The organism is Achromobacter sp. Root83, assembly GCF_001428845.1.
GTDB lineage: Bacteria > Pseudomonadota > Gammaproteobacteria > Burkholderiales > Burkholderiaceae_B > Achromobacter.
Genome location: NZ_LMIU01000001.1, coordinates 339,548 through 394,331 on the forward strand (window position 1 = coordinate 339,548; position 54,784 = coordinate 394,331).

Annotated in this window: 59 protein-coding genes (2 of these 59 cut by a window edge); 33 read left to right on the forward strand and 26 right to left on the reverse strand. The window is 65.3% G+C overall.

Features of this window, described 5'->3' with window-relative positions:
- The 10 genes from ASE30_RS01495 to ASE30_RS01520 form a co-directional block, all read left to right on the forward strand.
- Positions 1–231: the end of a hemagglutinin repeat-containing protein gene (locus tag ASE30_RS01495; RefSeq protein WP_162259901.1), read on the forward strand. The gene continues 10,077 nt to the left of window position 1, outside the view; only the last 231 of its 10,308 coding nucleotides appear in the window; its start codon lies beyond the left edge, outside the window; the stop codon is at positions 229–231.
- A gap of 645 nt (positions 232–876) precedes the next feature.
- Positions 877–1,557: a hypothetical protein gene (locus ASE30_RS01500; protein ID WP_156407501.1), complete on the forward strand. Its 681-nt coding sequence runs from the start codon at positions 877–879 to the stop codon at positions 1,555–1,557.
- A 1,085-nt stretch (positions 1,558–2,642) separates the two neighbouring features.
- Positions 2,643–2,888 (forward strand): hypothetical protein, encoded by a 246-nt coding sequence (locus tag ASE30_RS28820; protein ID WP_156407502.1) that lies wholly within the window; start codon positions 2,643–2,645, stop codon positions 2,886–2,888.
- 56 nt (positions 2,889–2,944) lie between these two features.
- Entirely contained in the window at positions 2,945–3,157 is a 213-nt protein-coding gene (locus ASE30_RS28825) for a hypothetical protein (RefSeq protein WP_156407503.1), read from the forward strand.
- A gap of 154 nt (positions 3,158–3,311) precedes the next feature.
- Complete coding sequence (locus ASE30_RS01505; protein WP_057282494.1) at positions 3,312–3,794, forward strand: hemagglutinin repeat-containing protein; 483 nt, start codon at positions 3,312–3,314, stop codon at positions 3,792–3,794.
- 1,202 nt (positions 3,795–4,996) lie between these two features.
- Positions 4,997–5,170 carry a hypothetical protein gene (locus ASE30_RS28830; protein WP_156407504.1) on the forward strand — a complete coding sequence of 58 codons (174 nt, stop codon included), beginning with the start codon at positions 4,997–4,999 and terminating at the stop codon, positions 5,168–5,170.
- A gap of 88 nt (positions 5,171–5,258) precedes the next feature.
- Positions 5,259–5,906 carry a hypothetical protein gene (locus ASE30_RS28835; RefSeq protein ID WP_156407505.1) on the forward strand — a complete coding sequence of 216 codons (648 nt, stop codon included), beginning with the start codon at positions 5,259–5,261 and terminating at the stop codon, positions 5,904–5,906.
- Positions 5,907–5,964: 58 nt separating this feature from the next.
- Positions 5,965–6,219, forward strand: a complete 255-nt coding sequence (locus ASE30_RS28300) for a hypothetical protein (RefSeq protein WP_235515160.1) — start codon at positions 5,965–5,967, stop codon at positions 6,217–6,219.
- Between the two features lie 267 nt (positions 6,220–6,486).
- Entirely contained in the window at positions 6,487–8,217 is a 1,731-nt protein-coding gene (locus tag ASE30_RS01515) for a molecular chaperone HscC (protein WP_057282495.1), read from the forward strand.
- A gap of 4 nt (positions 8,218–8,221) precedes the next feature.
- Entirely contained in the window at positions 8,222–9,709 is a 1,488-nt protein-coding gene (locus ASE30_RS01520; protein WP_057282496.1) for an energy transducer TonB, read from the forward strand.
- A gap of 37 nt (positions 9,710–9,746) precedes the next feature.
- On the opposite strand, the gene ASE30_RS01525 is transcribed toward ASE30_RS01520, so the two are convergent.
- From ASE30_RS01525 to ASE30_RS01535, 3 genes are all read right to left on the reverse strand, one after another.
- On the reverse strand, positions 9,747–10,400 hold the full coding sequence (locus ASE30_RS01525; protein ID WP_057282497.1) for a hypothetical protein: 654 nt from the start codon (positions 10,398–10,400) through the stop codon (positions 9,747–9,749).
- Positions 10,401–10,910: 510 nt separating this feature from the next.
- Entirely contained in the window at positions 10,911–12,596 is a 1,686-nt protein-coding gene (locus tag ASE30_RS01530) for an ABC-F family ATP-binding cassette domain-containing protein (RefSeq protein WP_057282498.1), read from the reverse strand.
- Between the two features lie 190 nt (positions 12,597–12,786).
- Positions 12,787–13,260 (reverse strand): Lrp/AsnC family transcriptional regulator, encoded by a 474-nt coding sequence (locus tag ASE30_RS01535; RefSeq protein WP_235515161.1) that lies wholly within the window; start codon positions 13,258–13,260, stop codon positions 12,787–12,789.
- 108 nt (positions 13,261–13,368) lie between these two features.
- On the opposite strand from ASE30_RS01535, the gene ASE30_RS01540 reads away from it, so the two are divergent.
- Positions 13,369–14,859, forward strand: a complete 1,491-nt coding sequence (locus tag ASE30_RS01540) for an aminotransferase class V-fold PLP-dependent enzyme (protein WP_057282500.1) — start codon at positions 13,369–13,371, stop codon at positions 14,857–14,859.
- 69 nt (positions 14,860–14,928) lie between these two features.
- Here ASE30_RS01540 and ASE30_RS01545 read toward each other — a convergent pair whose 3' ends face one another.
- The 3 genes from ASE30_RS01545 to ASE30_RS01555 all read right to left on the reverse strand — a co-directional run bounded on the left by ASE30_RS01545 (position 14,929) and on the right by ASE30_RS01555 (position 16,641).
- Positions 14,929–15,294 carry a hypothetical protein gene (locus ASE30_RS01545; protein ID WP_057282501.1) on the reverse strand — a complete coding sequence of 122 codons (366 nt, stop codon included), beginning with the start codon at positions 15,292–15,294 and terminating at the stop codon, positions 14,929–14,931.
- A gap of 98 nt (positions 15,295–15,392) precedes the next feature.
- Positions 15,393–16,130 (reverse strand): ABC transporter substrate-binding protein, encoded by a 738-nt coding sequence (locus ASE30_RS01550; RefSeq protein ID WP_057282502.1) that lies wholly within the window; start codon positions 16,128–16,130, stop codon positions 15,393–15,395.
- Between the two features lie 85 nt (positions 16,131–16,215).
- Complete coding sequence (locus ASE30_RS01555; RefSeq protein ID WP_057282503.1) at positions 16,216–16,641, reverse strand: copper resistance protein NlpE; 426 nt, start codon at positions 16,639–16,641, stop codon at positions 16,216–16,218.
- Positions 16,642–16,831: 190 nt separating this feature from the next.
- On the opposite strand from ASE30_RS01555, the gene ASE30_RS01560 reads away from it, so the two are divergent.
- The 8 genes from ASE30_RS01560 to ASE30_RS01595 all read left to right on the forward strand — a co-directional run bounded on the left by ASE30_RS01560 (position 16,832) and on the right by ASE30_RS01595 (position 21,653).
- The gene (locus ASE30_RS01560) at positions 16,832–17,305 is read left to right on the forward strand and encodes an OsmC family protein (RefSeq protein ID WP_057282504.1); all 474 of its coding nucleotides are present in this window, start codon (positions 16,832–16,834) and stop codon (positions 17,303–17,305) included.
- 107 nt (positions 17,306–17,412) lie between these two features.
- Entirely contained in the window at positions 17,413–17,931 is a 519-nt protein-coding gene (locus tag ASE30_RS01565; protein WP_057282505.1) for a GNAT family N-acetyltransferase, read from the forward strand.
- Between the two features lie 74 nt (positions 17,932–18,005).
- Positions 18,006–18,560, forward strand: a complete 555-nt coding sequence (locus ASE30_RS01570; RefSeq protein ID WP_057282506.1) for a cysteine hydrolase family protein — start codon at positions 18,006–18,008, stop codon at positions 18,558–18,560.
- Complete coding sequence (locus ASE30_RS01575) at positions 18,560–18,784, forward strand: DUF3820 family protein (RefSeq protein ID WP_057282507.1); 225 nt, start codon at positions 18,560–18,562, stop codon at positions 18,782–18,784. The genes ASE30_RS01570 and ASE30_RS01575 overlap by 1 nt, the downstream gene beginning before the upstream one ends.
- A 154-nt stretch (positions 18,785–18,938) precedes the next feature.
- The gene (locus tag ASE30_RS01580; protein ID WP_057282508.1) at positions 18,939–19,268 is read left to right on the forward strand and encodes a hypothetical protein; all 330 of its coding nucleotides are present in this window, start codon (positions 18,939–18,941) and stop codon (positions 19,266–19,268) included.
- Positions 19,269–19,359: 91 nt separating this feature from the next.
- Positions 19,360–20,613: an Hsp70 family protein gene (locus ASE30_RS01585; RefSeq protein ID WP_057282509.1), complete on the forward strand. Its 1,254-nt coding sequence runs from the start codon at positions 19,360–19,362 to the stop codon at positions 20,611–20,613.
- 91 nt (positions 20,614–20,704) lie between these two features.
- Positions 20,705–21,292, forward strand: a complete 588-nt coding sequence (locus ASE30_RS01590; RefSeq protein ID WP_057282510.1) for an NUDIX domain-containing protein — start codon at positions 20,705–20,707, stop codon at positions 21,290–21,292.
- Between the two features lie 28 nt (positions 21,293–21,320).
- Positions 21,321–21,653 (forward strand): 2Fe-2S iron-sulfur cluster-binding protein, encoded by a 333-nt coding sequence (locus ASE30_RS01595; RefSeq protein ID WP_057282511.1) that lies wholly within the window; start codon positions 21,321–21,323, stop codon positions 21,651–21,653.
- Here ASE30_RS01595 and ASE30_RS01600 read toward each other — a convergent pair.
- The 7 genes from ASE30_RS01600 to ASE30_RS01630 all read right to left on the reverse strand — a co-directional run bounded on the left by ASE30_RS01600 (position 21,634) and on the right by ASE30_RS01630 (position 26,197).
- Entirely contained in the window at positions 21,634–22,053 is a 420-nt protein-coding gene (locus tag ASE30_RS01600; protein ID WP_235515162.1) for a hypothetical protein, read from the reverse strand. The genes ASE30_RS01595 and ASE30_RS01600 overlap by 20 nt on opposite strands.
- A gap of 7 nt (positions 22,054–22,060) precedes the next feature.
- Complete coding sequence (locus ASE30_RS01605) at positions 22,061–22,762, reverse strand: thioredoxin family protein (protein ID WP_057282512.1); 702 nt, start codon at positions 22,760–22,762, stop codon at positions 22,061–22,063.
- Between the two features lie 59 nt (positions 22,763–22,821).
- Positions 22,822–23,283 carry an SRPBCC domain-containing protein gene (locus ASE30_RS01610; protein ID WP_057282513.1) on the reverse strand — a complete coding sequence of 154 codons (462 nt, stop codon included), beginning with the start codon at positions 23,281–23,283 and terminating at the stop codon, positions 22,822–22,824.
- Entirely contained in the window at positions 23,172–23,621 is a 450-nt protein-coding gene (locus ASE30_RS01615) for a helix-turn-helix transcriptional regulator (protein WP_057282514.1), read from the reverse strand. Before ASE30_RS01615 ends, ASE30_RS01610 begins: the two co-directional genes overlap by 112 nt.
- A gap of 100 nt (positions 23,622–23,721) precedes the next feature.
- Positions 23,722–24,834, reverse strand: a complete 1,113-nt coding sequence (locus ASE30_RS01620) for a hypothetical protein (RefSeq protein WP_369819293.1) — start codon at positions 24,832–24,834, stop codon at positions 23,722–23,724.
- A 101-nt stretch (positions 24,835–24,935) separates the two neighbouring features.
- Positions 24,936–25,664: a helix-turn-helix domain-containing protein gene (locus ASE30_RS01625; protein ID WP_057282516.1), complete on the reverse strand. Its 729-nt coding sequence runs from the start codon at positions 25,662–25,664 to the stop codon at positions 24,936–24,938.
- Positions 25,665–25,762: 98 nt separating this feature from the next.
- The gene (locus ASE30_RS01630; RefSeq protein ID WP_057282517.1) at positions 25,763–26,197 is read right to left on the reverse strand and encodes a gamma-glutamylcyclotransferase family protein; all 435 of its coding nucleotides are present in this window, start codon (positions 26,195–26,197) and stop codon (positions 25,763–25,765) included.
- 138 nt (positions 26,198–26,335) lie between these two features.
- Here ASE30_RS01630 and clpB point away from each other — a divergent pair, with 138 nt between their 5' ends.
- Positions 26,336–28,942, forward strand: coding sequence for an ATP-dependent chaperone ClpB (clpB, locus tag ASE30_RS01635; protein WP_057282518.1), 2,607 nt, complete (start codon positions 26,336–26,338; stop codon positions 28,940–28,942).
- 116 nt (positions 28,943–29,058) lie between these two features.
- Here the strand turns inward: clpB and ASE30_RS01640 are convergent, their stop codons facing one another.
- Complete coding sequence (locus ASE30_RS01640; RefSeq protein ID WP_057282519.1) at positions 29,059–30,714, reverse strand: hypothetical protein; 1,656 nt, start codon at positions 30,712–30,714, stop codon at positions 29,059–29,061.
- Positions 30,715–30,826: 112 nt separating this feature from the next.
- Positions 30,827–31,474 carry a TetR/AcrR family transcriptional regulator gene (locus tag ASE30_RS01645; protein WP_057283215.1) on the reverse strand — a complete coding sequence of 216 codons (648 nt, stop codon included), beginning with the start codon at positions 31,472–31,474 and terminating at the stop codon, positions 30,827–30,829.
- A gap of 161 nt (positions 31,475–31,635) precedes the next feature.
- Between ASE30_RS01645 and ASE30_RS01650 the strand changes: the two genes are divergently transcribed.
- The gene (locus ASE30_RS01650; protein WP_057282520.1) at positions 31,636–32,847 is read left to right on the forward strand and encodes a Tm-1-like ATP-binding domain-containing protein; all 1,212 of its coding nucleotides are present in this window, start codon (positions 31,636–31,638) and stop codon (positions 32,845–32,847) included.
- 11 nt (positions 32,848–32,858) lie between these two features.
- Positions 32,859–33,689, forward strand: a complete 831-nt coding sequence (locus tag ASE30_RS01655) for a phosphoenolpyruvate hydrolase family protein (protein WP_057282521.1) — start codon at positions 32,859–32,861, stop codon at positions 33,687–33,689.
- Positions 33,690–33,764: 75 nt separating this feature from the next.
- On the opposite strand, the gene ASE30_RS01660 is transcribed toward ASE30_RS01655, so the two are convergent.
- The gene (locus ASE30_RS01660; RefSeq protein ID WP_057282522.1) at positions 33,765–34,736 is read right to left on the reverse strand and encodes a LysR family transcriptional regulator; all 972 of its coding nucleotides are present in this window, start codon (positions 34,734–34,736) and stop codon (positions 33,765–33,767) included.
- 127 nt (positions 34,737–34,863) lie between these two features.
- Here ASE30_RS01660 and ASE30_RS01665 point away from each other — a divergent pair, with 127 nt between their 5' ends.
- Both ASE30_RS01665 and ASE30_RS01670 read left to right on the forward strand, forming a co-directional pair.
- Entirely contained in the window at positions 34,864–36,372 is a 1,509-nt protein-coding gene (locus tag ASE30_RS01665; protein ID WP_057282523.1) for an amidohydrolase family protein, read from the forward strand.
- Positions 36,369–37,328: a tripartite tricarboxylate transporter substrate binding protein BugE gene (locus ASE30_RS01670; protein WP_057282524.1), complete on the forward strand. Its 960-nt coding sequence runs from the start codon at positions 36,369–36,371 to the stop codon at positions 37,326–37,328. The genes ASE30_RS01665 and ASE30_RS01670 overlap by 4 nt, the downstream gene beginning before the upstream one ends.
- Before the next feature lie 21 nt (positions 37,329–37,349).
- Here ASE30_RS01670 and ASE30_RS01675 read toward each other — a convergent pair whose 3' ends face one another.
- Genes ASE30_RS01675 through ASE30_RS01695 form a run of 5 tightly spaced genes read right to left on the reverse strand, consistent with a single transcriptional unit; the run spans position 37,350 to position 41,762 of the window.
- Positions 37,350–38,726 carry a sulfite reductase subunit alpha gene (locus tag ASE30_RS01675; RefSeq protein WP_057282525.1) on the reverse strand — a complete coding sequence of 459 codons (1,377 nt, stop codon included), beginning with the start codon at positions 38,724–38,726 and terminating at the stop codon, positions 37,350–37,352.
- A gap of 6 nt (positions 38,727–38,732) precedes the next feature.
- Positions 38,733–39,749 carry an FAD:protein FMN transferase gene (locus tag ASE30_RS01680; RefSeq protein WP_082601415.1) on the reverse strand — a complete coding sequence of 339 codons (1,017 nt, stop codon included), beginning with the start codon at positions 39,747–39,749 and terminating at the stop codon, positions 38,733–38,735.
- A 13-nt stretch (positions 39,750–39,762) separates the two neighbouring features.
- The gene (locus ASE30_RS01685) at positions 39,763–40,563 is read right to left on the reverse strand and encodes a DUF4198 domain-containing protein (RefSeq protein WP_057282526.1); all 801 of its coding nucleotides are present in this window, start codon (positions 40,561–40,563) and stop codon (positions 39,763–39,765) included.
- Between the two features lie 28 nt (positions 40,564–40,591).
- Positions 40,592–41,107 carry a DUF2271 domain-containing protein gene (locus tag ASE30_RS01690; protein ID WP_057282527.1) on the reverse strand — a complete coding sequence of 172 codons (516 nt, stop codon included), beginning with the start codon at positions 41,105–41,107 and terminating at the stop codon, positions 40,592–40,594.
- A gap of 28 nt (positions 41,108–41,135) precedes the next feature.
- Complete coding sequence (locus tag ASE30_RS01695) at positions 41,136–41,762, reverse strand: PepSY-associated TM helix domain-containing protein (protein ID WP_057282528.1); 627 nt, start codon at positions 41,760–41,762, stop codon at positions 41,136–41,138.
- A gap of 202 nt (positions 41,763–41,964) precedes the next feature.
- Between ASE30_RS01695 and ASE30_RS01700 the strand changes: the two genes are divergently transcribed.
- Entirely contained in the window at positions 41,965–42,519 is a 555-nt protein-coding gene (locus ASE30_RS01700; RefSeq protein ID WP_057282529.1) for an HdeD family acid-resistance protein, read from the forward strand.
- A gap of 5 nt (positions 42,520–42,524) precedes the next feature.
- Positions 42,525–42,917 carry a fluoride efflux transporter CrcB gene (locus tag ASE30_RS01705; protein ID WP_057282530.1) on the forward strand — a complete coding sequence of 131 codons (393 nt, stop codon included), beginning with the start codon at positions 42,525–42,527 and terminating at the stop codon, positions 42,915–42,917.
- 39 nt (positions 42,918–42,956) lie between these two features.
- Here ASE30_RS01705 and ASE30_RS01710 read toward each other — a convergent pair whose 3' ends face one another.
- Positions 42,957–43,850: a LysR family transcriptional regulator gene (locus ASE30_RS01710; RefSeq protein WP_057282531.1), complete on the reverse strand. Its 894-nt coding sequence runs from the start codon at positions 43,848–43,850 to the stop codon at positions 42,957–42,959.
- Positions 43,851–43,935: 85 nt separating this feature from the next.
- Here ASE30_RS01710 and ASE30_RS01715 point away from each other — a divergent pair, with 85 nt between their 5' ends.
- From ASE30_RS01715 to ASE30_RS01735, 5 genes are all read left to right on the forward strand, one after another.
- The gene (locus ASE30_RS01715) at positions 43,936–44,781 is read left to right on the forward strand and encodes a CoA ester lyase (protein ID WP_057282532.1); all 846 of its coding nucleotides are present in this window, start codon (positions 43,936–43,938) and stop codon (positions 44,779–44,781) included.
- Between the two features lie 48 nt (positions 44,782–44,829).
- Complete coding sequence (locus ASE30_RS01720) at positions 44,830–46,056, forward strand: CaiB/BaiF CoA-transferase family protein (RefSeq protein ID WP_057282533.1); 1,227 nt, start codon at positions 44,830–44,832, stop codon at positions 46,054–46,056.
- Positions 46,057–46,141: 85 nt separating this feature from the next.
- Positions 46,142–47,146, forward strand: coding sequence for a cyclase family protein (locus tag ASE30_RS01725; protein WP_057282534.1), 1,005 nt, complete (start codon positions 46,142–46,144; stop codon positions 47,144–47,146).
- 73 nt (positions 47,147–47,219) lie between these two features.
- Complete coding sequence (locus tag ASE30_RS01730) at positions 47,220–48,206, forward strand: tripartite tricarboxylate transporter substrate binding protein (RefSeq protein WP_057282535.1); 987 nt, start codon at positions 47,220–47,222, stop codon at positions 48,204–48,206.
- Positions 48,207–48,284: 78 nt separating this feature from the next.
- On the forward strand, positions 48,285–48,740 hold the full coding sequence (locus ASE30_RS01735; protein ID WP_057282536.1) for a carboxymuconolactone decarboxylase family protein: 456 nt from the start codon (positions 48,285–48,287) through the stop codon (positions 48,738–48,740).
- 21 nt (positions 48,741–48,761) lie between these two features.
- Here the strand turns inward: ASE30_RS01735 and hpnE are convergent, their stop codons facing one another.
- Genes hpnE through hpnC form a run of 3 tightly spaced genes read right to left on the reverse strand, consistent with a single transcriptional unit; the run spans position 48,762 to position 51,790 of the window.
- Positions 48,762–50,084: a hydroxysqualene dehydroxylase HpnE gene (gene hpnE, locus ASE30_RS01740; protein ID WP_057282537.1), complete on the reverse strand. Its 1,323-nt coding sequence runs from the start codon at positions 50,082–50,084 to the stop codon at positions 48,762–48,764.
- A complete protein-coding gene (gene hpnD, locus ASE30_RS01745) occupies positions 50,081–50,944 on the reverse strand; it encodes a presqualene diphosphate synthase HpnD (protein WP_057282538.1) in 864 nt (287 codons plus the stop codon). Before hpnD ends, hpnE begins: the two co-directional genes overlap by 4 nt.
- A 15-nt stretch (positions 50,945–50,959) precedes the next feature.
- Positions 50,960–51,790 carry a squalene synthase HpnC gene (hpnC, locus tag ASE30_RS01750; protein ID WP_057282539.1) on the reverse strand — a complete coding sequence of 277 codons (831 nt, stop codon included), beginning with the start codon at positions 51,788–51,790 and terminating at the stop codon, positions 50,960–50,962.
- A gap of 130 nt (positions 51,791–51,920) precedes the next feature.
- Between hpnC and alr the strand changes: the two genes are divergently transcribed.
- Positions 51,921–53,048: an alanine racemase gene (gene alr / locus ASE30_RS01755; protein ID WP_057282540.1), complete on the forward strand. Its 1,128-nt coding sequence runs from the start codon at positions 51,921–51,923 to the stop codon at positions 53,046–53,048.
- Between the two features lie 166 nt (positions 53,049–53,214).
- Positions 53,215–53,934 carry an SDR family oxidoreductase gene (locus tag ASE30_RS01760; protein ID WP_006220318.1) on the forward strand — a complete coding sequence of 240 codons (720 nt, stop codon included), beginning with the start codon at positions 53,215–53,217 and terminating at the stop codon, positions 53,932–53,934.
- A 54-nt stretch (positions 53,935–53,988) separates the two neighbouring features.
- On the opposite strand, the gene hpaI is transcribed toward ASE30_RS01760, so the two are convergent.
- On the reverse strand, positions 53,989–54,784 hold the 3' portion of the coding sequence (hpaI, locus tag ASE30_RS01765; RefSeq protein WP_057282541.1) for a 4-hydroxy-2-oxoheptanedioate aldolase. Its footprint extends 5 nt past the window's final position; only the last 796 of its 801 coding nucleotides appear in the window; its start codon lies beyond the right edge, outside the window; the stop codon is at positions 53,989–53,991.

The window sequence follows — 54,784 nt, forward strand, 5'->3', positions numbered from 1 at the left end:
GGAACTCTGGTAGGTTTTGGTATCGGCACAAAGATAGAGAATGGGTTGGCTAATATATATAATCCATGGTATCGAGCAGATTGGATTGATATGGGGATGGGTTTGTCTCGCTTCTCCAGCCCTAGTAACATTCCTTGGATATCAGGCGCGGGATTGGGGGCATTTGGCTCTGAAACGACGAATTCGGTGGTTAATATTCTATTAAATAACTGGGCTCAAAGTGGTAGGTGATTGGATGCTTGCGTTTTTGGTAAAAAAGTATATTTTCTTTGTAGTGTTTTTCCTGTTACTATTTTTTTTGGGCGGGGTATTATTTCATTTTTTATTCATCCCTATATTGACGATGATGTCTACGGGTGTGTATGAATTTCCCTCTCTAGATAGAATTATTTCACATGGAAAATTCATGGTAATTGTCTCTCCAATTTGTGCGGCCGCAGTTACCCTGCTTTTGAAGCGTTGATAAATAAAATGGCCTAATCTGAAATAGTCATGAATACTGGAGTGGGGATAATATTAATAGGTTTGGAATCGATGTTTATTTCGTGGGTGATATTTGGAAAAAAGGAGTGTGAAACTAGACGGGATAAATTTATTTTTTGGTTGAAGTCAACCTTGGTGGCGACCGTAGTTTTAATGATTTGGTTGTGGCACTGCAATCCCGATTTGGGTGTTTATTATGCTGCATTGATTTCTTTTTGTTGTGGGGGGTTTATGAACTTATGCCGATCATATGTAGGTCTAATGATCCCGTAGGTGGATTGAAATTAAGGTGTCAGGTCGCATTTTCTGCGATCAGGGAATGTGTGATATTAACTCGGCTACTTTGAGAGGGCGCGTGATTGCGGGGTTCGAATTCAATCAAATTGGACGGTTATGTTCCAGTTAAAAATAACGGCCGTCCTGGTGGCTCTGCTGCTCTCTTCAGGCTGCTCATTCATTACCGGCTCACCGCCCAAGGCGTTGTCAAGGAATCCCGAGCCACAGGAAATGATCAGCCCTGTGCTCATCTACACCTCCAATTGCGATTTCCAAAAGAAGATCGACGGCATTGGCCTCATAGGCGCCCGAACCGCCTATCCAGCGGCTTATGCCGGAGAGGCAGTATGTAAAGCGTTGAATGCCGAACTTCCGGGCGCGATGGATGCGGTTGGCGTCAAGGCAAAATTCAAGCTGCGCGAAGTAGATCCCAAGACCGCCAGACCGTTGACTATGAAAGAGGACGCTCGGGCCGTTGGCGCCAAGTACGTGATTGCATTGGGTGAACCCGGTGGATTTGACGGCTATCAGCAGTACGGACCTTCCGTGGGGCTTCATATCCGTCTTTATGACGCAGAGTCAGGCGAATACCGCGGATGGGCTGAAGTGGAGCATCCGATTTCGTTGCGCGATTTTTCCAATCGGGGACCAGCGGCGGCGGGGCAACGGATAGGGGCCGATATCGCGAATACGCTGGCTCGGACGATGCTGAAACGCTGCACTGAAGCGTATCCCTATCAATGCGCCAAGGTTGGGACATTTCGCCTGGCAGAGCCAAGGGACGCGTACGGAAGGTGAGCGGTTGCTGCGGTTGGGCGAAAATTCGCTTATCGATGTAGCTGCCTAAATCATGCTGTATTTCTGGCGATGTCGCTGCTTGGGCTACGTTGGCTGGGAATGCGGTCGTTGCTACAGGAGCAACCCCAGTTGGCGGGGTAAGCAGCATATTCGAACAGTTGGTGCGGCCAAATTGGAGAAAAGAAATGGCCGGCAGGACCAAGATACCGTCTTGGTCGTCAACTGGTCGGACGTAGTCAGGTCGGCAGCGCGAACGGTTTTGAGGGTGCCAAAGCACGGATGCACCAGCTTTCTAATAGCCGTGCCCAGCGTGGCCATTCTGCTCTTGCCCGCCCGCACCAGGCGCGCATAAAGGGCGCGGATATGGGGGCGACGGATGATAACGATGGCGGCCATGTAAAACATGGCACGCACCCCAGAAGGGCCAGTCTTTGACAGGTGCGCGCGGCCATTGAGGCTGTTGCCTGACTGAAGGAGCACGGCACTAGGCCCCAGGCGACTCGGGCCGCTGAAAACGCCGCGTACATATCCAGCATTTCCGGCGATATCGCTGCTTAGGCTACGTTGGCCGGAAATCCGGTCGTGGCTACAGGCGCAACCGCAGTTGGCGGGGTGAGCAGTCTATTCGAACAGTTGGTGCGGCCAAATCGGAGGTGGGTCTTGCTGGGGCTTCGGGGATTGGTGGGGCAATTGGCGAAAACGGCGTAAAAGGAGGGGCGGAAAAAACGAAGCCAATAATGTGGCCGGCAGCAATGCGCGCTTCGATGCTCAGGACTTTAATGGCGAAATGCTCGGGGCAAGAGGGTGCAGACGTCCAGTACGACCCTGTGCAAGGGGGCAGGGAGTGAGCGCATTGACGTTGAGAATCCTAACCCCGGAGTAAGAGCAGGGCAGATTCACTATCAAGGTAATGAGGGAAAAAATACTATTATGACCCGAATCAGAACGTCTTCTTTGATAGCGAAAATGATGTTCTAGCTCCGAAATCCGTTCAAAAATTACTGGATAATGAGTCTTTCTCTCGTGCTGTTGAGAAGGCTCTTTATGGATACTTGGGGGGTAAGGTGATATTTTTGAATAAAAGTATGAAGAGTCGCGTGCTTGGCGAATTGGCAGGGATGGCGGATTACCCTCCTTTGCCGGTGGGTTTGAAGAACATTGTTGATGATGGATTCATAAAAAAAAGTGAGTGCTATTTTTTTAAAAGCTTTATGTTCGATGGAACGAAATTGACTGTGGATCTCGTGCGACAGAGGTTGGGGATTTTGTTGGGTATGAGATTTCAAAAAACACGATACACATTGATGACTTTGCGAGCGCGCGAAGCCTGAGTGTAGGACTGGCATTCTGCCGAGAGTTCTCAAAACGTTGGGCCGCATGGATTCAGATGCCTTGCAAACTAGTTCTTGCGGCAAAAGAAGACGAATTTGGTGAGAATACGACCTTCAGGTTCTATGTGCCAAGAGTAGGTGAAGAATATATGGACTTTGCAAATATAAATGGTTTGGACGAAGCTATTATGGCTGCCGATGTGCTGCCCGGAAGTGATATCGATATTTTGAGTTCTGAAAGAATCTTCATCCTCGCAGGATCGCAATAGGTCAAGTTGGCTAACTAAAATTTCTCGAACAGGCAATAATCGTTTCAACTTCGGATGGGTTTTACTCCCTAAGGGACAGCCCAGCGCTTCTCGGTCCCGATAACTATTCAGTACCTCGCTGCAGACGGAATTCCACGAGATCAAGCAGACCGGGTTGACCCCTACCGCCAGCACTCCCATCGTCGATGCCGCACAGACCGGCGGGCGCATGGGGGACGCGGCGGGCAAGACGGACAACGCCGTCATGAAGGGCTTGGCCGGCGCAACGATGGCGCTGGCTGCGGTCAACGCGTACGACGCCGTGCAAAGTGCGGCAAACGCCAAAGACGCCACACAGATCGACAAGGTCGGCGGCGTCAGCATCAAGCTCAGCCGGGGCACCAGCAAGAGCAGCAGCACCACCGACCGCAATGCGTCCAACGCTTTCGGCTCGACCATCGCCGCCGGCAATGACCTGACGATCGTCGCGCAAGGGGCGGGTAAGGACTCGGACATCACTGTCACGGGCAGCATCAAAAATAGACTTTGTCAGCTGCACATATACGGAGTCCGGCGTCCAAGATTAGGTGCTCGCTTGACTGGCGTATCGATAAATATCTCAGACAATATGCTCGGGCGCTTCCTCCTTGGTCAATAGCGAGGCTGCGGGCCTGGCTCCTAATATGACACTACTAGGCCATTTTCATCAGGCTATGCAAGCGGTCGATAATGCTGCCTTAGTATCGACTTGGGCTGGTAAGGCTGCGGCTAACGCGACGTTGACGGGCAAATCTCAGGTAGTAGCCGGAGCTTCCTCAGTAGGATTGGCTGCAAGTTTATTCGAACAAATGGTTCGACCAAACTACAATAATGTGACAAATGACTCGTTGGTTGATGGCGTTGTTGGACTCGCATCCGCTCGTGTTCCCATACTATCTCCCCTATATACAGGGACAGGGGATTAGGTTAAGAGTAATAATTATTTTGGTTATCCAGTTTTTAAATACATACTTATATGTTAATTAAAAATAGAAATTTCCATCCTGTTGTTCGGTTTGTCCTTGTTGTGGGCGGGATTGGGATTGCCTACCTGGGGTCATGGCTGGCATCTTACTGGGTAGGGCTTCTTGGGGTAGTGATTTGCGGCATTGGTGGATACGCTTCTAGAGCTAGTGCCGTCGGGATAAACCCGTTCCAAGAAAGTGGAAAAAAAATAAACACAGATAAATATGACCGGCTCTGAGAATTTCGTATCACTGGCTATTTGAAAGAAATAGCTTCCAACGAGAGAAGGAAGCGAGATGAAGAAGGCAAGGTACAACGAAAAGCAGAGTGTGCGGACATTGCGCGAGGCCGACCGAGATGCGGTGGCCGAAGTGGCTAACCGGCATAGCGTGAGCGAGTAGAGCATCTATGGCTGGGGCAAGCGGTTCGGGGAGTTTGACGTGGACGAGGTGCGCCGGCTCAAGGCAGCCGAGACCGAGAACGCGCGGCTGCGCAAGTTGCGGGGCGAGCGGGACCTGGAGATCGAGGTGATGAAGGAGGTCAATCGCCGAAAGTCGTGAGCGTACAGGTTCGGCAGAAGCGGGCCCGTCTGGCTTGCTGCTGGGGGTGTCCTAGCGCCGGGCCTGTACGCTGTATGAGGTGTCCCGTTCGGGGTTGCATATGAGCCAATTAAGGCGAGCACGGACGCGCCGGTGGTGGCAAAGATGAAAGCGCTCTTGGCCCAGTATCCGCGGCATGGTTATCGCGGGATTAGCATATTTCTGGCCCGGGAGGGGCAGACGATGAGCATGTTCCGAGTGTGGCGGGGGGGACGTGGCGGGGCTGCAAGTGCCCCGTAAACGGCCTCGGCGCCGCATGGCAGCCAACAGTATGCTGCAAATGGTCTCGGGGGACGAGACCAACAAACTTGGAGCCGTAGAAAAGGACCAGCGAGTCAACCTGCTCGTTTCGATCCTAGCGCGCATCGCCGGCACACTCTCTCCGGAGCAAGCGGCGACGATCGCGACCGTGGTTCGCCTCGAAGCGTAAAACAGCACGCTCAAGGATCATACACAGGTTCATTCGCCAAGTTTGACGATAAAGTCAACGAACTGGCGGCATGTGTTGGCGACAGATCATGTCAGACTGCTGCGGGCCATTTCGAGGGGTGGATCAATGTAATGATGAACAAGATCTGCCCGCGTGCGGAAGCGATACGGCTTACATACAAAACAAGCTGCTCGAGCGCGATGTCTACGTAGCTGGACTCACGACATCCACCAGTCGATTAAGTGATCCATTAATAGCTGGAATGGATTTGCTGGATTCGCGCAATCTGGGCGGAACCTATGATTGGCTGCAACTGAAGGATGCTCTTGTGCGCTTTCAGTCGGGAGCACCCGACTACACGAGTGAAGTGGATCGTGTTGTAGTTGAGTCTATGCTGTTGTCGCCTGTAGTATTTGCGGCGGTGAAGGGATTGTCTCCGCTGGATAGTGACGGTGGCGGAGGCACAGGGCCGAAAAAGCCGGGAAATACGGGAGGCGGGCAGAACGTAAACGGAATATTGTTGACGGAAGCCAGGGCAACTAAAATATTCGGTTCTCGAGAAGGACATGTCATGGATACACCGGAAAATCGAGAATTATGGCTGGTGTCGCGAATTATCCTTCATCGGTCATGGGTCCAGATAAATTCGGTTCAACGTGGTCAGCAAAAATTCAGTCAGATGGTTCTCAAGTTTGGGTTCAAACTCGAAATGGGCAGATATGGAACGGGGGGGTGAATAAGGTTCCTTTGTCATGCAATCCGGAAACGGGTCTTGCCGCGATAAATAAACCAAGATGGAAATAATGGAAGCGCAAACGCTGAATATTGAGCAAGCATATCGTGCGATGTTTTATTTTTTGGAAAAGGAATATGAAAGAACCAAGGCGGACGAGATAGGAGGTTTGCTTAGTTTCTTAGCTTGGGAAACGACGGGTGGGCACGGACCGGCAGATCCCGGAGCGTGGGAGGATTGGGAGGTGGCAGTCACAGCGGCGTTGGCGATAGCAGACAACGCTGCCCCTAATCGCACTATTTCTGATTTGCCTTAAAAATTAATCTGAAATTCGTCCTGCATAAAAAAATTTCGCCAGAAAACTGACATCCGCATTTACGCTCGATATTATCTAGTATCCGGAAATAGAGCCGTGAGTAAATAAGTTGTCAGGCTAAGCCAGCCCGGATTTTCCGAACAGCTCCATTAGGCAAACTCACACCCCTACATTTCTCCCGTCTTCACCCGTAAACCATAGATTGATGGTGTGTTCTGCGGCACCCCGTACAGCCCGCAGTCCCGGAATAGAAACGGACCTCCTCGCATGATTATCGGTATCGACCTTGGCACGACGAACAGCCTGGTTGCGGTGTGGCAGGACGGCAAATCGCGACTTGTGCCTAATCCCTTGGGTAGCTACCTGACGCCGTCGTGCGTCAGTTTGGATGAGGACGGCAGCGTGCTGGTGGGCGAGGCGGCGCGCGAACGCCTTCAGACCCATCCCGAGCGTACGGCCGCGCTGTTCAAGCGGCATATGGGCAGCGACAAGTCGTTCGCGCTGGGCGGGAAGGACTTCCGGGCGGAAGAGCTGTCGTCATTGGTGCTGCGCGCCCTGAAAGCGGACGCTGAGGCGATGTTGGGACATGCGGTCACTGAGGCCGTGATCAGCGTGCCTGCGTATTTTTCCGATGGGCAGCGCAAGGCCACGCGAGACGCGGGGGAACTGGCCGGCCTGAAGGTGGAGCGCCTGGTCAACGAGCCGACCGCCGCGGCCTTGGCTTACGGTCTTCATCAAAGCGAGGACGAAACCCAGTTCCTGGTTTTCGACCTGGGCGGCGGCACGTTCGATGTGTCGGTGCTGGAACTGTTTGAAGGCGTGATGGAGGTGCGCGCCACCGCCGGCGATAATTTCCTGGGCGGGGAAGATTTCGTCACCGAGATTGTCCAGAAATTCTTCGATACCCACGCGCTTCCGGCCGCGGTGCGTGAAGATCGGCGCTTCATGCAGCAGCTATTGGCGCAGGCCGAGAGCGCCAAACGGCAGTTGTCGGCGCAGCCGGAAGCGCGCATGGCTGTGCGCTGGCAGGACGAGGAATACGCGCTGGAACTGAGCCAGGAGCTGTTTGCACAATTGAGCGCGCCGTTGCTGGCGCGCTTGCGCATGCCGGTGGAACGTTCGCTGCGGGACGCGAACATCAAGAGTGCGGATATCGCGACAGTGGTGTTGGCCGGTGGCGCCACGCGCATGCCGCTGGTGCGCCAACTGGTTACGCGTATGTTCGGCCGTTTTCCCAATGCGGAGATGGATCCGGATCTGGTCGTGGCGGCGGGCGCCGCGGTGATGGCGGGCCTGAAGATGAAAGACCAGGCCCTTGAAGAGATCGTCATGACCGACGTGTGTCCGTACACGCTCGGGATCAGCACGGTTCGCACCCTGGGGGCCGGCCAGCATCTGCCGGGTCAGTTTTCCCCGATTATCGAACGCAATACCATCGTGCCGGTCAGCCGGCAGGAAACCTACTTCCCGGTCGAGGACGGCCAGAGCGAGGTCGAGCTGCAGATCTATCAGGGCGAGTCGCGCCTGGTGCGCGACAACATTCTGCTTGGCACCTTGCGGGTGCCGCTGCCCCGCGGCGCGCGCGCAGAGTCCGCGTTCGACGTGCGCTTCACCTACGACGTGAACGGTCTGCTGGAGGTCGAGGCCGTGCTGCAGCGCGGCGGGCCCGCGCAGCGAACGGTAATCCAGGGCGGCGGCGCGCAGATGAGCGACGCGGATATTCAGCGCCGCCTGGCGGAGTTGGCCGAGCTGAAGATCCATCCACGGGAACACGCGGTCAACCGGTTGCTGCTCGCGCAGGCCGAACGCGTCTATCAAATGACGCGCGGCGGCGACCGCGAGATACTTGCTGGTGAAATACTGCTGTTCGAGCGGGCGTTGGCGACGCAGGAAGAGCGAACCGTCGCGCGCGGCCGCGAGCAGCTGCGGCGCGTGGTTGACATCCTGGAGCGGGCTGCCGTGTTTGCACCGGGCTTCGAGCCCGCGGACGGGGAGTAGATCCTTGCTCGCAGCCAGTTTTGCCATACTGGGCATCGGGCCCACCAACGACCAGAAGAGTATTCGCCGGGCTTATGCGGCGGCGCTCAAGCGCATAGACCAGGCCGCCGACCCGGAGGGCTTCGCCGCGCTGCGCGGCGCCTACGAGCATGCGCGTGCATGGGCCGAGCATCAGCTCGAAGGCGATGCGGAGCCCGACTATGGGCTAGCGGGCAACGAGCGGCCGCCAGCCCCGCCCGTGCAGGTCCGCCCGGACATCATCCCGCCTCCAAGACCTGCTGCGCCGGAGACATCGTCATTCGATGCGCCTCCAGACGGGGAACAGGAGAGGGCGGGGTATGAGCCGGCCAGAGGACAGGCGCCGCAAGAGCGGAGTACGGAAGCTCCGGAGACCGATCGCCGCGCGGATCCGCCGCTGCGCTCACGTGAGGACCTGGACGAGGGCGTTGCCTATTGGACGCACCGTCTCATGCACACACCCGACGCGGATCTCGCGCAGTCGCTGGCCGTCGCGTTGGCGGACGAGCGCCTGGGGCATCTGGAGGCCCGGGAGGTCCTGGCCCATAGCCTTGCCCGGGCCCTGCGTGAACAGTCCGATGGCCGCCTCGCGCTTTTCAATATCGCCCGCCGCGCGTTCGACTGGAACGGCCTCAATGCGCCTGTTCCGCATGATCCGGCGCTGTCCGGCTGGGTGCGCATGGTGCTGGATCAGATTGAACGATACAGCCACTTGCCCTTGCCGCTGCGGGTGCGCCTGGACGCCGTGGTGATGTTGGCGCGCCGGCGATCAGCGCCCAATCCGGTTCAGGCCTTCTGGAACGGACAGAACTTTGAACTGCTGCTGCAGCACGCGCCGGATCTGGCGGTTCTGGATTTGGGGCAGGACCGTATCCGGACGTGGCGCGAAAAAGCCAGACGCTTTGCGCGCGCCTGGGACTGGCTTCGGTGGCTGTCCGTCCATTGGGCGAAGCTTGCGATCGCGGCTTTTTGCTTGGTGGGGCTGGTTTCAATGTTCCAGGACTTCCGCGACGGAACCACTTACAAGATAGAGCAGCCGAGCCGAGCGTCGCTTGTCGATGGCCGGGTGACGTTGCAGGCTCAGCGGGTGGCGGCTAATCCTGAGCCCTGCGCACAGCGAGGCATGCAGGCGCCGCCATTAGGCTGTCCGACGCTGGGGGTAGGCCACACGGCGCCGGATTTGTGGCCCACGGCTACGCCTAAGATTCCGGTCATCACGGCGCAGCCCACTCTCCTCTATCCGAAAGACGCCAGAGTGCGGACGGTTAAAAACACGGTCTGGGTGCGAGTGATGCTGGACGCGCAGGGCAAGGTTCTACGCAAGGCGGTCATGTTCTCGTCGGGCAACAGAACGCTGGATCAGGCTGCCGTTGACGCGGCGGGCAGTGTGCGCATGATGCCGGCGTTGCAGGATGACATTGCTGTTCCGGGTCAGTCGGTGCTCGTCTTTGACTATCAATTGGAGGCACCGTGATGGCTAGACGCGTGCAAGCGTCAGGGGTCTGCTCGCCCTAGCATTGGTCGCAAGTTTGACCGCGGCCCATGCGCTCCAGGATCTCTTTGCCGGTGGGGTCGGGTAGCCACCATCCCTGCACACGGATTGATTGGTTCACAATTTCAGCGGATTCCAGGATTGGGTGCTTCATCTTCAAGATCGGTGCGTCTTCCGCATAGTTGTCATGGATTGACGCGACTTCCAGGAAGCGGCTGGCGTCAAATCGTCCCAAATAGGTGACCTGTCCGGCAATGACTTCGAATTCGATTGGCTGCCTGTATCCCTCCGACACTTTGATACGCCTGCCATAATCCAGGGCCCAGCCGGTGACCTGGTACTTTCCGGGCGGAAGCTGAAGAGCGAAGGTGCTACCCACGCCCTTGGGAACCTTGGGGGGTTGATTGGTAATTGCAGGCTTTCTGCCACCTCCACCGCTTTCAAGCATGATCCGCTCGTCATCGAAGGCTTTGAGATAGAAGAAGGCGCCATGCGGGGTGAAAACTGCGCGCTCGAATACTGTCCCGACGACTATTCCTTTTGCCGGATTCACTTCAGTCACGGCGTATTTGTTTGATCTCTGCCCCGCCGTTGTGCATCCCGCCAGGATGGCGACCGCTAGGACCGCGGCTGCCAGGCGTTGGGCCCGGCCAGTGAAATAGGACTTCCGCATAGGGCCTCCTTGCCTGCGATGGGAAAATAGGGGAACGGATTCTGTCAGGATCGGATGCTGCCCCAACGTTCCGGGGGGCCTGTCCTGACGTGACACAGGTGCCTCTGGGCGCGACAACGTCAGCTTTCAGAGCCTGCCTCTCGGCACTAATAGGGCCGCGCGTATTGCCGAAGCTGTGCGACAGTGGGCGAGGCGGCCGGCATGCCAAGATTGTTCTCCTGCGTCCCTATAGAACGGCAACTGCGCGGAAATCTAAAACGATAAATGAGCTCCACCTGCTTTATTTCTCCGACCAAGTCGCTGCTACTTCCTGTGGCTGCCAGATCGGTCCGGTGAAGCAGCCTGATGTTTCCTCGCCAATAGCTGCAATTTACGCAGGCTTGCTTGAAGACCATAAAGCTGCGCATGAGGAACGGAGCGCAAGGCTCAGCGCCTGGGGCGAGCCGTCTATGCCGGGATCTTCCGCCTCCCGGATCCAGCTGAAGCGAAGTAGTGCGTCACGGCGGCCAATTATTCAAATTGGTCGCCCGCCGCATGCTGGGCCATCCGCCACCCCAGTGCATTCCAAGACAATGCATGGGTGGGCGAGATCTCCTCCAGAAACCGCGCATCATGCGACACCACCACCACCGCACCCGGAAACCCCGCCAGCGCCTCCTCCAGCGCCTGCGCTGACGCGATATCCAGGTGATTCGTCGGCTCATCCAGCAACAGCAACTGCGCCGGTTCCTTGCGCCACAGCGCGCACGCCAATGCGGCCTTGATCCGCTCCCCACCGCTCAATGTCGCAGCGGGCGCGTTGACCAATGCAGGGCCCAGGCCCAGCAGCGCCAATCGGCTGCGCATTTCGCCGTCGGGCAATGCGGCGCCCAGCGCGTGCAGCGTTTCCAGCAGGGATTTGTCGTCCGGGATGCCGGACGCCCGCTGGTCCAGCATGGCTGTCGGTACGCGGACGTCGCAGGTGCCTGCGCTGGGCATCACGTCCCCCGACAGCATCGACAGTAGCGTGCTTTTGCCGCATCCATTCGGCCCCCGGATAGCAAGCCGAAACGGGCCGGATAGCGTCAGCGTCAGGGGTGGAGCCTCCAAGGGGTAGGGCGGTATCGCGTCTTGCAGGTGCAGGACGCACCGGCCCTGCGGTATGGCGGTGTCGGGCAGCGCCAGGGCGACGGCGCTTGCGGGAAGGATCCGGGCGGCGGCTTGCTTGACGGCGTCGTCCAGGGCAGTGCTGGCCTGCTGGCGGCGCAGGCGTTCGCGGCCGGCGTGGCCCTCGGCGTTGGCTTTTTTCATACCCAGCAGGATCGCCGCCTGGTTCGTGTCCCGGGCCTGGCGCGCATTGCGCGCGTTGCGCTGTTGCTGGCTATCGTGCTGCTGGCGCAGTGCGCGCAGGCCGGCGGCGCGTTCGTTGCGGGCGTGTTCCAGGGCAGCTTGCGCAGCGGCGCCTTGCAGGTCGCGCTGGGCGCGATAGGTGCTGTAGTTGCCGGGGTGGCCAGTGAGCGCGCCGCGTTCCAGTTCGACGATGTGGGACATCGCGTCAAGCAAGGTCCTGTCGTGGCTGACGACGATCAGGCTGCCGCGCCAGGCGCGGATCTGTTCCATGAGCCAGGCGCGGGCGCGCGCGTCCAGGTGGTTGCTGGGTTCGTCCAGCAGCAGGGCATCGGGGCGATGCAGCAGGACGCCGGCGAGCGCGACGCGGGTTAGTTCCCCGCCGCTGGCGCCGGCGGCGGGGTGGTCGGGCGACCACGCGGGCAGGGCCGCGCCGGCAAGCATGCGGGCCCAGTCGTCGCGGATGCGCCAGTGGCCGTCCGCCAGGTCGAAGTCGGTCTGGCGCGTGCTTCCGGCTTCGATGCGGGACAAGGCGTGCAGGATGGGCGCGATGCCGGCGACGTCTGCCAGTGTGGTGTCGGGAGTTTGGGGCAGGGACTGGGGGACGTAGGCGATGCGGCCGTGGCGATGGATGCGGCCGGATTGCGTGGCCAGTTCTCCGTGCGCCAGGCGCAGCAACAGGGACTTGCCCGCGCCGTTGCGGCCGATCAGGCCGTGGCGGGCGGTAATGAAGTCGTGGCTGACATCGTCGAGCAAGAGGCGGCCGTCGGGCAGCGCATGGCTGACGTGGCGCAGGCTGAGGAAAACAGCCGTGTCCTGTGGCTGAGGGGGCGTGTGCGCCGCTGCGGGCGCGCGGGAAGACTGGGCCATATGAAGCTCTCCGGAGGCGATGAGACGCGTTGCGCGTGGCGCAAGCGGTGATCAAAGGGGGGAGGGCTTAGAGAATCATGGCCGGTCGGGGCTCCGCGTTGAGGATGAATGGTGGATTCGAACGATACGGCGGCAGGAAAGTTCCCGGCGCGCGGATCGCTGGGTGTTGCAGAAGGCGGCTTGAAGCGCCTCAGTCCTCCAGCAGCCGAAGATCCGGCGGCCGGTTTTCAATAATCGCTTCCATGCTGAAGAACCCCGTCACCGTCGACAGTTCAAAATCCGTGATCAGCTTCTGATAGAAGCGGTCGTACCCCGCCATGCCGCGGCAGACCACCTTGATCAGGTAGTCCCAGTCTCCGCCGATGCGATAGAACTCCGTCACCTCCGGCAGGCGCTCCACGTGCTGGCGAAACCCATCTGCCCAGGCCTTCGCGTGGTGGCTGGTTCGGATCATCACAAATACCGTCAGATCCAGCCCCAGCGCAACCAGGCTGACCTCGGCCCGCGTGCCCCGGATGATGCCGCAGGCGTTCAGGCGTTGAAGCCTGCGCCAGCACGCGTTTTGCGACAGGCCGACACGGTCCGCAAGTTCGCGCTGGGACAGCGTGCCGTCTTTTTGCAGGCAGGAGATGATGCTTAGATCAAGTTTGTCTATTTTTTCCATTGATTCGATCATATGACCCGTTTTAATGAGCTAATAGCAAAAAAACGGTGATGTTTCATCCGGGCTTCCATCGTATGATATTTGCGAATAGTTCGGAACACACACGCCATGAATACGTTTACCGCCGCGGCTCCGGTACTGGCCTCGGCCACGCCCTTGCAGCAATTCCAAGACAGCCTGAAAGCGCCGGATATCGTCACGGCGCTCGCCGAAGGACTGATAGGGAAGGATGCCTGCATAGACGGACCATTTGGCGCCAAGCCTCTGGTCTACGCCGACTACGTCGCGTCCGGCAGGGCGCTGATGCAGGTGGAACGCTTTGTTCTTGAACAAGTGCTTCCGTATTACGCCAACTCGCATACCGAGGCCTCCTATTGCGGGGGCTTCATCACGCGTCTGCGCCGGGAGGCGCGCGCCGCGATCGCGCGGTGTTGCGGCGCTGGCGACGAGCACGCCGTGATCTTCGCGGGGTCCGGCGCAACCGCGGGTATCAACCGGCTGGTGCATCTTTTTGGCGTGGACGCGGCGCTTGCCGCGGGCAGGCAGGTTCGCGTGGTGATTGGTCCCTACGAACATCATTCGAACATTCTGCCGTGGCGCGAATGCGGCGCCGAGATCATTGAATTGGAAGAAAGCCCCGAAGGCGGGCCCAATCTGGTTCAACTGGCCGCCGCGCTGAAGGCGCCGGCAGATACGCTGGTGATCTGTGCGCTGTCCGCGGCCTCGAATGTGACCGGCATTGTCGCGGATGTTCCCGCCATTACCCGGCTGGTCAATAGCGCGGGCGCGAAGATGTTGTGGGACTATGCCGGCGGCGCGCCGTATCTGCCGGTGGCGATGTCGCCGGCAGCCGATGCGCGGATCGACGCCATCGTGTTCTCGCCGCACAAATTCATTGGCGGCCCCGGCGCATCGGGCGTGCTGATCGTGCGCCGCGATGCGGTTGTCGCTACCACCCCAACGTGGCCTGGCGGCGGGACCGTCAAGTTCGTTTCTCCCGCTGGCCACGACTACAGCAGCAGCCTGGAATCCAGGGAGGAAGCGGGCACGCCCAATGTCGTCGGTGACATCCGCGCGGCGTTGGCTCTGCTGGTGAAGGAAGCCTTGGGCGCGGACTTCATGGAACAGCGCAATGCGCACTTTGTTCAGCGCGCGTTTGCGGCGTGGCAAGGCGCGGAAGGACTTGAACTGCTGGGTTCCGCGACAGCCAAGCGCCTGCCGATCTTCTCGTTCCGCGTGCGTGACGGCAAGGGCGGTTTTGTGCACCAGCAACTGGTGACCCGCATGTTGAGCGACCGGTTCGGCATCCAGGCCCGCGGCGGTTGCGCATGCGCAGGGCCCTACGTCCACCGCCTGCTGGACATCGACGATGCCCGATCGCTGCAGATGCGTCAGGCCATTCTTGAGGGCCGCGAGATCGAAAAGCCCGGCTTCGTCAGGCTGAACTTCAGTGTGCTGCTGCCGGATGCCAAGGCGGATTTCATCCTGGAATCGGTGCTTGCGCTGGCGGCGGACGCCACCGGTTTCGAACACCTGTACGGCTTCGATCCAAGCCGCGCCATTTTCTCCCCGCACGGCGCGGACAAGAAAGCCGCCTGAGGCGTCAAACGCGGGGGCCGGGCACCGTCAGGGCCTGGTTTGTCCAGCCCCCGCGTGCCATCCCGCCGCTCAATCCTTCATGTGCAGGCCGCAGGTCCGGATCCACGACGCCTTCATGCCGGTGAGGTCCTCCGACGCGTCGGTCAACGTGCGCACGACCTGATCCGAAAACTGCACGCCCTTGCGCCGGCAGGCTTCGAAGTCATCGCTGAGCGCAAAGCGCGCGTCCAGCAGATCCAGGCGGCCCTGGCACAGTTCGCGGTTCAACTGCAGTTCATTGGCGGCCTCACGGGTGCGCTGGACGTCCTGCGCGCGCTTGATGCGAGCCAGCGAGGCGTCGACCTGGGCGACGCAGTCTTCGGCGTGCGCCGGCGCGCTGGCGCAAGCGGCGATGATCAAAAGGGCGGCGAAGGGCCGGTGCGGTGTTGCTGCCATGCGGAGAAGCCTTGGTAATGCATTGGGAACGGCTTGCATCATAACTGCCGCGAAATCGGCCCGGGCGCGCGGCCCTGGATGATCAGCCACTAAGCAAGTCAAGCTTCCAGCGGCGCCACGGCGGCGCCCTGGATCTTGTGGCGCGCCAGCGCTTCGGCGACAAAGCCGGATTTTTTCATGGCTTCGACAAAGGCGGACAGGTAGGCGCCGGCCTTGTCGCCGCGGCTCTTGGGCACGCCCATGGCCTGGCGGATGAGCATGAAGTGGCCGTCCAGCAGGCGTAGCCCCCCCAGGCGTTTCGCATCGGCTTCCAACTGCTGCTTCACGCCCGCGGCTACCTCCATGTTCTCTTGCAGGAAGGTGTCGACGACGGCGGGCGAGGAGGGGGCCCGGAAGATCTCGGCTTGCTTGAGTTCGCGCGTCAGGTACAGGTCATAGGCGCTGCCCTTGCCGACCACCACGCGCAGCCCCTTGCGGTCGACGTCGTCGATGCTGGCGACCGGCGAGTCCTGGCGCACCAGATAGGCGCCTTCGATGACGACATAGGGCGCGGTGAAGGCGATCTGCTCTCCGCGCAGCGGGTCGATGGCGAAGAAGCCCACGTCGGCCTGTTCGGCCGCGACCGCGTTCACGGATTCGGCCGCGGTCTTCCATACGACGAGTTCCAGCTTGACGTCCAGGCGGCGCGCGAGTTCCGCGGCCAGATCCACCGACACGCCGCCCGGCTGGCCGGTGGCGGGGTCGGTGTTGGCCAGAATGGGGTTGCCCAGGTTGATGGACGCGCGCAGCGCGCCGGTCGGGGCGAAAGCGGAGAGCAGCTCGTGATCGGTCTTCATGGCTTCCTTTCTTGAGGGAGCGCCGCGCCGCAGGGCACGGACGGTTCCGAAAGAATAGCCGCAAGCGCCGGCGCCGCGCGATGCCTTATTGCGCGCGGCGCAGAATGTAGTGCGACGCCATCGGGCCGGTGGGGCGCGTGCCGTCCCGGTACAGCATGGTCACCTGGTTCTCGCCGACGAACCATCGCTGGCTGTCGCCCGCTGCGTCCAGCCGGATGGTGCTGCCGTCGGACTCCCAACTGAAGGTGCCCTCCACGATCTCGGGCTGCGGCTGGCGGTCCACGTACTGGGTCAGCTTTTCGTAGCGACCGTCCTTCATCAGCGTCAGGCGGGTGCGGATGCCGGGGCAGTCCGCGCAGGGCAGGGTGCCTTCGTAGCTGCCCGGCCAGTCGAGCGAGTTGCGCGAGGTGTGGCCGTCGATGGGCACGGACCGGGCGGTGATGGGCTTGGAAGGCGCGCAGCCCGCCAGCAGGGCAAGCGTCAGGGCGCAGGTCAGGGTGGTTTTCATCATGGCGAGCTCCTGTGGGGCAGACAGACAGCGTTCACGATACGGACAGTAACGGGCGCATGCTGAAACTGGATGTAAAGCCCTGGGCGATCCGGCGGGGCTATCTTGCCCGGCCGCGCCTGCGCTAAGCTCGGCGTTTTCGTGCCGGCGCGGCGATGGGCGCTGCCGCCGCATCTGGACAGGGGCGATCAGCATGAAGGGCGAACACCACTACGACGTGACGGTGGACTGGACCGGCAATACCGGCAGCGGCACGTCCAGCTATGCGGCGTATTCCCGCGACCACCTGATCCAGGCGGCGGGCAAGCCGGATGTGCCGGGTTCCTCCGATCCGGCATTTCGCGGGGATCCGGCGCGCTGGAATCCCGAAGACATGCTGGTGGCGTCGCTGTCCGCCTGCCACAAGCTCTGGTATCTGCATTTTTGCGCCGTCGAAGGCGTGACGGTGGAGGCGTACCGGGATGAGGCGCAGGGCGTCATGGTCGAAGACCGCGAGCGGGGCGGTGCGTTTTCGCAGGTCACGCTGCGGCCCCACGTCACCATCCGCGCCGGCGGCGACGCCGCGCTGGCCCAGGCGCTGCACGAGCGCGCGCATCATTTCTGCTTCATCGCGAATTCCGTGAACTTCCCGGTGCGGTGCGAGCCCCGCATCATTACCGCTGCCTGAGCCTCGCCGCCGGGCCGGCATTCCGCCGCCGCCATTCACCCGAACGACCGATGCCAACGACATTTCCCGATTGGGCTCAAGACCTTCCCGACCTTGGCGTGCCGGGTATGCGCTTGCGCGCCCTGCGCGAGGACGACGCAGCCGGCTGGTATGCCTATCTGTGCCAGGAAAACGTGACCCGCCACACGAGCTGGCGGCTGGACGGCCCGGGCGACCTGACCGATCTGCTCCGGGCCTATGCGCAGCCCGAGCTTTCGCACAGCATGCGCCTGGCCATCGCCGGCCCGGGCGACCGGCTGGCGGGCACGATCGGGTTGAACGAGATCGCGCTGGCGCACCGGCGCGCCGAAATCGCCTACGACATCGCCCCTGAGTACTGGCGGCAGGGGCTGGCCACGAAGGCCTGCGCCGTCGTCAGCGACTGGGCTTTGCGGATCCTGGGTTTTGCGCGCATCCAGGCCACGGTGCTGGATTCCAACGTGGCTTCGGCGGGCGTGCTGGAGCGCTGCGGCTATCAGCGCGAAGGGCTGCTGCACGCGTATCGCGTCGTGCGCGGCGAGCCGCGTCACTTCTGGATCTATGCGCGGATCTGGCCGCCTCCCATCGTGGGGGCGGAATGCGGCTGACGGCGGGCGCGCACGGCGTGCGGGCCGGCCGGGTTTGCCGGTAGACTCGCTGCTCTCAGCCTAACGGGAACCCCATGACTTCCGCCTTGCTTGTGATCGACGTCCAGCGCGCGCTGTTTGAAACATCGCCGCCGCCCTTTGACGCCGCCGCCGTCCTGACCCGCATCAATGCGCTGGCCGATCGCGCCCGGGCGGCCGGCGCGCCGGTCATCTACGTGCAGCACGAAAGCCCGGGCACGATGATGGCGCATGGCGGATCCGGCTGGGACCTGGACACGCGCCTGACGCCGGCCGAAGGAGACATCCGGATCCGCAAGACCACGCCCGATTCCTTTCTGCGCACCGGGCTGGCGCAGGTGCTGGCCGACGCCGGCGCGACGCAGCTCGTGGTGTGCGGCTACGCCACCGAATTCTGCGTGGACACCACGGTGCGGCGCGCGGCGGGGCTGGGCCTGCCCGTCACGCTGGCCGCCGATGCCCACACCACGCACGACAAGCCCCATGCCAGCGGCGCACGGATCCGGGACCACCACAACGCTACGCTGCCGGCCATTTCCAGCTTCGGCGTCAAGATCGCCGCCGTGCCCGCGGCGGAAATCTACGCCTGCGGCCAGGCGCACGAATCCTGATGGATCCTGAACTGCTTTCCCTGCTGGTGACCCGTGAAATGCCCTTTGGCAAGTACAAGGGGCGGCTGATAGCCGACCTACCCGGGCGGTATCTGGCGTGGTTCGCGCGCGAGGGCTTTCCGCCCGGCGAACTGGGGCGCCTGCTGGCCTTGATGCATGAACTGGACCACAACGGCCTGTCTACGCTGCTGGATCCGTTGCGCAAGTCCCGCAAGGCCCCCTAGGCGCCCCGCGCGAAACGGCGGGAAACAACTGGTCCGGATTGTGTAGCGTCTTGGCACGGCCGCCGGCGGCGGCTAAGGCTACGATAGTGCGGCGCGTTCCGGCGCGGGCCATCGGCTTCGCGGTCGCCCGCTTGCTCATCGAAGAGAGGTTGCCATGCATAAACACCACGTCTCCGCATTCCTGCTTGCCGCCCTGTGCGCGGCCGGCGCCGCCCAGGCGCAGAACGCCGCGCCTCCCGGGCAGGAAATGCAGTTTCCCAGTACCCGCTCCAAGGACGGCAGCCTCTCGCCGCCTTCGACGCTGCGCATGACGGTCTCGCCCGAAGCCGGGTCGCGGCCCGTCGCGGTCGAGGATTCCCCAGAAAGCCGGGCGCAGTTTGTCCGCTGCCGCCAGGTATCTGACCGCGCGGCCGTGGACAATGCCCAGATGCAGGCCGGTTTGGCGCAATGCCTGAAGGAACTGGAGCAGCGCCGTCAACAATAGGGCGCAGGCCGGGGAGGGGGCTGGATTACATGCGGGCGGAGCCGAAGCGAGTACACTTGTCCGCCGTTTTGCTTTCAGCCCAGAATTCTCCATGATTTCCACCGCATGCGGCGTCGACTTCGGCACTTCCAACTCCACCGTAGGCTGGAGCCGCCCCGACCAGCGCGCGCTCCTCGCCTTGGAAGACGGCAAGACCACCTTGCCGTCGGCCATCTTCTTTCATGACGAGGACGCCGAGGTCAGCTATGGCCGCGCGGCCATCTCCGACTATCTGGCGGGCTACGACGGGCGCTTGATGCGTTCGATGAAAAGCTTGCTGGGCAGTTCGCTGATCGACGGCTCGACGGAAATCCAGGGCCGTTCGATTCCGTTCCGCGTGTTGCTGACGCGCTTCATCGGGGAATTGAAGCAGCGCGCCGAGCAGGCCGCTGGCCGCGGTTTCACGCGCGCCGTGCTGGGCCGGCCGGTGTTCTTCGTGGATGACAACCCTGCCGCCGACCAGACGGCCCAGGACACACTGGGCGAGATCGCGCGCAGCGTGGGGTTCACCGATATCGAATTCCAGTTCGAGCCCCTGGCCGCCGCCTTCGACTACGAATCCCAGATCGACCGCGAAGAGCTGGTGCTGGTCATCGACATCGGCGGCGGCACGTCGGACTTCTCTCTGATCCGCCTGGGGCCGGGGCGGGCCGCCAAGCCGGACCGCAGGGACGACATTCTTGCCTATGGCGGGGTGCATATCGGCGGCGTGGATTTCGACAAGCAATTGAGCCTGGGGCATGTCATGCCGCTGCTCGGCCTGGGCAGCCAGCTACGCAGCGGCAAGGACGTGCCGTCGACGCAGTACGGCAACCTGGCCTGCTGGCACACCATCAACCAGGCCTACACGCGCAAGGCCGCCGAGCACTTCGCCTATATCCGCGCCGAAGCCGGCGACCGCGAGAAAATCGACCTTCTGCTCAACCTGGTCAAGGAACGCGCGGGTCACTGGGTGGCGGTGCAGGTGGAAGAGGCCAAGATCGCCCTGTCCGAGGCGCCTGCCGCGCGCATCGACCTGTCGCGCGTCGCGCCCGAGCTGGGCGTGGAAGTGACGCGCCCCTCGTTCGACGCCTGCGTGGGCCGCCTGATCGAAAAAGTCGAAGCGACCGTGGGCCAACTGCTGCGCGACGCCGGTGTGGCGACGGCGGATGTGGACACGGTGTTCTTCACCGGCGGCTCCAGCCGCGTGCCGCGTCTGCGCGAAACCGTGTCGGCGCTGGTGCCGACCGCGCGCAGTGTGGAAGGCGACCTCTTCGGCAGCATCGGCGCGGGCCTGGCGCTGGACGCGGTGCGCAAGTTCGGCTGAGCGGGCCGGATCCCGGCGGGGCAATGGTAAGCTGCAATGCGTGCCCGAGGCGGCCCGCCGCCTGTCCGTTTCAACAGATCAAGACGCCCTCATGACCCGCCCCATCGATTCCCATCTTGTCGAAACGCTGGTAACCAGCGAAGCGTCGTACGACGGCAGCTTCCTGAAGATCCGCCGCGATACCGTCAGCTTGCCCAACGGCAACACCGGCATCCGTGAATACGTGGTGCATCCGGGCGCCGTGGTGGTGATTCCGCTGCTGGATGACGGCCGGGTCTTGCTGGAACGGCAGTTCCGCTATCCCATCGGCCGCGTCATGACCGAGTTTCCCGCCGGCAAGCTCGATCCGGGCGAAGATCCGCTGGTCTGCGCCAAGCGCGAGCTGCTTGAAGAAACGGGCTACACCGCCGACCAATGGGCGCATGCCGGGGGGCTGCACCTGGCCATCGCCTATTCCACCGAAATCATCCACATCTTCTTCGCGCGCGGCCTGCGCGCGGGGCCGCGCCAGCTCGATCAGGACGAATTTCTGGACGTGATCAGCGCGCAGCCCGCCGACCTGATAGACGCATGCAGCAAGGGCGAAGTCACCGACGCCAAGACGCTGACCTGCGTGCTATGGATGCAGAACGTGCTGTCCGGCGCCTGGAAGCTGGACTGGCGGAACAACGCCGCCTGAGGCGGCTTGCGCAAGCCCGCGTCAGGCCATGCCCGCGTATCCCGTTCTTGTCCAGCCATCCGGTCTGCGCTTTGACGCCGAGACCGGCACGCCGCTGCTGCTGGCGGCGCAAACGGCGGGCATCAAGCTGCCCAGTTCCTGCCGCAACGGCACCTGCCGCGCCTGCATGTGCCTGATGCTGGAAGGCTCGGTGGTGTATGGGATCGAATGGCCGGGGTTGTCGCGCGACGAAAAGGAAGAAGGCTGGATCCTGCCCTGCGTGGCGCAGGCCGTATCCCCGCTGGAAATCCAGGCGCCGCACGCGGCGCCCATCGACACCACCCCCGCGCCGGTTCGTCCGCTTACCGGAGCCAGACGCTAAGCGCGTGCCCGGGCAGGAGCGCGGCTGCCATGCCTGCCGCCATGCCAAGCACCATGCCGCCGAAGGGCGGCGCGTCCACCGAAAGCGCCGCGGCGATGCCCAGCCGCGCGCCCAGGATCATGCCGACGGCCATCAGCACGGCGCAGATCGCGCGCGCCGCCAGAGGCGGCGCCGCGCCTTGCGTTCGGGGCCACGGCAGCAGGGCCGCCAGCGCCATCGCGGCACTGCTAACAGGCATCAGCGTTGCATGCCGCCACGCCAGTTCCGCCAGGCTGCCCGGTGCGCCGCATCCGCTGACCAGCAGCGCGGCCGGAATGCGCCAGGCGTCGACCAGCAGGCCGGCGGCCATGGCCGCCGTGCAGGCCAGCCATAGGCCCGCCGTGCCGGCCGCGGACGGCAAGCAACGCCTAGCCGTGGCCGGGGCAGGCTTTTCGGGCCTCGACGTCGTAACGGTCATGGTGGCGCACCCAGTCGCCCAGGTCGAAGTGGGGGCCGTTCTCGTTGCGGCCCAGCGGAGCAAGGTCCAGGTAGTTGTAGGCGCCCGCCAGACGTTCCACCCCGCGCTCGAAGGTCGAGTAGGTGTGGAAGATCTCGCCATCGGGATCGCGGAAGAACGCGCTTGCGCCCGGCCGTTCCTCGACGTCTCCGTCGGCCTTGGGCAAGGAAGCGCACAGGTCGAAGTTGAAGTCGCAGCCCTCGGACGAGTACCAATCGAAGTTCCAGCCCATGCGCTGTTTGAACGCGGCCAGCTTGGGATAAGGCGCGCGCGACACGGCGACCACGGAAATGTCATGGTGGCGCAAATGCATCAGGGCGCCCTCCAGGTGGTCGGCCAGGAACGAACAACCCACGCAGCCTTCCTCCCAGTCGGGACTGAACATGAAGTGATAGAGGATGAGCTGGCGCTTGCCCTGGAACAGGTCGGCCAGGCCGTGCGGGCCGCTGGCGTCCAGGAACTGGTAGGCCTTGTCCACCTTGACCCAGGGCAGGGCCAGGCGCTCGCGCGCCAGCGCGTCCTGGGCATGGGTCAGCGCTTTTTCGCGGCTCAGCAGGGCCTCGCGCGCGGCGTTCCATTGGTGGCGGGATACGACAGGGTGATCGGTTTGCATCGTACGACTCCTTGGCGTGGCGGGCCTGGCGGCCCGGACAGGGCGCGAACGGCCGCGATTCAGGCCAGACCCGCCAGATGATCCGCAAGCCGGTCCATCGCGCCCGACCAGCCATGTTCATGGCCGTCTCGCGTGGCTTGATCGACGAACGGGGTCTGCAGGAAGGCAAGGTCGGTGCCGGTGCCCGCAGCGGTGAATTCAAGGGTGATCAGGGAGGTCTCTTCGGGCGTGTCGCGCCAGGCCCACGTGAAGACGAGCCGGCGCTGCGGCTCCACTTCCTGGTAGCGTCCGCTGGCATAGTGTTCCCGCCCGTCCTCGGTTGCGAAGCCGATGTGGTAGGCGCCGCCCGCGCGTACGTCCGTTTCGGCCAGCAGCACGCGCCGGGTTCCGGCCGGGCCGAACCAGCGCGTCAGCGCTTGCGGGTCCGTCCAGGCGCGCCAGACGCGTTCGACGGGGGCGTCGAAGCGTCGCTGGAGCCGGAGTTGGATGGGGGCGTCGGAGGTGGGGTTTCGGTCTGCCATGGGTGGATTTCCTCTTCGTGATAGAGATACCGTGCCAGCGAATCGAGTTGCCCGTTCCAGAACCTTTCATAGCGGGCAAGCCAATCGGACGCGGCGCGCATGGGTTCGGGCGACAGCGTGCAGTTCACGACCCGCCCGTCCTTGGCCCGGGCGATCAGGCCGGCGTCTTCCAGCACCCGCAGGTGCTTCATGAAGGCGGGCAGGGACATGGCGTGGGGCCGGGCCAGCGTGCTGACAGACGCGGCGCCCTGCTCCAGGTCGGCCAGCACCCGGCGCCGCGTGCCATCCGCCAGCGCCGAAAAAATGCCATCGAGTGTGTCGTCGTTAAAGTTAACCATAAGGTTAAGTTTTAGGCCGCAACTCCTGCCATGTCAAGATGGAGGAATCGGGAATTTCCCTAGGGGGCGAACGAAGCGCGCGCGGCGGCGGCCGCCGCGCTTACTTGCCGCGCGGCTTGATGATGTCGCAGGCCGCGGCCCCCTCGCTGGCCTGCGCGCCATCGCCCAGCAGGGCGCGCACGCCGCAGATCGATCCGAACATGCGCTTGCTGTCGTGCCCCACGCCGCCCACTTCGAAGCTGGCATGGCGCAGGACGACGGGCTTGGCGCCGCGCGCGGCCAGTACGTGCTCGTACTGCACATAGCCCGTGCCGCGGGCCAGGCGGGTGGCGCCCTGGGCCTCGGCGCCGCAGGCCTTGTCCAGCAGGCGGTGTTCCGGGTTGTTGTCGGCGCCGCCCAGCAGGTAGATGACGTCGCGCGCCGCGTAGCGCACGAAGAGCCTGGAATCGTCCGTTTCCCGGGCGTACGCGGGCAGCTTGTCCGTGCCGTACTTGTATTGGTTGTAAGTGGGGCAGATGCCGCGTTCGTAGGGCGCATAGCCCTTGCCGTCGGCGCGCGGCCGTTCGTTCGTCAGGTACAGGTACGAGGACGGGTTGGCGATGACGTAGCGCAGCGCCAGCCCGTCGCGGCGCAGCAGGCCGTCGATGTTGTTCAGCACCGCGTAGCGATGCACGAGCTGCGCGCCGGCGGAATGCCCCGCCAGCACGATGCCGGCCAGGGAGGCCAGGCGCTTGCGGTCGTCCAGGCTGCGCAGCAGGTCGTCGAGCACCTGGAAAGAACTTACCGGCGCGGGCCGGCCCGCCGCCTGGATGCTGTCTTCGCCGTCTTCCCAACTGGCCTTGCGCCAGGCCGCCATGCCGCCGAAGCCCGAGTCGATCGATCCCGGAAAGCGCGGCGCCAGGATCAGCGTGTCGCGTGCCCGGCCGGCGTTGCCGGCCACCAGGGCGGCGGCGGTTTCGTAATAGTGGTCGGCATCGCGCTTGACGCCGTGGACGACGATGAGCACCTGCTTGATGGTGCGCAGATCGTCCTTGGCCAGGTCGCGGTTGGCGTAGACCGGCATCTTGTACCGGTGCCCGGGCTTGCCGAGCTCGACCGTCTGCCAGCGCAGGGGCGCCGCGCGCTTGGGCGAGGGCTCGGCTTCATCGTAGTTGTAGGGATCGGGCAGCGGTGTCTGGGCGTGCGCGCCCAGGGGCGTCAGCATGGCCGTCATGGCCAGTGGCGCCGCCAGGCGGCGCGCCACGCGCAGCGCGCAGGCACGCCATGCCTGGGACGAAGCGGTTGCAGACGCGCGGCGCATGGCGCGGCTGCCGTTCAGCAGCTCTCGTGTCCCAGCAGTTGCTTCAACGCGGGCAGGTCCAGGATGCGGACCTCGCGCTGGTTGATCTTGATCAGGCCGTCGCGGGCAAAGCGCGAAAACAGCCGGCTGACCGTTTCGAGCGTCAGGCCCAGGTAGTTGCCGATTTCTTCGCGGCTCATGCGCAGCACGAACTCGGTGGACGAATAGCCCAGCGAGGCATAGCGCTGCGACAGGTTCAGCAGGAAGGCCGCCAGGCGCTGCTCGGAGCGCATCGAACCCAGCGACGCCAGCATCTGGTGCGAACGGGTGATCTCGCGGCTCATGAGGCGGCGGAATTGCTGCTGCAGCGACGGCAGGTGCGACGCCACGCGGTCGACTTCGTTCAGGCGGATGACGCAGACTTCGGAGTCTTCCAGCGCCACGGCCGCCGACACGTGCTTGCCGTCAAGCATGCCGTCCATGCCGACGATTTCTCCCGGCAGGTGAAAGCCGGTGATCTGGATCTGGCCGGTCGCGTCTTCAAGCTGAGTCTTGAGGCTGCCGAAGCGCACGCCATACACGGCGTCCAGCGGGTGATCCAGCGAATACAGCGTCTTGCCTTTTTCAAGGCGGACACGCTCTTTCACCAGCTCGTCCAGCTTTTCGACTTCCGCGGCAGCCATGCCCACGGGAACGCAGACGTGGCCCAGCATGCATGTGGAACAGTGGGCGGCATCAGGGGCAATGGGGACCCGTTTTTGCATACGATGACCTTTAGAGTTCCCATTGCACGGCAAAGGGCCGGAATGGGTGCAACGCGTGAGACAGGCGTCTATTGTAGTCCGTTGTTACTACGGGTGTCTTACCGGCCGCCGGGCGTTGTCCGCGCGAGACGGTGGACGATCCAGTCGTCGCCGGCGATGTCGATGGCCGCGGCCCGCAGCGCGGGGTCGATGGGATAGTACTGGCAGGTCAGCAAACCGCCCTGTCCGGGGGCTTCCAGCCGGGCCCGGACCGTCCTGCGCACGAAGCAGCAGGGCGTTCCGGGCTGATATTCCTCGATCTCGTCCATCAGCGCGATCAGCGCCGGATCCACCCGGAAAACGTCGCCCCGCACGCGCCTGCCGTCGTCCACCGGAATCAGGCCCGGCCAGTCGCCAAAGTCCACCAGCATGCCCGGTACGCTGGCCGGTCCCACATGGCGGGCCGCGGGCAGGCCCCGGGCGGCGGCGGCCCGGGCCAGATCGTTGATTTCGCCGGCCCGTAGGGTGCCGTAGACAAATGCGTATATGCTCATCGTTCAGGTTGCCGATGCACGTCGAAGAAGACCATGAGGCGCGCGGGGTGTTGAAATTTCCCCGCCCGGCCACATATTCAGGTTATCGAGCCAGCCGGCACGTAGCGGTCAGGCTCCCCACAAGCCACAACGACCATTATGCGATTCGACAAACTCACCACCAAGTTCCAACAAGCGCTGGCCGACGCTCAAAGCCTGGCCGCCCGCAACGATCACCCCTACATCGAGCCCGTCCACGTGCTGTCGGCGTTGCTGTCGGATTCCGACAGCGGCGCCGGCAGCCTGCTGGCGCGTGCCGGCGTGGCGGTCAACCGGCTGTCGCCGGCCCTCGAAAACGCCCTGAAATCCCTGCCGCAGGTGCAGGGCGAGGACAACGTCCAGGTGGGCCGCGACCTGCAAGGCGTGCTGACGCGCACCGACAAGGAAGCCGCGCGCCGCGGCGACACCTACATCGCCAGCGAGCTCTTCCTGTTGGCGCTGGCCGACGACAAGGGCGACGCCGGCCGCATCCTGCGTGAAGCGGGCCTGCAGAAGAAGGCCCTGGAAGCCGCGATCGACGCCGTGCGCGGCGGCGAAAACGTCTCCGGCGCCGAAGGCGAGGCCAACCGCGAAGCCCTGTCCAAGTACACGATGGACCTGACCGAGCGCGCCCGCCAGGGCAAGCTGGATCCCGTGATCGGCCGCGACGACGAAATCCGCCGCACGATCCAGATCCTGCAGCGCCGCACCAAGAACAACCCCGTGCTGATCGGCGAACCCGGCGTGGGCAAGACCGCCATCGTCGAAGGCCTGGCGCAACGCATCGTCAACGACGAGGTACCCGAGAGCCTGCGCGGCAAGCGCGTGCTGTCCCTGGACCTGGCGGCCTTGCTGGCCGGCGCCAAGTTCCGCGGTGAATTCGAGGAACGCCTGAAGGCCGTGCTGAAGGAACTGGGCCAGGACGACGGCCGCAACATCGTCTTCATCGACGAACTCCACACCATGGTGGGCGCGGGCAAGGCGGAAGGCGCGATGGACGCCGGCAACATGCTCAAGCCGGCGCTGGCGCGCGGCGAACTGCATTGCATCGGCGCGACCACGCTGGACGAATACCGCAAGTACATCGAAAAGGACGCCGCGCTGGAGCGCCGCTTCCAGAAGGTGCTGGTCGACGAACCCGATGTGGAATCCACCATCGCCATCCTGCGCGGTCTGCAGGAACGCTATGAAATCCACCACGGTGTCGAAATCACCGACCCGGCCATCGTGGCGGCGGCGGAGCTGTCGCACCGCTACATCACCGACCGCTTCCTGCCCGACAAGGCGATCGACCTCATCGACGAGGCCGGCGCCCGCATCCGCATGGAGATCGATTCCAAGCCGGAGGTGATGGACAAGCTGGACCGCCGCATCATCCAGCTCAAGATCGAGCGCGAGGCCGTCAAGAAGGAAACCGACGATGCGTCCAAGCGCCGCCTGGGCGTCATCGAAGACGAACTGGAAAAGCTGCAACGCGAATACAACGACTACGAAGAAATCTGGAAGGCCGAGAAGGCCGCGGTGCAGGGCACCCAGGCCATCAAGGAAGAGATCGACAGCGTGCGCGCCGAGATGGCGGAATTGCAACGCAAGGGCCAGTTCGACAAGCTGGCCGAGCTGCAGTATGGCAAGCTGCCCGATCTGGAATCGCGCCTGAAGGCCGCCGAAGTGGGCGCCGCCGAGGCCGCTGAAAACGCGGAAGGCGACGAATCGCGTCCGCGCCTGTTGCGCACCCGTGTCGGCGCCGAGGAAATCGCCGAAGTCGTGTCGCGCGCCACCGGCATTCCCGTGTCGAAGATGATGCAGGGCGAACGCGAAAAGCTGCTGCACATGGAAGAATTCCTGCACAAGCGCGTGGTGGGCCAGGACGAGGCCGTGCGCCTCGTGTCGGACGCCATCCGGCGTTCCCGCGCGGGCCTGGCGGACCCGGCGCGCCCGTACGGATCCTTCCTGTTCCTGGGCCCGACCGGCGTGGGCAAGACCGAACTGACGCGCGCGCTGGCCGAGTTCCTGTTCGATTCCGAAGAGCACCTGATCCGCATCGACATGAGCGAATTCATGGAGAAGCATTCGGTGGCGCGGCTGATCGGCGCGCCGCCCGGATACGTGGGCTACGAAGAGGGCGGCTACCTGACCGAGGCCGTGCGGCGCAAGCCGTACAGCGTGGTGCTGCTGGACGAAGTGGAAAAGGCGCACCCCGACGTGTTCAACGTGCTGCTGCAAGTGCTGGATGACGGCCGCCTGACCGACGGCCAGGGCCGCACCGTGGACTTCCGCAATACCGTGATCGTGATGACGTCCAACCTCGGGTCGCACCACATCCAGACGCTGGCCGGGCAGCCGTACGACGTCATCAAGGAAGTGGTCTGGGACGAACTCAAGCAGACGCTGCGGCCGGAATTCCTGAACCGCATCGACGAAGTGGTCGTGTTCCATGGCCTGGAGGCGCAGCATATCGAGTCCATCGCCCGCATTCAGCTACGCCGCCTTGGTGAACGCCTTGAAAAGCAGGAAATGCGCCTCGAGGTTACCGAACCGGCGTTGGCGGAACTGGCCCGTTCCGGATTCGATCCCGTGTTTGGCGCGCGGCCGTTGAAGCGCGCGATCCAGCAGCAGATCGAAAACCCGGTGGCGCGCCTGATCCTCGAAGGCAGGTTCGGCCCGCGCGATGTGGTGCCGGTGGACTGGCAGGATGGCGAGTTCATCTTCACCCGCACGCTGCAGTAAGCAAAAGGCCCGGCGATGTGCCGGGCCAGCCGATACCGATCGGGTCAATCCCTGCAAGGCGGACACGCCTTGCAGGGATTTTTCATGGAAGGCGGGCGAAGGACGCCGCCGTCCACTTACTCACTCACGGTCACGAACACCGGGTTCGAATAGAACCACAGGTCGTTGTAGTTGCGCGCGTTGATGGCATTGAAGCGCGCCACGTTGTCCGCGAAGTCGACCTTGGCGTCGGGCAAGGGTTCGCCGGCGGCGGTCTCGCCGGCCACGTCGACGCCCAGGTTCGTGCCGCGCAGGCGCAGGTACTGGCTCTTGTCCGCCGTCACCGTGGCCTTGATGACGTTGTAGCCGTCGGCATCCACCGTCCAATCGGCGCGGGTATAGCGGGCCAGCACGCGCGTCGTGGGGTTGGTGTCGTTGTCGTACTCCGCCGTGCCGGCCAAGGCACGGGGGGCGACGTCGCCGACGATCAGGTCCACGTGATTGACCGTGGGCTTGACGTAGGTGGGGTTGCCGCTTTCGATGGGGTACTCGTAGTTGTTGCTGTCGGGGCTGCGGAAGCGGATGGTGATCTCCACCTTTTCGCCCTTCGCCGCCTTCAACTCGCCACCCATGTGCGCGACGCCGCTGGCGCCCTGCGCCTGGAAGTCCAGCGTGTCGATCAGGTCACCGAATACTCCGAAAAGCCGGCCACTCTTCAGGCCAGCCATCACAGCCGCCATGTCGTCGCCGTCCTTCCAGACGTGGGTCTTGGCGTATTCGCCGGGGGCGTAGCCGCTGCTGTACAGGCCGGAAGCGGTGCGGAAGTGATAGTCCGAATCGGCCACGGTCCAGATGCGGCGTCCTTCGCCCAATAGCGCGTCCCAGGTGCCGCCCAGATGCGCGACCAGATAGTCCACGCCGCCGTACGTGCGATTCGGCAGGAACGCGGGGGTGTAGGCCGTGGCATAGCCGCCGCGGTCGGGTTCCATCTGGTTGCCCACCATGCCTTCGATCGCAAAGAAGACGGACGGCGCCAGGTCGTTCATCTCGCGCAGTTGCGCGACCGTGTACTTGCCCGCGTAGCGCGAGGGGTGGTTCAGCAGCATGTAGCTGTCGGGATGTTTGTCGCGCAGCCACTTCAGCGCGGCCATCGAGTCCGCATGCGTGGTGTAGGCGCGCGTTTCGCCGGACAGGCGCGACACCAGCAACGGGTCGAACAGGCTGGGATCGCGGTTGGTGAACAGGTACTCGAATTCGGCCACGGCTTCCAGCGACTTGGCCGACAGCGGATCGTTGACGCCGATGCCGATGTTGACGTGGTCATGCGTGGGCATGTCCCATTCGAACGACGAGAAGATGATCTTGCCCGCGTAGCGGCCCGCGGCCTGGGCTTCCTTGATGAAGGGCACTTCGTACTGCGCCATGCCCTGGGAAAAGGGAATGGCGCCGCCGGCCAGGTTCACGCCGGTATGGTCGCGCGCCGACAGGCGCAGGTGGTTCGAGATCGCGGCCCAATCCAGCTTGTAGCGGTCGAAGGCCTGGTCCAGCGCGCTTTCCAGGCTGACCTGCGCGTCGTCCGACTGATAGGTGTGCACATGCAGGTCGCCGGTGCTCCATGCGCCGGTCTCGACCGGCTTGGGATCGGCCGGAGGCGTCGGGTCGGTTACCGCGGGCGGGGCAGGCGGGGGCGCGGCCTCGTTGTCGTCATCGCCACCGCAGGCGCTCAGGAGGGTGACGCAAGCCAGCGACAAGGGCAAGACAGCCCGCCGCAGGCGGGAAACTTCAAACTGCATGTAAAACACTCCAACGTCATGACGGCATGCGGTACGCAATGCCGCGGAGCGCCGAACTATGCGGGCCGCGAGTGACGTGGGAATGACAGCGGCGCGCCGGCCGCCGGCCGCGCTATTTTTTTCCGCCTGCCGTCTCGGAAAGCGCTTGCTTGATGATGGCGTTGGCCGTCCAGCGCACCACGTCGGTGATCTCGGCCAGTTCCAGTTTCCAGATGTCTTTCAGGACCAGGAATACCTCGGTGCCGTAGACCAGCGACAGCGCCTGCGCCACGCGGTCCTGTTGCGCGGGTGTCAGGTCGGCCGCCAGCGGCGCGATGGCGCGCTTCAGGATGTCGACCCGGTGGCCGCGCACCAGCCGCGGTTCGGGACCCGCCTTGCCGGCGCTGGCCTCGGCGTGCTGCTGCAAGGACACCATGATGGCGGCGCGCAGCGGCGCCTCGTGCGATTCCAGGCGCGGATAGGCAAAGCGCAGCAGTTCGTCGACGCGCGCGGCGGCGTCCGGCGCGTTGGAGTCCCAGGCCAGGATGGGGCCCAGGCTTTCATCCACCACCGCCGCGATCAATGCGCTCTGGCTGGGGAAGTAGCGGTATGCCGTGGCCCGCGACACGCGCGCGTGTTCGGCCAGCTCCGCGACCGAAGGCGTGACGCCTTGCGCCATGAGCTGCTGCGCGGCGTCCAGCAGCGTCTTGCGCATGCGCGCGCGCGGTCCGTGCGGGGGTTCTCCGCTGGCGGCGGCCTGGGGGCTGGCGGGGGCGATCAGCCGCGCGCTGGCGGCCGCGGCAGGGGCCGTCTTGCCAGGGGTTTCGGTTTGACGTGAGACTGGTGTCTCAGTATGATTCTTTCGTCTCATTTCTAGATTCTACAGGCCTTTGGCCTCACATATCGAGGCGCGCACGGAGTGTAGCCGCCCGCGGAGGAGTCATGACGCATACGAAGCAGCGGGTGTTTGTCGCCGCCACCTACGACACAAAGGGCCAAGAGGCCGAATACGTGGTGGACCTGCTCAAGCGCGACGGGCTGGACGTGGTGTCGGTGGATGTCTCCACCTCGGGCGCCGCCAGCGCGGCCCAGGTGCAGGCCCAGGAAATCGCCAAGAGCCACCCCGATGGGCCGGGCGCCGTCTTCACGGGGGACCGTGGCACGGCTATCGCCGCCATGGCGCTGGCGTTCGAACGCTATGCCGCCGGCAACGCCGCGATCGGCGCAATGATCGGCCTGGGCGGCTCGGGCGGCACCGCCCTGATCACGCCTGCCATGCGCGCGCTGCCGATCGGCACGCCCAAGATGATGGTGTCGACCATGGCCTCGGGCAACGTCGCGCCCTATGTGGGCCCGTCGGACATCGCCATGATGTATTCCGTGACGGATGTGGCGGGCCTGAACCGCATCTCGCGCCGGGTGCTGGCCAATGCGGCCGGCGCGATCGGCGGGGCGTTCCGCCAGTCCGGCAGCGCTGCCAGCGACGACAGCCGGCCCGCCGTGGGCATCACGATGTTCGGCGTCACCACCGCCTGCGTCCAGCAGGTGACGCCGCTGCTGGAATCCCGCTACGACTGCCTGGTGTTCCATGCCACGGGCACGGGCGGACAATCCATGGAAAAGCTCCTGGACAGCCATCTGCTGGCCGGCGTGCTGGACCTGACCACCACCGAGGTCTGCGATCTTCTGTTCGGCGGCGTGCTGGCCTGCACGGACGACCGTTTTGGCGCCGTGGCGCGCACGCGCGCGCCGTACGTCGGGTCCTGCGGCGCGCTGGATATGGTCAATTTCGGCGGCATGGATTCGATCCCCGAACGCTATCGCGGCCGCAAGTTCTACCCGCACAACCCGCAGGTGACGCTGATGCGCACCACCGCTGCGGAAAACACCCAGCAGGGCGAATGGATTGCCAGCCGGTTGAACCGCTGCGAGGGCCCGGTGCGCTTCCTGATTCCCGAGGGCGGGGTGTCCGCGCTGGACGCGCCGGGACAGGCCTTCTGGGACCCCGAGGCCGACGCCGCCTTGTTTTCCGCGCTGGAAGCGAACGTGCGCCAGACGGCGGACCGCCGGCTGGTGCGCGTGCCCTGCCACATCAACGACCCGCTGTTCGCGACAACCGCGGTCGAACACTTTCTTGAAATTGCCGCTCACTAAGGACCGATGTCATGCCGCGCTTTGACCGTAACGAACTGCTGGACAAGTTTCGCGCCATGGTGCGCGCCCGCACGCCCATCGTCGGCGGCGGCGCGGGCACGGGGCTGTCGGCCAAATGCGAGGAAGCGGGCGGCATCGACCTGATCGTGATCTACAACTCGGGCCGTTACCGCATGGCGGGCCGGGGCTCGCTGGCTGGCCTGCTGGCCTACGGCAACGCCAACGAGATCGTCGTGGACATGGGCCGCGAAGTCTTGCCCGTCGTGAAGCACACGCCCGTGCTGGCGGGCGTGAACGGCACCGACCCCTTCTGCGATTTCGATGTCTTCCTGGACGACCTGAAGCGCCAGGGCTTTGCTGGCGTGCAGAACTTTCCCACCGTGGGCCTGATCGACGGCAACTTCCGCGCCAACCTGGAAGAGACCGGCATGGGCTACGCGCTGGAAGTCGACATGATCCGCCTGGCGCACAAGAAGGGCATGCTGACGACGCCTTATGTCTTCAATGCGGACGACGCGGTGGCCATGGCGCGCGCCGGCGCGGACATCATCGTGGCGCACATGGGCCTGACCACCGGCGGGTCCATCGGCGCCGAGACCTCGCAAACGCTGGACGATTGCGTGGCCGCCATCGACCGCATTGCCGCGGCCGCGCTGGCCGTGCGTCCGGACATCATCGTGCTGTGCCACGGCGGCCCGATTGCGACGCCCGAAGATGCCGCCTATGTGCTGCGCGCGTGCAAACATTGCCATGGCTTCTACGGCGCCAGTTCGATGGAGCGCCTGCCCACCGAGCAGGCACTGACCGCAGCCACGCGCGAGTTCAAGAATCTGCGTTTCTGAGCTTCATTTTTCGGCATTCATTTGGCGCACACCGTATACATCGTGGCGCCATCCACTCACTGCCGGATACCGCCCCTAACCCAGCTTGCGCCCGGCCCGCGCCGCCACTCGTCGGCACCCCGCGGGCAGGGATGCCGTGCGCAGGTACTCATGGATGGCGCGGATCAGCGCCAGCGCGGCGGGGCTCAGCGGGTATTCCTTGTGTCGGATGATGCAGACGGTGCGCACCACGGTGGGCCGGGCCAATAGCGCGTAGGCCAGCCCGGGCTCCAGCACCCGCTGCGCGGCCAGCGCCGGCAGCAGCGCCACGCCCAGTCCGGCCTTGACCAGCGCCGCTTGCGAGGTGGTGCTGGACGCTTCATAGAACGGCGCCGCGGCTTCAATCGGCAGATCCGCGCGCGCGCGTAGCAACGCCATGATTCCCGTTTCGTCCACCACCCCCACCAGCTTGCGCTCGGCCAGGTCCGACCAGCGCATCGTGCCGTCGGTGCCGGGACGCAGGCCGGCGTCGTCCTCGCGGTACAGCACGCCGAACCGGTCTTCGAGCAGCGCGTCGAACTGCAGGCCGGGCGCGTCGGCCCAGCGGCTGGTCAGGCCAAAATCCACCTCGCGCGTGGCGACCTTGCGCTGGATGCGGCCGGAGTTGTCGTCGCTGAGGTACAGGCGCACCGCCGGATACTGGGCCGAAAACGTGGTGGCGGCGGGCGCGATGATCTGCGTGATGGCCGACGGCGCCGCCGCCACGCCGACCCGGCCGCGCTCCAGCGCCCCAAAACGAACGACGTCTTCGATCACGCCATCGAAGTCGGCCAGCAGCCGCATCACGCGCGGCAGGAATTCCTCTCCGGCCGCGGTCAGCAGCACGCGCCTGCTGGTGCGGGCAAAGAGCTGGGTGCCCAGTGCGTCCTCCAGTTGGCGCACCAGGCTGGTCACGGACGATTGTGTCTGGAACAGGCGCTTGGCCGCATGCGTGAAGCTGGACTCCTGCGCGACCGCCACGAACGCGGTCAGGTGCTTCAGGGTGACATGCTTGGGCAGACGATTCATTTCAAAACTAGATAGATGGATTAGTTAAAACAATTTTTCCAGATTGATCGCGCCGACGATACTAGGGGCTTCATCAAGGCCCCGTGCAAGGCGACGTTCAGCGAGCAGGGGCCTGAACAAGGCAGACATGGCGCAGCAAACTCTGGATCTGATCATCGAAGGCGGCTGGCTCATCGACGGGATGGGCGGGCCCAGGCGGCTCGCCGACGTGGGCGTGGCGGGGGAGCGCATCGCCGCTATCGGCGACCTTTCGGCCATCGCGGCCGCGCGTAGAGTGGACGCCAGCGGCAAGATCGTGGCGCCGGGCTTTATCGATGTGCATGGGCACGACGACCTGATGTTCGTGGAAAAGCCCGATCTGGCGTGGAAGACCAGCCAGGGGATCACGTCGGTGGTGGTCGGCAACTGCGGCGTGAGCGGCGCGCCCGCGCCGCTGGCGGGCAATACCGCGGCGGCGCTGGCCCTGTTGGGCGAGACGCCGCTGTTCCCCAGCACCGGCGACTACTTCGACGAGCTGCGCGCGCGCCAGCCCATGATCAACGTGGCGGCCCTGGTGGGCCACGCCAACCTGCGTCTGGCGGCCATGCGCGACCCGGAGGCCCAGCCTACGGCAGACGAACAGGACCTGATGCAGCGCATGCTGGACGACGCGCTGGCGGCGGGCGCCGTGGGCTTCAGCACGGGTCTGGCTTACCAGCCGGGCGGTGCGGCACAGCAATCCGAGCTGGAAGGCCTGGCACGCGTGGCGGCGGCGCGCGGCGCGATCCACACCAGCCATATCCGCAATGAAGGCGACGAGGTGGAGGCCGCCGTCGACGAGGTCCTGGCCATTGGCCGCAACACCGGCTGCGCCACCGTGCTGTCGCACCATAAATGCATGATGCCCCGCAATTGGGGCAAGAGCCGCGCCACCCTCGCCAACGTCGACCGCGCGCGCGCCGAAGGACTGGATGTGGCGCTGGACATTTACCCCTATCCGGGCAGCTCCACGATCCTGATTCCGGAACGCGCGGAGACCATCGACGACATTCGCATCACCTGGTCCACGCCGCATCCCGAATGCGGCGGCGAGTATCTGAGCGACATCGCGGCGCGCTGGGGCTGCGACAAGACCACCGCGGCCGAGCGCCTGTGCCCCGCGGGCGCCATCTATTTTGCGATGGACGATGACGAGGTGCGGCGGATCTTCCAGCACGAATGCTGCATGGTCGGCTCCGACGGGCTGCCGAACGACACGCATCCGCATCCCCGTCTTTGGGGCAGTTTCACGCGGGTGCTGGGCCGCTACGTGCGCGAGGCCGAACTGCTGACCCTGGAGGCGGCGGTGGCCAAGATGACCGCCTTGCCCGCCCGCGTCTTCGGCCTGGCCGGACGCGGCCGGATCAGCGTGGGTGCATGGGCGGACATCGTGGTGTTCGACGCGGACACGGTCGAAGACCGCGCCACCTGGGAAGCGCCGACCCTGGCCTCCACCGGCGTGGAGCATGTGCTGGTCAATGGCCAGCAGGTGTTTCCCGCCACCGCCGGCATGGCACGCCCCGGCAAAATTCTACGCCGCGACGCGCCCCGCGCGCACGCCGCCGAACCCGCTTCGATAACAACAGCAACCATCCCCACAGGAGACAAACCATCATGATGCGCAAGACTTGTGCCGCCCTGGCGCTCGCCGCCATTCTGCCGGCGGCCCACGCCGCCTTTCCCGACCATCCCATTACCCTGATCGTGCCGTTCCCGGCGGGCGGCCCCACCGATATCGTCGGCCGGGTGGCCGCGGCCAAGGCGGGCGAGATCCTGGGCCAGCAGATCGTGGTGGAAAACCGCACGGGCGCCTCCGGCACGATCGGCATGACGGCCACCGCGCGCGCCAAGCCGGACGGCTACACCGTCGGCCTGGCCACCGTCAGTACGCACGGCACGGCGCCGCACCTGTTCCCCAACCTGGCCTATGACCCCGTCAAGGACTTCACGCCCATCAGCAACCTGGTGACCAGCCCCAACATCCTCAGCGTGAATCCGAAGTTCCCCGCCAAGACGCTGGCCGACTTCGTGGCGCACGTGCGCGCCAATCCCAACAAGGACGGCTACGCCAATGCGGGCGCGGGCGGCGTGAACGACCTGGGCATGATCTGGTTCCTGCAGATCATCGGCGGCAAGATGAACAGCATCTCGTATCGCGGGTCAGCGCCTGCGCTGACCGATACGGTGGGCGGCGTGGTGCCGGTCATCTTCGACAACTTCCCGTCCTCGCTGCCCTACCTGAAGAGCAACCATCTGCAGGCGCTAGCGATCACCGGCACCGAGCGCAATCCGCGCTTGCCGGACGTGCCGACGTTCGCGGAACAGGGCTACAAGGACTACGATGTCACCGCCTGGTACGGCGTGGTGGGGCCGGCGGGCATGCCGGCCGACGTGCGCGACAAACTGGCGGACGCCTTTGCCCAGGCAGTGCGCGATCCCGCCACGGCGGCCAAGATGGAAGAGACCGGGGCATTTCCGCTGGGCAATACGCCGGCCGAATTCGGCGAGCAGATCCGCACGGAGCGGAACCGCTGGAAGACGGTGATCGACCGCGCGCAGATCAAGCTGCAGTAGGGACGCGCGGCCCGCCGCGCTTCAATACACGTCGCGCCGGTAGCGGCCGGCGTGCTGCAGGGCCTGCAGGCGCTCATCGCCCAGGATGTCCTGCAAGGCGGCGTCCACCCCGCCCGCCATTCCCTGCAGGCTGCCGCACACATAGATGGCGGCCCCGGCGTCCACCCAGGCGCGCACGGCCTGCGCCTCTTCGCGCAGGCGGTGCTGCACATAGCGGCGCGCGGGCTGGTCGCGCGAGAAGACGGCGTCCACGCGTTCCAGCGTGCCGTCGTCCTTCCACGCCGCGATCTCACCCTGGCAGAACCAGTCGTGCGCGGCATTGCGTTCGCCAAAGACCAGCCAGTTGCGGCGGTGGCCGGCGGCGCGGCGCGCCTTGATCAACGCCCGCAGCCCGGCCAGGCCGGTGCCATTGCCCACGAGAATCATCGGGCGGTCATCTGCCGGCGCATGGAAATTGCGATTGGCGCGCACGCGCAGGTCGATGGCATCGCCGGTATCGGCGATCTGCGTGAGCCAGCCGCTGCCCAGCCCCAGCTTGCCGTCGGCGCCGCGCATCTGACGCACCAGAAGCTGGATGACGCCGTCTTCGGGCAGCGAGGCGATGGAATACTCGCGATGCGTCAGCAAGGCGCCGCCGCGTTCGCGCCGGGGGCCGATTTCGGCGATGTCGCCGGCCTGCCAGGGCCGCGCGCCGGAAGCGGGCGGCGTCAGCGTCAGCAGGTAGCAGGGCCCGCCCTGGCTTTGGGGATTGAGCGCCCGCCGGGCGGCAAGGCGCCAGGATTCGTAGACGGGCGCCTCCCAGTCGGGCAGGTCGCCGCGGCCGGCCAGCAGGCCCAGGTGATGCTGCCAATGGCGCAAGGCGGCCGCATCGTCGTTGTCGACCTCGACCAGATCGAACAGCGGCGTTGCGCCCTGCGCGTGCAGCCAGTCGTTGAGCAGATGGCCGAAGCCACAGAACCGGGCATATTCGCTGTCGCCCAGCGCCAGCACCGCGTAATGCGCGCCCGCCAGCGCCGCCGTTGCGCCGGGGTCCTGCATCCGGCCCGCAAAGGCCGCCGCCGCGTCGGGCGGGTCGCCTTCTCCATAGGTGCTCACCACGAACAGCATGCGGCGATAGGCGGCCAGGCGCGCCACGTCCAGTTGGTCCAGCGAGGCCACGCGCACGTTCAGGCCGCCGGCGCGTAAGGATTCCGCGGTCTGCGCGGCCAGGGACTCGGCATAGCCGGTCTGGCTGGCGTAGGCGACCAGCAGGGTGTCTTCAGGCGCGGGGGTGTCCAGGGCATGCCGCGCCAGCGTTTGCCGTGCGTCGCGCCGCCGGGCGCGGCGCCACGCCCAAAGGCATAGCAGCAGCCAAGCCAGCACCACGCACGCCGCCGCAATGAGCCGTATAGGGGTCATGAGCGTTCAGGGGAGATTGGCCAGGGCCTGGAACGCCGGCGTGGCGACGACGCGATAGGCGTCGTCCCCGCGCAGGATGAACAAGGCCGCGATGTCATGGCGGCGGGCGTAGCCGGGGCCTTCCGTTTCGCCCAGCACGGTGAGGGCGGTGGCCAGGGCATCGGCCTGCATGCAGCCGGGATGCAGCACCGTGACCGAGGCGACCGGGTTGCGCACGGGGCGCCCGGTGCGCGGGTCGATGGTGTGCGCGTAGCGCCCGTCGCCGCTGCCGGCGTGGCGCCGGTAATCGCCGGACGTGGCGATGCTGCGGCCGTCGAGCGGCAGCGCCAGCGCGTGGTCCCCGCTCGCGTCGGGGACTTCGATGGCCACGCGCCAGGGCTGTCCGTCGGGACGCTTGCCGCGCGCGCGCAATTCGCCGCCCACTTCCACCAGATACTGCGTGATGCCCAGGGCATCCAGCGCCATCGCGGCGCGGTCCACGCCGTAGCCCTTGGCGATGGACGACAGGTCCAGATAGGTGCCGCCTGCCTGGTGCGCCGACTGCGTGGCTTCATCCAGCCGCACGCGCCGCCAGCCGCAGCGCAGGCGCGCGGCCTCGATGGCGGCGGGCGAAGGCGGTTCGTAGGCGCGTTGATGCGGGCCGAAGCCCCAGGCGTTCACCAGCGGCCCCACGGTGGGATCGTAGGCGCCGCCGCAGTCCTCGGCCAGCATCAGCGCATGGCGCAGCACATGGAAGAACGCGGCCGGCAGTACTTGCCAGCCGGGGCCCGCCTGGTTGTAGCGCGTGATGTCGGAGTCCGCTTCCCAGGTGCTCATCTGCGCCACCACCTCGTCCAGCGCGGCCTGGATCGCCTGCCGCGCCGAGGCTTCCGTGCGTCCGGCCGGCAAGGCCATGCGCGCGGACCAGGTGGTGCCCATGGTGGCGCCGGCCAGCGCGGCGGGGCGCGCCGGCATGGCGCCATAGGCGACGCGGAAGGCCGCAGCCGCCGCGCCGGGCTGGGCGTAGGAAGGGGTGTTCGCCACGCGCGGGACCGGCTTAGGGCTGCAGGACTTCGACGGTGCCGGCGTACGACAGGCGGCGCTTCTTGGCCTGCGGCACGGTGACCTTGGCGTCTTCCAGGCCGGCTTCGATCCAGTACAGCCCGGGCTGCGGCCACTTCACCGAGAACTTGCCGTCCTTGTCGGTCTTCAGCTTGATCTCGCCGACCTTGTCGCGATAGCGGCTGCCGCCGGGCACCACGTTGATTTCCAGCTCGGCGGCGGGCTGGCCGTCCAGCAGCATCTGGAACGTCGCGGCCTCGTCGGTGAACAGGTCGTTCGGATGCGTGACGGGCGCCAGTTCCAATCCACGGCCCACGGGCTTCACGGCCGTGGGCTTGCCGGCGGTCACGAAGGTTTCGACGCGGCCCAGGCTCTGCGAGACTTCAAGATCGTCCGCCTTGGCGGGCACGGCCTGCGCCATGCCTTCGGGCTTGCCGAAGTAACGCTTGCCCTTGCCGTCTTCTTTCCAGCGGGCGAACACGCCGTCGTTGACGACGGCCACGCGGTAGGTGCCGCTCTGCTTGAGCTGCAGGTCGAACGTGCTGCGCAGCTTGCCGCGGCTGATGTTCTCGGCTTCGGCGGCGCTGCCGTCCGGCGCGGTCACGGCCAGGCCGTCCAGGCGCAACGGGGCATGGTTGAAATAGAACTTGTCGTTGCCCACGGCGGCGTCCACCGTGACCCAGCTATCGGTGCCGGACAGCACCGTCGAGGACGGCACGATCCAGACGTCGTGCGCGTGTGCGGCGAAGGGCAGGCACAGCGCCAGGGCGGCGGCCAGTTTGGCGGCGGATTTCATCGTTGCGCTCCTAAGGCGGGTAGGGGGATCAGGGTTTGAGGGCAAGGGCGATGGCGCCCAGTTCGTGTTCGCCTTGCGCGGCGAGCTGCTCGGATTTTTGCGGCGGCCACTGGAAGGGGATGCGCACCAGTTCGCGGCCGCCGACTTCGCGCGCCGCTTCCACCACCACGGCGTACTGGCCGGGCTTCAGGCTGGCCAGCGGCTTGCTGGATGCGTCAAAGCTCAGGGCGTGCTTGCCCACCGGCTTGGTGGCGCCGCTGACGCCGTCGACAGGGAATTGCTGGTTGCGGCCGCTGCGGCGCCACCATTGGCGCATGTCCTTGAGCCACTCGGTGCCCTCGTTGTTCTTCTTGGCCACGTCGTACCAGACGGCGAGGTCAGCGGCGACGCTCTGGTCGGGGTTCTCGATCCAGATCGCCACATAGGGGCGGTGGTATTCGGCGACGTCCAGGCGCGGGACCTCGATGGACAGGCCGATGTCCGCGGCATTGGCGGTTCGGGCGATCAGGCCGGCCAACAGGGCCGGCAACAACAGCTTGCGCATGGAAGTCTCCAGGGGCGTATCGAGGGAATCAATGAATGAACAGCAGGGCCAGCACCACCGGGATGACGACTCCCAGCCCCACCATGGGCCAGGTCGCGCCCCGGTTGCCGGCGTGCATCTTCAGCAGCACCAGCCCGGTCAGCGAAAACACCAGACAGGCGACGGCAAAGATGTCCAGGAACCAGCTCCAGGCAAGGCCCGTATGGCGGCCCTTGTGCAAGTCGTTCAGGTACGAGATCCAGCCGCGGTCCGTGCGTTCGTATTCAACGTCGCCGCTGGCCAGGTCGATCGACAGCCAGGCGTCGCCGCCGGCGCGCGGCAGAGACAGGTAGACCTCGTTGGCGGACCATTCGGCGGGCCGGCCGGCGGTGGCCGCGTCCAGCGTCTGGTCCAGCCATTGGGCCACGGGGGCGGGCAGCGGCGCCTTCTTGTCCGCGGGGGGCGCGGTCAGTTGCCGAAGGACGGGCTCGGGCAGTTGGACATCCCGGCTGCTCACCACCGCCTTGGTTTCAATGTGCGAAGCGTTGTTGAGGGTCAGCCCCGTCACCGCGAACAACAGCATGCCCAGCAGGCAGAGCGCCGCGCTGATCCAGTGCCATTGATGCAGGGTCTTGAGCCAATAGGCCCGGCGGCGAGGGGTGGGTTGACTGTCCATGCGATATCGGATTGGAAGGCGCGGATTCTAACATTTAATGAGAATTACTCTTATAGAAGCGGCGCTTCCGGACGCAAGGAAATTTCAATCGATTTCGAAGGCGGCGGCGTTCGCGCATCGCGCCGCGCCACGGCCCGCGCCGTGGCGCCTGCCGGCCAGCGGGGATAAGATAGGCCACCCGTTACCTACACCGGAGGTCGTCATGCTTGAACAGCAAGTCGTGGATCAAATCGGTCGTCATTGGGGTTGGGTGGCGCTGCGGGGCGTTGTCGCCATCCTGTTCGGCTTCATGGCCATGTTCATGCCGGCGATCACGCTGTCGGCGCTGGTGATGGTGTGGGGCGCCTTCGCGCTGGTGGATGGCGTGCTGGCGCTGATCGCCGGATTTCGCATCCGGGACCACGGCAAGCCGCTGTGGGCGCTGGTAATCGTGGGCCTGCTGGGCGTCGCCGCCGGCATCGTCACTTTCCTCTGGCCCGGCCTTACCGCTTTGCTGCTGCTCTACATCATCGCGGTCTGGGCGGTGGTGGCGGGCGTGTTCCAGGTCATCGCCGCGATCCGCTTCCGCAAGGCCATCCACAACGAATGGCTGCTGGGCCTGTCCGGGCTGGTGTCGGTCCTGTTCGGCGGCATGCTCATCATGCAGCCGGGCGCGGGCGCGCTGGCCCTGGTGTGGGTGATTGGCATCTACGCCGTGTTCTTCGGCATACTGCTGCTGGTCTTTTCATTCCGCCTCAAACAGCACGCGTCGACCTGACATTCATGACCGCCTACCAAACCCTGATTCCCCTGAATTTCCTGGCCGTGGGCCTGGGCGCGGCATTCGGCGCCTGGACCCGCTGGCTGGTCAGCCTGTGGCTCAATGTCGAATCCTGGCCGTGGGGCACCTTCATGGTCAATCTGGCCGGCGGCTATCTGGTGGGCGTGGCGCTGGCGCTGGTGGCGGGTCACCCCGAATGGCCGGCCTGGGTGCGTCTGGGCGCCATCACGGGCTTCCTGGGCGGTCTGACGACGTTCTCCACCTTCTCGGCGGAAACCGTGGCCATGCTGGAGCGGGGCGCCTACGCCAGCGCGCTGGGCTATGCCGGGTTCAGCCTTGCGGGGTCGCTGGCGCTGACGGCGGCCGGCGTCGCTACGGCCTATGTGCTGCGATGATCCGCCTATGCGGGCCTGTCCGCACAGTCCGCGGCGGCGTCAGCCCGCTTGGGCATCCTGAACCCTGCCGTACTCCACCACCGCGATGTCGCGAAACGCCTGGATCAGCGCCAGCCGGGGCGACACGCGCGACCAGATCAGGCCGAAGCGGCGCGGTTCGCAATGCGCGGGCAGCGGCAAGGCCAGCAGGCCCAGCCGTTCAATCGCGCCGTTGGTGGACCGGGGCAGGATAGCCACGCCCAGGTCTCGGCTGACCATGACGGCGATCGATTCGATCGCGTTCAGTTCGAAGCGTTCGCGCGGGGTGATGCCCACGCGGCGCAGGTAGTCTTCGACGTGGCGGCCGCTCCAGTCGCTGCGCTGATACCGGATGAACGGCTCGCCCGTCAGCAGGCTGTGCGGATGCCGGCCCGCGTGGCGCGGCGCGGCCGCCAGCACGTAGGGTTCCTCGCGCAGTAGCTGCCAACCCAGGCTTTTGGACAGGGGGTAGGGCGCTTCCAGCGCAATCGCGGCGTCCAGTTCGCCGCTTTCGATGGCGGGGTAGAAGCGCGCCGAATGCCCCGGCTGGATCTCCACGCTGATCAGGGGATGCCGCCTGACCAGGTGCTCCAGGATCGCCGGCACCATGGAATTCAGCGCCGTGTTGCCCGCGCCCAGTCTCAGTTCTCCCATCATTTCGTCCGACCGGGCCAGGTAGCGGATCTTCTCGATTCTTTCCAGGACCTCGCGCATGGGGCCGATCAGTTCAATGGCCTTGGCGGTCAGGTGCACCGTGCGCCCAGCGCGCGCCACCAGCGGCACGCCCAGGTCCTGTTCCAGTTTGCGCACCTGCTGCGCCACGGCGCCATGCGTCAGCCCCAGCCGCCGGGCGGCCTCGGCCATGGAACCGTGTTCGGCCACGGCGGCCAGCGTTTGCAGGAAGTCGGTGTTCATGATGATAGATATTCTATCTTCTTATCGCATGGCGGCTTTCCCCTGGGCCGCATTGCCGGCCTCACAATGCGCCCAGGAGACATCAATGAGAAGCAAGCTGTTCGTACCGGCATCGCGCCCGGAACTATTCGATAAAGCCATGGCTAGCGAGGCCGACGCCCTGTCCTTCGATCTGGAGGACGCAGTCGCTCCGGCGCGCAAGCAAGCGGCGCGAGAGGCCCTGGCCCAGTGGCTGGCATCGCCCGCCTTCGAGGCAGCTCAGTCCCTACATGCCAAGAAAATTATCGTCCGCGTGAACGCCGACGACACGCCGCATTTTGCGGGCGACCTGAACGCCCTGGGCGGGCTGCCGATAGATGTGGTGAATCTGCCCAAGGTCGAGAGCGCCACGGCGCTGTGCGCGGCAGCAGTCCAGGCTATTGCGGCCGGCTTCCAGGGCGAGTTCCTGATCACGGTTGAAACGCCCCGCGCCTTGGCCCGCGCCGCCGAGCTGGCGGATGCGCATCCCCGCGTCGCCGGCCTGCAACTGGGCCTGGCCGACCTGTTCGAACCGCTGGGAATCAGCCGCTACGAGCCAGAGACGCTGCGGGCGGTGATGCTGTCCCTGCGTCTGGGCGCGGGTTGCGCGGGCAAGTACGCCATGGACGCCGCCTATGCCCGCGTGCGCGATGCCGACGGCTTTCGCGCCGAGGCGCGGCTGGCGCGTTCGCTGGGTTTCCTGGGCAAATCCTGCGTCCATCCCAGCCAGATCGCCATCGCCAACGAGGTCTTCGGCTTCAGCGCCGACGAGGTCGAGCAGGCGCGTCGAATCGTGGCCGCCAGCCGGGAGCAGGACGGCGTGGGCGCCTTTCTGCTGGACGGCAAGATGATCGATGCGCCTTTCGTGCGGCGCGCGCAGGATGTGCTGCGCGCGGCCGGCGGAGCGGCCTGAATCGCGCGGGCGCCTGTCGCCGCGCAACGCATTTATTGAGTGAATCGCATGACGCAACACGAAACCTCTGCTGAGCTGCCGCTGGCGGGAATCAAGGTCCTGGACCTGAGCGCCTACATCGCGGGGCCCTACGGCTGCGCGCTGCTGGGCGACATGGGCGCGGAAGTGATCAAGGTCGAGCCGCCGGAAGGCGACAACCTGCGCAAGTACCCCTCCACTCTGGCCGCAGAGAGCCGCGCGTTTCTGGGCATCAACCGCAACAAGCGCGGCATCTGCCTGAACCTGAAAGAAGCGGCGGGCTACGAGGTGCTGCTGCGGCTGGCGCGCGAGGCCGACGTGCTGGTCCACAATTTCAGGCCCGGTGTGCCGGAACGGTTGCGGATCGATTTCGCCACCTTGGCCGCCGTCAATCCGCGCCTGGTGTACTGCGCCATGACGGGTTATGGCGCGACGGGCCCGATGGCCCGCCACGCGGGCTACGACCAGGTGCTGCAGTCCATGACCGGCATGTGCGCCGCGCAGGGCAAGGCCGACGGACCGCCCGAGGTGCTGTACGGATCGGTGGTGGACTATTACGGCGCCGCGCTGATCTCCAACAGCGTGTCCGCCGCGCTCTACCGGCGCGAGAAGACGGGACGCGGCCAGGCCATCGAAGTGTCGCTGCTGGGCAGCGCCCTGGCCATGCAGTCGGCCAGGCTGGTGTGGGCCGACGGCGAACCGCGCCGTATCGAGCGCGACATGCGTTCGGGCGGCATCACCGGCATTCATCCGACGCGCGAGGGCCATCTGTACATGTCGGCGAATACGCCGCATTTCTGGCGGGCCTTGTGCGGGCATCTGGACCTGCCCGAGCTGGCCGACGATCCCGAGTACGACACGGTGAAAAAGCGCGCGGCCCACGCCGACGTGCTGGTGCCGCGGGTGCGGCAGGCCCTGGCGCGCGCCTCGGCGCGCGAGTGGGCCGAGCGCTTCGGGCAGAGCGTGCCGTGCGCCGAAGTGCTGCCGGTCGAGGACATGTTCGACCATCCGCAGGTGCAGGCCATGGGACACCTGCGCCCCTACCGCAGCGCGCAGGCCGGCGGCTATCTGGGGCTCGCCCAATGGGCCCGTTTCGGCGCGGCCGCAGTCACGCCGGACCCCGAGGCGGACCCCACGTCGGCGGAGGCTGGCCCCGGCGCGCCAGCCCTGGGCGAACATAGCCGCGAAATACTGTCCACGCTGGGATACACCTCGGATGAAGTTGCGCAGTTGATGCAATCCGCCGTGGTGAAATAAGCGGTAACAACCATAAGCAGTGACAACGATAAGCAGCAACCACGATTCCAGGAATCGTCCGGCATAGGACGAGGAGACAAGGACCATGAGTCAAGCGCAACGATACCTTCGCCGTCCGGAGGGTTCGAACTGGGGGGATTTTGGGCAAGACGACCAGCTCGGCACGCTCAATCACCTGGATCGCCACGCGCGCCTTGCGGCCGTGGCGGAAATCCGCGAAGGAATTTCATTTTCGCTCAGCCTGCCGCTGACAGTGCCTCGCGCGCCGGTGCTCAATCCGCGCCGCAAGGGGCCCGTGATCGTGCCGGCCGAGAAGAACGGCGTGCCGGTGTACCGCTATCCGCTAGGGCGCGATATGCCCGGCGCCACCGATGTCGTCAGCGATGACCGCGTCACCCTGTCGCCGCAGTATTCGACGCAATGGGATGCGTTGGGCCACGTCGGCTCGATGTACGACGCGCTGGGCACCGGACAGCCGCAGCCCACGGGCTACAACGGCTTTGCGGTCAGTGAACCGCTAGCGGAGGGCTTTGCCGGCACGCGCGATCTGTCCATCGAGCCGATGGCGCGCCATGGCATTCAGGGGCGCGGCGTGATGGTGGACCTGCGCGCCCGCTATGGCGATGCGCAGCGCAAGGTCTCGTACCGCGACCTGATGGACGTGATGCGCGCCGACGGCGTGCAGATCCGGCCCGGCGATGTGCTGTGCCTGCACACCGGCCTGGCCGATCTGGCGTTGACGCTGGGCGACGACGAGCAGGAATTGCTGAAGACCCGCTGCTGCGTGCTGGACGGCGCCGACGCCGAACTGCTGGCCTGGATCAAGAGCAGCCGCATCGCTGCCATTGCCGCGGACAATCACGCCGTCGAGCTGCGCAACCATCATCTGGATGCCGCCAGCGGGCCGCTGCTTCCCTTGCACGAACAATGCCTGTTCAAGCTGGGGCTCCCGCTGGGCGAGCTCTGGCATCTGACCCCGCTGGCGCAATGGCTGCGCCAGCACAACCGAAACGCGTTTTTCCTGACCGCGGCGCCGATGTACGTGCCGGGGCTGGTAGGCGCGCCGGTCAACCCCATCGCGACCGTCTGAATATTTCGGGCGAATCGCGCAACGATCCTGGATCGACTGAAACATCCCCGCAGGGGAGACCTGAGGAGCACACATGAAGAAAACCCGTTACACGGCGCTTGCCGCATTGCGTCCGCTGGCTGCCGTCATCGGCCTGGCCGGCGCGTTCGGCGCGGCGCATGCCGCCGGCTATCCCGAACAGCCCATCACCGTGGTGGTGCCGTATTCGGCAGGCGGGGGCGCCGACAATGCCGCCCGCATCATTGCGCAGGGCATGGGCGAAGTCGCCGGCCAGAGCGTGGTGATCGAGAACAAGGGCGGCGCCAGCGGCGCCATCGGCGCGGCCTACGTGGCGCGCGCCAAGCCCGACGGCTACACGGTGCTCTATGACGCGTCGGCCTTCTCGATCAATCCCGTGCTGCGCAAGCTGCCCTACGACGCAAAGAAGGACTTCGTTCCGGTGTCGCAGGCCATCAGCGTGCCCAACATCCTGGTGGCCGCGCCCGGCTCCGCGTTCAACAGCCTGCCCGACTTCATCAAGGCGGCGCGCGCCAACCCCGGCAAGTACACCTTCGCGTCCTACGGGCCGGGCAGCCTGGCGCAGATGGCCGCCGAACTGCTCAAGAAGGACGCCGGCGTGGACATGGTGCACGTTCCCTACAAGGGCGGCGCGCCCGCAATCGTGGACGTCATGGGCGGGCAGGTCGACATCTATTTCGCCAACGCGGCGTCCAGCCTGAACTACGTCAGCGGCGGCAAGCTGAAGGCGCTGGCGGTGTCGTCGGCCAAGCGCATGCCGGAACTGCCCAACGTCGCGACCGTGGGCGAAGCCGGCATCAAGGACTTCGACGTGGAGGAATGGAACGGCTTCTTCCTGCCCGCGGGCGCCAGCCCTGAAGTGGTGGCCAAGCTGCAGGACCTGGTGCAAAAGGCGCTGGCGCGTCCCGACACCCGCGAAAAGCTTGCCAAGCTGGGCCTGACGCCGGTGGGCAGCAGCGCCGCGGATTTTGCGAAATTCGTGGATGCCGAACAGATCCGCTGGGCGGAAGTCGTGAAAACCAATAGCATCACGGTGAACTGATCCTCAAGCGGGCCGGCGCGGGCGCGGCACAGCGCCTGCGCCGGCCCGCTTGGCCCCTGTCGAAAGGAGATGCCTCAGATGAGCCGACAAGACGATTTCGAGCGCGGGCTGGCCAACCGCCGCGCGGTGCTGGGCGATGAATGGGTCCAGCGTTCGCTGGACCGCGCGACCACCTTCACCGCCGATTATCAGAACATGATCACGCGCTACGCGTGGCACGACATCTGGAGCCGCCCGGGCCTGCCCCACAAGGCGCGGCGCATGATGGTGCTGGCGGTGACCCTGTCGCTGGGGCGATGGGAAGAGTTCGAACTGCACGTGCGCGCCGCGCTCACGGCGGCGGACGACTCGCGCCTGACCCCCGACGAGCTCAAGGAAGTGCTGCTGCAGAACGCCATTTACGCCGGCGTGCCGGCGGCCAATACCGCCTTCAATCTGGCGCAGGCCATCTTGCGCGAGGTGGCGGCGCAGATCGGCTACGACCTGGCCCCGGCGGATCCGCGCCAGGCCGACCTGTTCGCCGGGCCGGGCTAGGCCAGGACCGTCCGCGCCGTCTCAATCGGCGCGGGGATTCAGCACGCGGGCGGCCTGCAGGCCGCTGCGCACCGCGCCTTCCAGCACGCCGGGGTAGCCGGTGTCGGTCCAGTCGCCGGCCAGCGCCAGCGTGGGCCACGGCGTGGAATTGAGCGGCCGCGTCAGGCCCGGCACCGCCGCGAAGGTGGCGCGCTTTTCGATGAACAGCTCGGCCGCCGATACTTCCGGCATGGGCGGCAGGCGCGAGGGATGGCTGGCCGCCTGCTCGGACACCTGGTCGATCATGGCTTCGATGACCTGGCGGCGGTTGCGGTCGCCGATGCCGATGGCCGCGCTGGCCACCACGGCCAGTTCTCCCGCCTTGGTGTCGCCGGCCAATTGGGCGCGGTCGAACAACCATTGGCCGGCATGGCCGCGGGCCGCATCTTCGCGCAGCATCATCATGGGTTCGGGCAGGCGCCAGGGCTCCGCCAGACGCAGATTCAGCGTGGCGATGGGCAGGTATTCGAACGCCTTCAGCGCTTCGAGCAAACCGGTGGCGCCGGCTTCGCGCAACGGCGCGTCCAGCAGGCGCGCCGCGAACGTGGGCGGCACGGCCAGCACGGCGGCGTCGAAGCGTTCCTGGTTGATATCGATGCCTTCGTTCGACGGGCGAAGCTGGCGCACGGTGCTGCCGTAGCGCATGGTGACCTGGCGCGCCGCGGCATCCGGCCAGAGCGCCGACAGGTCCGTGCAGGGCAGCAGCAGATCGCTGTCTTCGCGGGTGCCGGCAAGGCTGTCGCGCAGCACCCGGGCGAACAGCGCGGCGCTGGCGGTGGCGATCGGGGTGTTCAGCGCGGCCAGGCACAGGGGATCCCAGATCTGGCGGATCAGCGCGTCGGACTGCGCGTGATAGTGCAGCAGGTGCAGCACCGTCCAGTCGCGCGGCGGCATCCAGGACATGGCCTTCAGGCCGCGCATGAGGCGCAGCGTGGCAAGGCGGTCGCTCCACGAAAGGCCGCGGGCGCGCAGGATGGCCACCGCCATGTGCAAGGGCGCGGGCAGGCGCGGGGCCGACAGATGGAAACGGCCGTCCAGGCTGGCCAGCCGCAAGGGCCGGCGCATCAGCAGCGCGTCGGGGTTGCGCCCAACGCGGCGCATCAAGGCCAGCGTGTGGCGGTAGGCGCCGGACAGCAGGTGCTGGCCATTGTCCAGGGGCGCGTCGAAGTCGCCGTGGAACACGCGCCGGGCACGTCCGCCCGGGGTGTGGCCGGCCTCGAACACCGTGACCTTGGCGCCGGCTTCGCGCAGGGCGACGCTGGCCGCCAGGCCGGCCCAGCCCGCGCCGATGACCGCGGCCTTCACCGCGCCAACCGGCGGATCAGTCCGCGTCCACCGCCCACCCAGGTCTTCCAGGCAAGCCAGAGTTTGCGCAGCGGCGTGAGCGAAATGCGCTGGTGCAGCACCTGCCAGTTGTCGCGCTCGATCTCGTCGAGCAGCGCGTGATAGATGGCGGCCATCATCAGGCCGGGGCGTTGCGAACGGCGGTCGGCCTCGGGCAGGTTGCTCATTGCCTCGCGGTAGAGCTCGCGGGCGCGGTCGGCCTGGAACTTCATCAACGCGCTGAACCGTTCGGAATACTCGCCGTTCAGAATGTCCGAAGCCTTGACCTCGAACTGCTGCATGTCGTTGACCGGGATGTAGATGCGGCCGCGGCGGGCGTCGTCGCCGACGTCGCGGATGATGTTCGTCATCTGGAACGCCAGGCCCAGCTTCTCGGCGTAGACCAGCGTCTTGGGGTCGGAATAGCCAAATACGCCGGCGGACAATTCGCCCACCACGCCGGCGGCGTGCCAGCAATATTTGCGCAGGCCGGGCCAGTCCAGGTAGCGGGTCTGGTCCAGATCCATTTCCATGCCGTCGACAACGGCCAGCAGGCGTTCGCGGGTGATGGAACAGCTTTGCAGGTGCGGCTGCAGGGCCCGCGTCACCGGGTGGTCGGGCTTGCCGTCGAACATCTGGTCGACTTGCGTGCGCCACCACGCCAGCTTGATCCTGGCCAGCGAGGGGTCGGTGCATTCGTCGACCACGTCGTCCACTTCGCGGCAGTACGCGTAAAGGGCCGTGATGGCGCGCCGGCGTTCGGGCGGCAGGAACAGGAATGAATAGTAGAAGCTGGAACCGCTCTTGGCGGCTTTTTCCTGGCAGTACTCGTCAGGGGTCATATTAAGGGGGGCCTGTTACTTGATGGAGCGCCACAGCATGATGGCCCAATCTTTGGCGCCCAATTCGGGGCGATTCATGAATACATCGTAGCCGCTCGCCTCGATACGCTCCAGCACGCGCAGCCCGCCTTGCACCACCAGGCGCAGCTCCAGGCCGATACGGCCCGGCAGGCGGCGCGCCAGCGGAGCGCCGAAGTGTAGCAGCGCCCGCGTGCGGTCGACCTCGAACGCCATCAGCTCGCGCCAGGCGGGGGTCAGGCGGCAGGCGGCCAGGTCGTCGTCCGTGACGCCGTGGCGGCGCAGGTCTTCCTGCGGCAGATAGACGCGCTGCTTGTGCCAGTCCACGCGGACATCCTGCCAGAAGTTCACCAGTTGCAGTCCGGTGCAGATGGCGTCGGATTCCGCCACGTTCTGAGGAGTGGTCGCGTCGAACAGGTGCAGCATCAGCCGCCCGACCGGGTTGGCCGAGCGCGAACAATAATCCGTGAGCGTGGCGTAGTCTTCGTAGCGCTTGACTTCGATGTCCTGCTCGAAGGCCGACAAAAGGTCATAGAAGGGCGTGATGGGCAACTGATGCCGGGCGATGGTGGCGGCAAGCGGCGTGAAGATGTCGGCCAGCGGCGGCAGGCCGGGCGCCGGGGGCGTGCCCGGTTCCGCGCCGATGCGATGAAGTTCGGTACGAAACGCGGCCAGCTGGCTCAGGCGTTCGGCGTCGGTCGCGCTGCCTTCATCGGCGATATCGTCCGCGGCGCGGGCGAACCGGTAGATATCGGTCACGGCGCCGCGCAGCCTGCGCGGCAGCAGCAGCGAGGCGACGGGAAAGTTCTCGTAGTGATCGATGGACATAGGCTAGGTGTACGGATGGGGCGCAAAGGGCCGTATTTGCTTCATTTTAGAGTAGTCGTTTTCCCATGACATGGCCCCATGCCGCGGGCGCGGCGATCAGTTAGACTTGAACGCCACAGGATCTCACATCATGCCGCGCCCAATATCCGCCACTGTTTCCGTTTCCGCGCTTGCGCACAATCTTGCCGCCGTGCGCCGCCACCTCGACCAGACCGCCGCCGCCGCCTCCGGCGTGCCGCCCTCGATCTGGGCGGTGATCAAGGCCAACGCCTATGGGCACGGCATCGAGCAGGCGGTCGCGGGGTTTTCAAAGGCCCAGGGCCTGGCGATGCTCGACCTGGATGAAGCCGTGCGTTGCCGCGAGGCCGGCTGGGGCGGGCCCATCCTGCTGCTGGAGGGGTTTTTCAACCCGTCCGACCTCGACATCATCGACCGCTACCACCTGAGCACCACGGTGCATCATCGCGAACAATTGGACATGCTTGCCCGCGCGCGCTTTTCGCGCCGCGTCGACATCATGCTCAAGCTCAACAGCGGCATGAACCGGCTGGGCTTCAGCCCGGCGGCCTATCCTGCCGCGTATGAACGCGCCACGTTGCTGCAACAGCAAGGCACGCTGGGCTCGGTGGGCAAGATGACCCACTTCGCCTGCGCCGACGGCCCGCAGGGCGTGAATGAGCAGCTCAGTGTCTTCAATTCGGTGACGCATAAGCTGCCGGGCGCCATCAGCGTCTGCAACTCCGCCGCCACGCTGCGTTTCGCGGATATCGCGGTGGGATCCGAAACCCAGACGCATTGGGTACGGCCGGGCATCTGCCTGTACGGGGCCTCGCCGTTCGCGGACGCCGAGGGCTCGGCATTCGGCCTGAAGCCGGCGATGTCGCTGAATTCCGAAATCATCGCGGTGCAAGAGCTCAAGGCCGGCGATTCGGTCGGCTACGGGGCGCTCTTTCGCGCCGAACGCGCCATGCGCATCGGCATCGTGGCCTGCGGCTACGCCGACGGCTACCCGCGCCACGCCACCACGGGCACGCCAGTGGTGGTGGCGGGCATACGGACCCAGCTCGTGGGCCGGGTGTCCATGGACATGCTGATCGTCGATCTGGGGCCGGTTCCCTCCGCGGGCGTGGGGGCTCCGGTGTCGCTGTGGGGCGAAGACGGCCCCTCCGTGGACGAGGTGGCCCAGGCGGCCGGCACCATCGGCTACGAACTGCTCTGCGCCCTGGCGCCGCGCGTTTCGGTCACCCGCGACGCCTGAACCGGACCCCAGGCCGGGCCGCCGGCCGCGGTTCGCCCGGCGTCCAGCGTGCAAGAATTGCTACGCAATTTACAAGACAGGGGACACCCGGATGGTGTCTACTGGGGGAACCGGGCGCTCAAGCGCCCGTTTTTGACCAAGAAAACAGACTGCGAGGTTTCGATCCATGAAGGACAAATGCGTGCTCATCACGGGCGCCACCAAAGGCATCGGCTGGGCGCTTACTCAGCGGCTGTCCGACATGGGCTGTCACGTCGTGGGCATTGCCCGCAACACGACCGATGTGGATTTTCCCGGCTATCTGTACGCCTGTGACCTGGCGGACGCCGGCCGCACCGAAGAAGTCCTGCGCGAAATCCGCGACAAATTCCCGGTCGACGCCGTCGTCAACAATGTCGGCATCGCCTCGCCGCAACCGCTCGGCGAGATCGACCTGGCCACGCTGTATAACGTGCTGGACCTGAACGTGCGCGTGGCGGTGCAGGTCACGCAGGCCTTCATCGAATCCATGAAAGTGCGCCGCGCCGGCCGCATCGTCAACGTCGTCAGCCGCGCCATTCACGGCGGCCTGGACCGTACCGCCTATTCGGCCGCCAAGAGCGCGCTGGTGGGCTGCACGCGCACGTGGGCGCTGGAGCTTGCCGAATACGGCGTCACCGCCAACGCGGTCGCGCCCGGCCCGATCGAAACCGAAATGTTCCGCGCCACTCGGCCCGCGGGCAGCGAAGGCGAAAAACGCGCGCTGGCGTCGGTCCCCATGAAGCGCCTGGGCACGCCGGCCGAAGTGGCCGCCGCCATCGCCTTCCTGCTGTCCGACGACGCGGGCTTCATCACCGGCCAGGTGCTGGGCGTGGACGGCGGTGGCAGCGTCGCCGGGCGTTCGTAGGCCCGACGTTGCGCCTCATCCAGAACGCACCTTCGGGTGCGTTTTTTTTTGCTGTCAGTACGGACCCTTGGCCGCCTCGACCGCCTTCAGGTCCTTGAACTCGCCCGCCAGGCTTTCCGCCGCGCGCGCCAGCAGCACGGCGTCCACGCCCACGGCGACGAAGGTCGCGCCCAGCGCCAGGTAGTGTTTGGCCTGCGCCACGCCGCCGTGCAGGATGCCGGCGGCCTTGCCCGAACGCACGATGCGGGTGATGGCGGCGTCGATGGTCTTCAAGACCGCCGGGTGGTCCGGCTGTCCCAGGTATCCCATGCTTGCCGACAGATCTGCCGGGCCAATGAAGACGCCGTCCACGCCGTCCACCGCCAGGATCTCGTCCAGTGCCTCCACGCCTTGCGGAGTTTCGATCTGCACCAGCACGCACATCTCGCCGTTGGCGCGTTCCAGGTAGTTCGGGATGCGGTTCCAGCGCGACGAACGCGCCAGCGCGCTACCCACGCCGCGCATGCCTTGCGGCGGATAGCGCACGGACGCCACCGCGGCGGCGGCTTCCTGGGCGGACTGGATCATGGGCACCAGCAGCGTCTGCGCGCCGGTGTCCAGGATCTGCTTGATCTGGACCGGGTCGTTCCAGGCCGGCCGCACCACCGGCGCCACCGGGTAGGCTGCCACGGACTGCAGTTGGGCCAGGGTGGAGTCCAGCGTGTTGGGGGCGTGCTCGCCGTCGATCAGCAGCCAGTCGAAGCCGGCGCCGGCAAGGATTTCCGAGGTATAGGCGCTGGCCAGGCCGGCCCACAGGCCGATCTGGGGTTTGCCGTCGCGCAAGGCTTGCTTGAAGGTATTGGTCAGGATG

Coding starts and splice junctions, on each gene's coding strand:
- ASE30_RS01500 (WP_156407501.1), top strand. CDS start 877: ATGTTCCAGTTAAAAATAACGGCCGTCCTGGTGGCTCTGCTGCTCTCT.
- ASE30_RS28820 (WP_156407502.1), top strand. CDS start 2,643: ATGAAGAGTCGCGTGCTTGGCGAATTGGCAGGGATGGCGGATTACCCT.
- ASE30_RS28825 (WP_156407503.1), top strand. CDS start 2,945: ATGCCTTGCAAACTAGTTCTTGCGGCAAAAGAAGACGAATTTGGTGAG.
- ASE30_RS28830 (WP_156407504.1), top strand. CDS start 4,997: ATGGCAGCCAACAGTATGCTGCAAATGGTCTCGGGGGACGAGACCAAC.
- ASE30_RS28835 (WP_156407505.1), top strand. CDS start 5,259: ATGTCAGACTGCTGCGGGCCATTTCGAGGGGTGGATCAATGTAATGAT.
- ASE30_RS28300 (WP_235515160.1), top strand. CDS start 5,965: ATGGAAATAATGGAAGCGCAAACGCTGAATATTGAGCAAGCATATCGT.
- ASE30_RS01515 (WP_057282495.1), top strand. CDS start 6,487: ATGATTATCGGTATCGACCTTGGCACGACGAACAGCCTGGTTGCGGTG.
- ASE30_RS01525 (WP_057282497.1), bottom strand. CDS start 10,400: ATGCGGAAGTCCTATTTCACTGGCCGGGCCCAACGCCTGGCAGCCGCG.
- ASE30_RS01530 (WP_057282498.1), bottom strand. CDS start 12,596: ATGGCCCAGTCTTCCCGCGCGCCCGCAGCGGCGCACACGCCCCCTCAG.
- ASE30_RS01535 (WP_235515161.1), bottom strand. CDS start 13,260: ATGGAAAAAATAGACAAACTTGATCTAAGCATCATCTCCTGCCTGCAA.
- ASE30_RS01540 (WP_057282500.1), top strand. CDS start 13,369: ATGAATACGTTTACCGCCGCGGCTCCGGTACTGGCCTCGGCCACGCCC.
- ASE30_RS01545 (WP_057282501.1), bottom strand. CDS start 15,294: ATGGCAGCAACACCGCACCGGCCCTTCGCCGCCCTTTTGATCATCGCC.
- ASE30_RS01550 (WP_057282502.1), bottom strand. CDS start 16,130: ATGAAGACCGATCACGAGCTGCTCTCCGCTTTCGCCCCGACCGGCGCG.
- ASE30_RS01555 (WP_057282503.1), bottom strand. CDS start 16,641: ATGATGAAAACCACCCTGACCTGCGCCCTGACGCTTGCCCTGCTGGCG.
- ASE30_RS01560 (WP_057282504.1), top strand. CDS start 16,832: ATGAAGGGCGAACACCACTACGACGTGACGGTGGACTGGACCGGCAAT.
- ASE30_RS01565 (WP_057282505.1), top strand. CDS start 17,413: ATGCGCTTGCGCGCCCTGCGCGAGGACGACGCAGCCGGCTGGTATGCC.
- ASE30_RS01570 (WP_057282506.1), top strand. CDS start 18,006: ATGACTTCCGCCTTGCTTGTGATCGACGTCCAGCGCGCGCTGTTTGAA.
- ASE30_RS01575 (WP_057282507.1), top strand. CDS start 18,560: ATGGATCCTGAACTGCTTTCCCTGCTGGTGACCCGTGAAATGCCCTTT.
- ASE30_RS01580 (WP_057282508.1), top strand. CDS start 18,939: ATGCATAAACACCACGTCTCCGCATTCCTGCTTGCCGCCCTGTGCGCG.
- ASE30_RS01585 (WP_057282509.1), top strand. CDS start 19,360: ATGATTTCCACCGCATGCGGCGTCGACTTCGGCACTTCCAACTCCACC.
- ASE30_RS01590 (WP_057282510.1), top strand. CDS start 20,705: ATGACCCGCCCCATCGATTCCCATCTTGTCGAAACGCTGGTAACCAGC.
- ASE30_RS01595 (WP_057282511.1), top strand. CDS start 21,321: ATGCCCGCGTATCCCGTTCTTGTCCAGCCATCCGGTCTGCGCTTTGAC.
- ASE30_RS01605 (WP_057282512.1), bottom strand. CDS start 22,762: ATGCAAACCGATCACCCTGTCGTATCCCGCCACCAATGGAACGCCGCG.
- ASE30_RS01610 (WP_057282513.1), bottom strand. CDS start 23,283: ATGGCAGACCGAAACCCCACCTCCGACGCCCCCATCCAACTCCGGCTC.
- ASE30_RS01615 (WP_057282514.1), bottom strand. CDS start 23,621: ATGGTTAACTTTAACGACGACACACTCGATGGCATTTTTTCGGCGCTG.
- ASE30_RS01620 (WP_369819293.1), bottom strand. CDS start 24,834: ATGACGGCCATGCTGACGCCCCTGGGCGCGCACGCCCAGACACCGCTG.
- ASE30_RS01625 (WP_057282516.1), bottom strand. CDS start 25,664: ATGCAAAAACGGGTCCCCATTGCCCCTGATGCCGCCCACTGTTCCACA.
- ASE30_RS01630 (WP_057282517.1), bottom strand. CDS start 26,197: ATGAGCATATACGCATTTGTCTACGGCACCCTACGGGCCGGCGAAATC.
- clpB (WP_057282518.1), top strand. CDS start 26,336: ATGCGATTCGACAAACTCACCACCAAGTTCCAACAAGCGCTGGCCGAC.
- ASE30_RS01640 (WP_057282519.1), bottom strand. CDS start 30,714: ATGCAGTTTGAAGTTTCCCGCCTGCGGCGGGCTGTCTTGCCCTTGTCG.
- ASE30_RS01650 (WP_057282520.1), top strand. CDS start 31,636: ATGACGCATACGAAGCAGCGGGTGTTTGTCGCCGCCACCTACGACACA.
- ASE30_RS01655 (WP_057282521.1), top strand. CDS start 32,859: ATGCCGCGCTTTGACCGTAACGAACTGCTGGACAAGTTTCGCGCCATG.
- ASE30_RS01660 (WP_057282522.1), bottom strand. CDS start 34,736: ATGAATCGTCTGCCCAAGCATGTCACCCTGAAGCACCTGACCGCGTTC.
- ASE30_RS01665 (WP_057282523.1), top strand. CDS start 34,864: ATGGCGCAGCAAACTCTGGATCTGATCATCGAAGGCGGCTGGCTCATC.
- ASE30_RS01670 (WP_057282524.1), top strand. CDS start 36,369: ATGATGCGCAAGACTTGTGCCGCCCTGGCGCTCGCCGCCATTCTGCCG.
- ASE30_RS01675 (WP_057282525.1), bottom strand. CDS start 38,726: ATGACCCCTATACGGCTCATTGCGGCGGCGTGCGTGGTGCTGGCTTGG.
- ASE30_RS01685 (WP_057282526.1), bottom strand. CDS start 40,563: ATGAAATCCGCCGCCAAACTGGCCGCCGCCCTGGCGCTGTGCCTGCCC.
- ASE30_RS01690 (WP_057282527.1), bottom strand. CDS start 41,107: ATGCGCAAGCTGTTGTTGCCGGCCCTGTTGGCCGGCCTGATCGCCCGA.
- ASE30_RS01695 (WP_057282528.1), bottom strand. CDS start 41,762: ATGGACAGTCAACCCACCCCTCGCCGCCGGGCCTATTGGCTCAAGACC.
- ASE30_RS01700 (WP_057282529.1), top strand. CDS start 41,965: ATGCTTGAACAGCAAGTCGTGGATCAAATCGGTCGTCATTGGGGTTGG.
- ASE30_RS01705 (WP_057282530.1), top strand. CDS start 42,525: ATGACCGCCTACCAAACCCTGATTCCCCTGAATTTCCTGGCCGTGGGC.
- ASE30_RS01710 (WP_057282531.1), bottom strand. CDS start 43,850: ATGAACACCGACTTCCTGCAAACGCTGGCCGCCGTGGCCGAACACGGT.
- ASE30_RS01715 (WP_057282532.1), top strand. CDS start 43,936: ATGAGAAGCAAGCTGTTCGTACCGGCATCGCGCCCGGAACTATTCGAT.
- ASE30_RS01720 (WP_057282533.1), top strand. CDS start 44,830: ATGACGCAACACGAAACCTCTGCTGAGCTGCCGCTGGCGGGAATCAAG.
- ASE30_RS01725 (WP_057282534.1), top strand. CDS start 46,142: ATGAGTCAAGCGCAACGATACCTTCGCCGTCCGGAGGGTTCGAACTGG.
- ASE30_RS01730 (WP_057282535.1), top strand. CDS start 47,220: ATGAAGAAAACCCGTTACACGGCGCTTGCCGCATTGCGTCCGCTGGCT.
- ASE30_RS01735 (WP_057282536.1), top strand. CDS start 48,285: ATGAGCCGACAAGACGATTTCGAGCGCGGGCTGGCCAACCGCCGCGCG.
- hpnD (WP_057282538.1), bottom strand. CDS start 50,944: ATGACCCCTGACGAGTACTGCCAGGAAAAAGCCGCCAAGAGCGGTTCC.
- hpnC (WP_057282539.1), bottom strand. CDS start 51,790: ATGTCCATCGATCACTACGAGAACTTTCCCGTCGCCTCGCTGCTGCTG.
- alr (WP_057282540.1), top strand. CDS start 51,921: ATGCCGCGCCCAATATCCGCCACTGTTTCCGTTTCCGCGCTTGCGCAC.
- ASE30_RS01760 (WP_006220318.1), top strand. CDS start 53,215: ATGAAGGACAAATGCGTGCTCATCACGGGCGCCACCAAAGGCATCGGC.